The sequence below is a fragment of the Photobacterium kishitanii genome (assembly GCF_000613045.3).
GTDB classification, from domain to species: domain Bacteria; phylum Pseudomonadota; class Gammaproteobacteria; order Enterobacterales; family Vibrionaceae; genus Photobacterium; species Photobacterium kishitanii.
This window is the reverse complement of record NZ_LN794352.1, coordinates 57,672-115,342: the sequence shown is the minus strand read 5'-3', so window position 1 is coordinate 115,342 and position 57,671 is coordinate 57,672. Positions and strand designations below refer to the sequence as shown.

Sequence of the window (57,671 nt, the reverse complement as noted above, 5' to 3'; positions counted from 1 at the left end):
TAGCTATCCCTGCGCATATTGAGCTTGAAGGATCGGGTGTATGTAAATTAGGGAGCAAGTCTGTATTGCGTGTATGCAAAGCGGCAGACGCGGTGGAAGTCGTATACCCAGAGAAGCCACTAATGTCGATTTTCAGGTCAACCGAATTATCCTTGCCTCAAGTAATTGGCTCAGACTCTCATGCCCCGAATGAGAATGGCAGAGCGTTCACATGGGTAAAAATGTCGTCCCCTACTATAGATGGACTTAAGCTCGCGTTGTTAGATGGGAATACATGTATTAGACGCTCTGACGAAAATTTCACACCTAATACTCTACCTTCAACATATCTGAAAGAGCTGATAGTGAGTAATACAAAATACTGCGGCAGAGGTAAGCCATTTAGTATCAAATTCAATCCTTGGCTCAACTCAATTATAGGTTCTCGTGGTAGTGGTAAATCGACTTTAGCGGAGTTCATCCGTATCGCACTAAATAAAACGGGGGATATTTTTCAGCTCAATGAATCAAATGAGATTAGGCGTAATTTTGAAAGATTTTCCAGAGTTGCCCAAAATAGAAATGATTATGGTGTTCTATTAAACGATAGCCAGATCCAGTGTATTGTTACGAAAAACAATATGGATTACAGAATCTCTTGGGATCAAACACATCAACAAGCCACCATACATCGAAAAGACAATGAGCAATGGGTTCCTGAGTTGGGTGACATTCAAACCCGATTCCCAGTTAGCATATTTAGCCAGAAACAAATATTTGATATGGCTAAAGACCCAAACACGCTACTAACTATCATCGATAACTCGCCAGAAGTAAGCATACAAGCATGGCAAACACATTGGGATGAGTTAAAAAATCAATTCATTCAGCTTCGTATATCTGAGCTAGGCATAATAAATAAAGTTGCTAATCTGAATACCATAAAAGGTCAGCTAGCAGACGTTAATGCTAAAATCACACATATAGAAGCATCTGGTCACGCACAAATACTGCAAAGATACAATAATTTATACCATCAAAAAAACCACGTCTCGAATGCTCTCAAACTCATGGATAATGAGATTAATACCATAACAAACAGCATTCAAACATCTACTGACCAGATAAGTGGAAGTGTTGGTGATGAGGTCAAAGATGATCCAATTTTAGCCCGTTCTCTCCAACAAACAGCTCGGAAGATTGAAGATTGGAAACGCAGCGCAACTCAAGAACTCAGCTTGATAACATCTGAATTGACCTTGTTAAACGATGCTGTAGAAAAGTCCAACCTTTCACAACTATGTACTGGTGCCTACAACCAATATTCTCAACTAGTCACTTCTATGCAACAACAAGGAATAAAAGAACCGTCTGAATACAATTTATTGGTAAAAGAGCGTTTTGCTCTAAATGGAAAGATAGAAGAAATAGATTCCGCCAATAAACAACTAATCATAATAAGAGAACAAATCAAAAATTCTTATCATAACCTTATTGAATGGAGAAAAGAGCTGACCAAACGACGGGATGCATTTGTTAACCAATACATCTCACCACATCGCGATCTCAAGATAACAATTGGTCAATTGCAGCACTCTGAACACTTGGAGCTATCTTTTCGCGAACTGATTAATCGTGTTGACGGAGCTTTTGCCAGTGATCTAATGGATGAGGATAAACAACAAGGCATCCTGTATGCGTTAAAATCAATAATGGCTGAAGCTGAAAAACAGCAAGTAGGATCTTCTTACGAGCGTTTACACCAATTCAAATTAGATGTATTCAACCACCATACATCAAAAACAAACATACTTAACTGCACTATTGGTAAACGATTATCATCTGTTATTGAGCAGTTAGATAGCTCTAGCTTAGATCGGCTGTGGAGTTGGTTCCCTGAGGATAACTTATCTGTAGAGTTTTACGATGGACATCGATTCAAGCCTCTAAATCAAGGTTCCGCAGGACAAAAAGCGGCAACAGTCTTGTCATTTTTACTATCGTATGGCGATGAGCCTCTCATCGTTGATCAACCTAAAGATGACTTGGATAACGCACTAATCTCCAAGCTGGTAATAACTAAGTTGCATGACATAAAACCCAAGCGTCAATTTTTAATTATTACCCACAACCCAAATATTGTTGTGAATGGAGATAGTGAATTAGTCATCGTGCTAGAGGACAAAGGAAATATTGCATTGTTAGCAGCGGGTGGATTACAAGAACTATCTGTTAGACAAGAAGTATGTGAAATCATGGAAGGCGGCAAAGAGGCGTTAGAAAAGCGATATAAACGAATGAAGTACAATAGTTAACTTTCTGGAAAGTGCTACACTGACAATACAGTTTTTAGAAAAAATGACTGTAAAAACTCATTTTTCTGGAAAACACGCAGATACCTTGTCGTTAAAGGCTTTACAGATAACTTCCAGATTCTACGTGTGGCGGTATTTTGCTACCATGAGATAGTTACAACACTATCTTTGATATTAAAAAGGCCGCTAATGCGGTCTTTTTATATTTAATTTTCAAGTAAGTCAGTTACAATACTTCGTCTTTATAAACCGCCTTAGATTTAGTAACCATATAGATCTTCATATGACAGATAATAATGAAAAAACTATTTCCCTTTTGTGTAATTATATTTTTAAGTATTTTTTTATCATTATTAATTAGTAATATAACTATTAGATACATAGAAAAAAATCAAATAAGTAACATTTTATCACTATTAGACAATGTTATTTACAAACCACAGTTACATATTGAACATGAAAGCAACATTGATGGCAGTAATAAAGAAAACAATGAACGTTTTTTAGAAAACATTGAAATAAAATATCCAGAGATAATGAATATTTCATATATCGATAATGGAAAGTACTACTATAATAATAGTGGTATTAATAAACCTGTCCCTAAATATATAAGAAACATAATCTCTGATAATATAAGGGTTAAATTATTTAACGACCCCTATGATAAGAATAAAATAAATTATATATTTAAATTCGGCTCAGGTTATTACCTGATTGATTTTTATTCTGAATTATTGAAAACGCTAAGTCATAATGCCATAACTAATTTTGAAATTATTGATTCAAATGAAAAACCAAAAAGTAATTTATATTACAGCTTGAGTCACAACGCTAAACATCTACATGTGATTATTATCAGTGGATTAACGCTTAATAAACTATTATTAATAATGGCTCTAAGTTTCAGCCTATCATTAATATCTTTAAAAATTGTAGAATTAAATTTAACATCTTTTTTTGAGAGTAAAAAAGTATTACATCGAAAGTTAAAAAAAGCAGCAAACAATCATGAGTTTGTTCCTTACTTCCAATCAGTTTACTCGACTAAACAACAAAAGTTCATTGCCGCAGAGGTGCTATGTCGTTGGATTTACGATGGAAAAATTATCCCCCCCTCAGAATTTATAACAGATCTCGAAAAAACACCGGATATAAACATAGTCACTTTTAAATTAATAAAAGATGCTTTTGCCACTATAAGAAAATCAAGTGTAAATAAAGACTTCATGCTAAGTTTCAACTTTACGGTGACAATGCTACTTGATGAAAAATTCATGAATAAAATAATTCATTTCATTCGAAAAAACCCAGCTATAAAAAATAAATTTATAATCGAATTAACAGAAAGTGAAAATAACTTTATTTATTTAAATGAGATAAATAAAGTGATGCAACAATTAAAACAAGAATCAATCTTATTATCAATTGATGATGTTGGTACCGGATATTCTAACTTATTGACCATTCAAGAATTACCCTTCGATATCATGAAAATAGATCGGTGCTTTATCTCTGATAGATTTGCAGTATCAAAAAGTAATATGCTTGAAACATTAGCCACGTTAGGTAACGCATTAAATCTAACGATTGTTGCTGAAGGTATTGAAACTGAGTCAGAAGTAAAAAAAGTAAATAGTTTTAATATTGATTTATGCCAAGGGTTTTATTACTCAACTCCCTGTGATGCTAAAACATTTATTGCAAGGAGTGAGTCAGAACCACACTTATATCAATAAAAAGGCACCACAGTCAGTGATGCCTTTAGAGGCTCAAACCATTCTCTAATGATGATGATGACCATCTTCATGGTTATGGCCACAACTACAGCTCGGTGCTATCACTGTTTGAATTGGTGTTAAGGTAATTTTAGATAATAGCTCTTCAGTGCTAACTGTATTCAATAAATGCATATTTTCAGCATTAACCGCCATTGGGTCTGCAATAGCACGTTGAGCTTGCATCACTGCAATTACTTGTTCAGTAACAGCTTCTGGTAACGACAGCTCACGGATCACTTTAAGTTCATTATTAGCAGTATCTAATGCCATCATTGATAACGCTAATGTCGATTCGGTTGGTTGTTGAAAATATTCTGCTGGAATCGCCGCAGCATTAAATTGAATATCAAATGCAAGTTCAGCTAATTTAAACACCACCAAACAACCGCCATTATCAGTTTTCATTAAACCAAACTCTGCGGTGGCTTCTGCCATCATTTGCTGCTCTTCTGCCGTGATGCCATTTAAACCGATAAAAACAATATTACTCATGTCATTACGGAACATTTCAATAACGGCGCCATCACCAGCAATAAACGGGTGTTCATCAATAATCTGACCGACATGAAACTGCTGATTTGAATGTGCTGCCATGGTGTACCTCATCATTATTTAAGCTCAATCATTTCAGTTTACACGAAATCAACAAGCATTTATGTTAGCGTTCTATTATTAATCATTACCTTATAACTAACAATATAGTTAAAAACTAAAACACTATTACTAACAAGTAACAATACTAATGGTTAAAACTATAAAAAAAGCCCTAACAAAACGTTAAGGCTTTAATTTATAACAACTAAATTTTATATTTTATTGTGCAGGAGCAAAATCTGCCGCAGCTGAACGATGAGCGGTATAAATTGCTTCGCCATCACTCTCTGCATCAAAGATAACTTTAACATCAGGACTAAATAAAATAACGTCACCCACTTCAGCTACGTATTTAATACCAGCTTCATCACGAACAACAATTTTACCTTTAGTGATCACTTTGTACTCAACTGAATCATAGAAGTATTCAAATTCAACCCCTGGTGACATAGTGAAGTGACCAATAGTCAGTGCGTTGCTATTTGTTGTTACGGCAACCTCCGCCATATCACTTTTTAAGCCTTCAACTTCTAGTAACTTACTTAAGTCATTAAGTTTAAAAGTACCTGACTTAATCAGTGTGATACCTGGCTTGGTTGTTAATGTAGTCATAGGTAGATCCTTATTTTTATATTAAGACCAAAGTCGATGCTTTCATCTTATCGAGTACAGATGATCGAACTACCGTAACAGTAATCGAATCTATTATTGGATTTGGGTGTTACACAAATAAATGCTGTTTCCTATCAACGTTATTGTCATAACCTAAATAGAATATTTATTTAATTGAGCATCATCTTTAGTAATGCTTTCTGATGTGATGAAGTTTAACTGATCATCAAGAATCAACAATAGCTTAAAAATATAAATACTATTACTGTATGGTAACAATAATTCGACATAACAGCCTCGACACCCAGCAAATAACCTTTTTATTTATAATGATATCTCGTCGTTCATATCGCTATTGAGTGCCTCAAGAATAAAAACCCCAAATAATCGCATAAGTAACCATTTTTTTAGTTGTAAACTATTCCATCTATTCAATAAAAAATGTAATCTTCGATTCCTTATTTATGGAATAGTAGTGAATAGTTATTCCGCCAAGACCTCGGGGATACCCCCATTAATTCGGCCGTTTCTACCAGTAGGTTATGACAGATATGCATCAACAAGCAGTAGCACCACCAAAAAACCTCAATAATTGGTTAATGTTTATCATCCCATCGTTAATCGGGGTGTTTTTATTTATGGCACCGATTAACTTTAATGGTGATATCACTATTCCCATCGCTGTATTAGCAAAAACCATTCAAAGCCATTTTGAAAATTCACTAACATCAATTGTGACTGGCGTTATCAGCTTCACTGCCGTGATGTCTATTATCACCAAACTATTTAAGCCCGGTTTTATCCTTCGAAACAGCTTCGTTAATGGCTTATTAAACCCTTCTCCAATGTGGTTTATCGTCCAACAACTTGGCGCTATCTTTGCTGTAATGACCTACTTTAATTTTGGTCCAGTGATGTTTCGTAACGATGCCACTGGTGGTTTAGTATTAAATGATTTGCTGCCGGTATTATTTTCAGTCTTTATTTTTGCGGGCTTACTGCTACCGCTATTACTCAACTTTGGCTTACTGGAATTTTTTGGTACTTTATTTACCCGCATCATGCGCCCTATTTTTGGTTTACCTGGTCGTTCATCCGTCAACTGTATTGCATCATGGCTAGGTGATGGTTCAGTTGGAGTCCTGCTGACCAGTAAACAATATGAATCAGGCATGTATACCCAACGTGAAGCGGCAGTTATCGGCACCACATTCTCTGCGGTATCGATCACCTTCAGTTTAGTGGTTATTGCCCAAGTAAATTTAGAGCATATGTTTGCCCCTTTTTACTTAACGGTTTGTTTAGCCGGTTTAGTGGCTGCGATTATCGTGCCGCGTTTACCACCATTATCACGTAAGAAAAATGTCTATATTAATGGCACTACTGAATCATCACATGATGAAACCGTGCCTGAAGGACACAATGTTTTTTCTTATGGGCTTGAGCAAGCACTTAAAAAAGCAGCGGAAGTAAAAAGCGTACCAGCAATTGCACTTGATGGAATTAAAAATGCCGTTGATATGGTCTTTGGGGTACTGCCCGTCGTTATGGCAATTGGTACGATAGCATTGGTGATCGCGGAAAACACCTCGATTTTTGATTACCTCGGGATGCCATTTATTCCGTTCCTTGAATTACTGCATATTCCAGAAGCAGAAGCAGCATCTAAAACTATCGTGGTCGGTTTTGCAGATATGTTCTTACCGTCTATTCTGGCATCAACCATTCAAAGTGATATGACTCGCTTTATTATTGCAGCAATGTCAGTCACCCAATTAATTTACATGTCTGAAATTGGCGCACTCTTAATTGGTAGTAAAGTACCGGTTAAGGCATGGGAGTTATTTGTGATCTTTATTCTACGTACTCTGGTGACCTTACCAGTGATTGCGTTAATGGCACATTTGATTTTCTAAAGCATCATTATATAAATAAAAAAGGCGACCACACGGTCGCCTTTTTTTATCTTACATTTACGGCATTAACCTTTGTAAATCTTAGGGTTAAATACATCCCGCAACCAATCACCCAACAAGTTAATCACCAATACTAAGGTAATTAATACAATTCCTGGGAAGGCGGTGATCCACCATGAGCCCGAGAAAATATAGTTAAAGCCAATACTGATCAGTGAACCAAGTGAAGGTTGATCAACCGGCAAACCTAAGCCTAAGAATGATAACGCAGCTTCCGACATAATCGCATTGGCAACCTGTACGGTTGAGATAACTAAAATCGGTGATAAACAGTTTGGCAAAATATGACGGAACATGATCCGCGGCGCACGAAAGCCCATCACTTTAGCCGCTTCAACATATTCTTTCTTTTTCTCTGCCAACACAGAAGCACGTACCGTTCGCGCATATTGCGGCCACTCAGCAAAACCAATGATCACCACCAACATAATCACCGCATATTGGGCATAGGTTTCTGCCCCTAACGCAGTCCGGAAAATTGCCGAGACAATGATCGCCACCATCATGGTTGAAAACGATAACTGCACATCGGCAATTCGCATTAGTAAGCTATCAATACGGCCACCAAAATAACCTGCTGTTAGGCCAACAATGACACCTATGGTTAATTGCAATGCTACCGCTAACAAACCAATCGTCAGTGATAACCGCATCCCATATAAGATAGTGGAATAAATATCACGTCCTTGATCGTCAGTACCTAACACAAAGCTTTGATCGCCATCTTCCATCCACGCTGGCGGTAACTCAGAATCCATAATATCGATTGACGATAAATCATAAGGATTGGTTGGCGCGATAAAAGGCGCAAATAGTGCCGCGGTGGCAAAACTAATAAAGACAGCAAAACAGACCATTGCCACTTTATCTTTCAGAAAATAATAAACAATATCGGAATTTTTAAAACGCTGCCAACGACTAGGTGCAACGGTGCTAATACTATCCATGACTTATGCTCCCTTGCCCGTCAAATCTACTGTTGGGTTAACCAAGCCATAAAGCAGGTCAACAATGGTATTGGTTACCACAAAAATCAGGCCGACAAAAATCACATATGCTGTGATAAGTGGAGTATCGACACGATTAATAGCATCTAAAAATAATAGTCCAGTACCTGGCCACTGAAACACGCTTTCGGTCAAAATGGTGTAGGCAATCATGGTACCGATCTGTACCCCACCAACAGTTAATACAGGTAGCATGGTGTTTTTTAATGCGTGTTGGTAATAGACCTTATTCATTGGTAATCCCTTTGCCTTGGCAAATTTGATGTACTCAGAGCTTAAGACTTCCAACATTTCAGAGCGCACTAATCGAATGAATAATGGCAACATAATTGAGGCTAACGCGACACATGGCAGCACTAAATGCTTGAGGCCATCAATGGTAAAAAAGCCTGATTCCCAACCCAAGTAATTTGCAGTCTCACCCCGTCCAAATGAGGGTAACCAACCTAACTCAATCGAGAACACATACATCAACATGATCGCGGTTAAAAACACTGGAATAGAAATACCAATACTACTAAATGCCATGACTGCTTTAGTAAACACACTGCGAGGGTGAATCGCAGAATAGACCCCGAGTGGAATTGAGACCAAAATAATGATCACTGTCGCCCCAAACACTAACTCTAACGTGGCGACTAACTTATCTAAAATAACCTCAGTAGCAGGGCGCTTAAAGGTGTATGAAGTGCCTAAATCCCCCTGAATCGCATTGCTAAGAAAACGACTATATTTAGTCACAAACGGATCATTGAGACCCAAATCATCCCGTAATTGTTGACGTTCAGCTTCTGATACCGACTGCCCGACGAGTTCTCGTAACGGATCGCCAAGGTTATCCTGAATGGCAAATGCCACCAGACTGATCACAAACATCACTATCAGTGCCTGAAACAGGCGTTTGACCAGAAACGAAAACATTCCCTGCCCCTTTTAATTCATCCTGAAAAAATGCCGGAGCAAGCCCCGGCACTCATGCTTAGCTATTGGTGGCTAACGATTATTTCTCATCAACCACGAGATCACCAAAGTATGGCTGTTCCATTGGGTTTACTACATCAGCGGCGTGGACATTACTACGCGCACCCCATGCAAGGCTTTGCCAGTGTAATGGTACAAATGCCGCTTCGTTATAAAGCGTTGCTTCCACTTGTTTTAACATCACCGCACGCTTAGCTGGATCGGTTTCAATATTAGCGGCAGTAACTAGCTTATCGACCTCAGGGTTAGAGTAGAAGCCACAGTTATATTGACCTTTACCTGTTTTCTCATTGCGAGTCATGGTCAAAAACTCAGTCATATTAGCTGAATCTTCGGTATCTGCATGCCAACCAATCATCATCATATCGGCAGAACATTTATCAAACTCAGGCCAGTACTGCGCTTTTGGCAAAGTTTTTAAATCAACTTTAATGCCAATTTTTGACAACATTGCAGCTGTCGCTTGGGCTATTTTGGCATCGTTCACGTAACGGTTATTTGGCGCTAACATCGTCAGTGTAAAGCCATTTTCATAACCAGCTTCTTTCATTAATTGCTTAGCTTTCTTAACATCATAACGCGGCACCAATTCACTATCGTGGCCTTGGTAACCAGCTGGGCTTTGTTGACCAGCAGCAGTTGCAAAACCTTTCATGATTTTCTTTACAATGCCTTCATTATTAATCGCATGCACAATCGCTTGACGGACACGGACATCTTTTAATGCTTCATTACTGTTTTGATTCATTTGAAATGAGATAATACGCGTACCCGGTAAAGTTACTAAATCAACCCCCTTGGCATTTTTAAGACGCTTATGATCATTAGGTGCAACGTGGTCAATCATATCAACCCCGCCAGAAAGTAATGCTGCAACACGGGTCGCATCTTCTTTGATCGGTAATAGCGTAATGGTATCAACATTGCCTTTTGAGGCAGTATCCCAATAACCCGCAAATCGAGTAAATTCAACTTTTACCCCTTGCTCACGCTTAGTAACCGTAAATGGTCCCGTACCTGACATGTGAGTTGAAGCGAATGAATTACCGTGTTTGGCAACTTCAGCTTTATCTTTACCGTCTGCCGTCTTACCAGTGTAAAACTTACTATCCATTGGGAAAATGTAGGTTGCAGTTTGCAGAACCAATGGGTAAGCGCCTTTTGAAATAATATCTACCGTATAATCATCAACTTTTTTCATCTCAGAATACGGTTCAAAAATCGCTTTAAAATCAGGTGATGACTGGAGACGATTAAAGGTCCAAATAACATCATCAGCCGTCAATGGATTACCCGAATGAAATTTCACTCCAGGGCGTAATTTAAAACGGAATGTATGAGCATCAATACGCTCCCAGCTTTGTGCCAGACGCGGTTCAAAATCCATTTGCTGAGTAAAACGTACTAGTGGATCAAATACCATATGCGACAGCTGTAGTGTACCGCCAGACAATTGCTCATGAGGATCAAGCGATACCGGATCTGACGCATAACCGAGCTTTAAATCTGCTGCGGTAACACTAAAACTCAAACCTGCAGCAATCAATGCTAGTGCTAATTTATTCTTGATGGTTTTCATTGCATAACTCCTTTATGCCTAAGCGCCGTTGCTTAGTCTGTTTTTTACTTATCAACTCATAACAACTCATTAAGCACGTTGCTGAGGTTTAATTTCTAACCCTTTAAATTCAGGCATTAACGAAATCAAATGCTGACTATATTGATGCTGTGGTGCGGTAAATAATTGTTCTGTTGGCGCGACTTCCAACAATGTTCCCTGTTGCATCACCCCGATTCGATCACACATTTGACGAATAACCGGTAGATCATGGCTAATAAATAACATCGTCAAATTAAGTTCATCTTGTAAATCTTTTAATAGATTAAGGATCTGTGCTTGTACTGAGACATCCAATGCCGATGTTGGCTCATCACAAATCAATAATCGTGGTCGCGTTGCCAACGCCCGTGCAATCGAGATCCGCTGTCTTTGGCCGCCCGAAAACTCATGCGGAAATTTAATCCCCGCAGCTCGCCCTAAGCCAACATGATCCAATAAATCATGCACAATCTGGCGAGTTTGAGCTTCATTTTTCGTTAATTTATGAAACCGAATTGGCTCAGCAATAATGTCAAAAATACGCATTCTGGGATTCATTGAGGTATACGGATTTTGAAACACCATTTGCATCTGACGACGTAGTGGACGACGTTCGGCTTCACTTTTTAAAGCAGTCAAATCAATACCTTCAAAACGTACTTTGCCGCTATTTGGTGGGTATAAGCCAGCAATCACTCGAGCAATAGTTGATTTACCAGAACCGGATTCGCCAACTAAACCAAACGTTTCGCCTTCTGCAATATGAAAACTGACATCGTTATTTGCCTGCACATATTCGCGCCGACTCTCAAATAACGAATCTTTAGTAATAAAGCGCAAGTTAACATGCTCAACCTCAAGCAATGCACCTTCATAAGCACGTTGATCTTGGCTTTGCCCTAACCAATGATTCTTTACATCTAATGGCGGTGGCTGTTGAGCATCTTCAATATAAGTGACTAACGGGAATCGTTTCAGTTTCACATCTGAACGCGGCACAGCCGAAATCAAACTTTGGGTATAAGGATGTTGTGGACGTCGCAGCACTTGCTCAGTAGTCCCGATTTCAACTAAATCGCCACGATACATAACTGCAACGCGATCGGTAACATTTGAAACCACGCCCATATCATGGGTAACCAACATACAGCCAACATTTTTCTGCACACATAAATCACGGATCAAGGTTAATATTTGATCTTGAATTGATACATCTAATGCTGTGGTTGGCTCATCGGCAATAATCAAATCTGGCTCACCGGCTAACGCAATCGCAATCACTACCCGTTGACGCATACCACCAGAAAACTGATGCGGATATTGTTTAATCCGTAATTGAGGCTCAGGAATACCGACTTGTTCCATCAATGCTAATGCACGCTTTACCGCTTCAGGTTGCGACACCTTTAGATTAGTAACAATAGTTTCAGTTAGCTGTTGCTCAACCGTAAACAATGGATTTAATGACGTCATTGGATCTTGGAAAATAAAACCAATTTTTGAGCCGCGAACTTGGCGCATTTTATCGGCACTTAAACCAGAGATTTTATTGCCATCTAAAAAAACATCACCACTCGCGATTTTTCCTGGCGGACTTAATAAATCAATAACGGCATTACCAACCGTAGATTTACCAGCACCGGACTCACCGACAACACCCACAATTTCACCACGCTCAATTGAAAATGACAGTGATTTCACTGCTGCATGGACACCATGACGCGAGGGATATTCTATACGAAGGTTTTTTACTTCTAATAATGCCATTATCAGACTCCACTACTGGCAGCATCCTGCCTATCTGAAAAATTGAATCCTTTCCATGCCAATACTATTGTCTGATCGCATGCCTTAGTTCAATTTGTCAAAAATATTACAAAAAAGCAACAAAACAAAGTAAAAAACTATCACTATTTATATTTTTCGCATATTTATTTTATATAAGTGCATACTAAAACAACGGAACACTAAACAACAAATAAACCATAACATCCTGAATTACAATCAATGGCCTCTTAAAAACCACACAATAAACCAAACAACTATAAACATTAAAAAACACCATCATGAATAAAACAGCAAACACCACCAACACAGCAATTAACATTAATTAAACAAAGTAGCGTTTTTTTTCAAAAATATAGCAATAACAACTACTGAAAATACGAACATCAGTGGATATAGCTACCACTACGCTGGATGGCACAATTTACATCAACAGCCTTCACAGCATCTTCGAACTGTTTTCTAAAATTTAATCAGAGTCATGAACTCACACCCAACATCCACAGATACGCTACCAAACGGCATTATTTTCTATAAACGAAAAAACTGAATCTTTCGATTCAGGTTTCTTAATGGTGGTCGCTGAAGAGCGAGATTCTAATATCGAAGAACCCCCGACCCTCTGATTTCCAAATTAAATATTCAAAGATATGCTATTGATCATTTTCTTCAGATGAAAAAAAACCTGAATCTTTCGATTCAGGTTTCTTAATAATGGTCGCTGAAGAGCGAGATTCTAATATCGAAGAACCCCCGACCCTCTGATTGCCAGATTAAATATTCAAAGATATGCTATTGATCATTTTCTTCAGATGAAAAAAAACCTGAATCTTTCGATTCAGATTTCTTAATAGTGGTCGCTGAAGAGCGAGATTCTAATATCGGTGAACCCCCGACCCTCTGATTTCCAGATTAAATATTCAAAGATGTTCTATTGATCATTTTCTTCAGATAAAAAAAAACCTGAATCTTTCGATTCAGATTTCTTAATAGTGGTCGCTGAAGAGCGAGATTCTAATATCGAAGAACCTCCGCCCCTCTGATTGCCAGATTAAATATTCAAAGATGTGCTATTGATCATTTTCTTCAGATGAAAAAAAATCTGAATCTTTCGATTCAGATTTCTTAATAGTGGTCGCTGAAGAGCGAGATTCTAATATCGAAGAACCTCCGACCCTCTGATTTCCAGATTAAATATCTAAAGATGTGCTATTGATCATTTTCTTCAGATGAAAAAAAACCTGAATCTTTCGATTCAGGTTTCTTAATGGTGGTCGGTGAAGAGGGATTCGAACCCCCGACCCTCTGGTCCCAAACCAGATGCGCTACCAAACTGCGCTATTCACCGACAATGTTTAGGCTTACAAGGCCAAGGTCTCTAATAAAAGATAACCTGAATAATGGGGTGGCTAACGAGGCTTGAACTCGCGACAACCGGAATCACAATCCGGGACTCTACCAACTGAGCTATAGCCACCATTGTAAGTGGTCGGTGAAGAGGGATTCGAACCCCCGACCCTCTGGTCCCAAACCAGATGCGCTACCAAACTGCGCTATTCACCGACTTAATTCTGTGTGCTTGTAAAACAAGCGGGCTTTAAAAAGCCAACATGCTGACAGGGAGATCAACATCTTATAATATGGGGTGGCTAACGAGGCTTGAACTCGCGACAACCGGAATCACAATCCGGGACTCTACCAACTGAGCTATAGCCACCAATGTTTGTAACCTTTGCCAATACGACCGGATAATGGTGCGCCCGAAAGGATTCGAACCTTCGGCCTTTGGCTCCGGAGGCCAACGCTCTATCCAGCTGAGCTACGGGCGCCTTGCCCTATCGACGGAGGTGAATATTACGGATCAGAACGCTACTCGGCAAGTGTTTTTTTTTATTTTTATGTTACTCGCTGATTTTATCAGCAAATCGGCGTTGATTCGTGTCATGCATAGCACAACATCAAACATTATCAGATATCACAGTTGCTATACTTACAGAATTGCAACATCTGCTGTAAGTTTAAACTAAGTATTATTCATCAATGTACTATCATCACAGCAACCCTTATAACAGGATGTAATAGAGGTGAAAATAATGGATTTATCTTTACGATCATGGCTAATAGCAATCAGTACTCTAGCTTGTTTCTCGACGATGGCTATTGCAGCCGATATGTCTAGCTCTGCGATCAGCGAGCGTATTAAACCCAGTGGTAATATTCATCTTGAAGGAGCAGAGCCTGTCGTAGCAGCAACAACTACGCCATCGCGAACAGGCCAAGCTATTTATGATCAATATTGTGCTTCTTGTCATAATTCAGGCTTGATGGCCGCACCTAAAAAAGGCGATGCCGATGATTGGGCAACAAGAGTGAGTCAAGGTGATGCGGTACTTGCTGAGCATGCAATTAAGGGCTTTAATGCCATGCCTGCCAAAGGTACCTGTATGGATTGTAGCGATGCTGAAATTGTTGCGGCAATTAACTATATGATCGACCCCAACTAACGGCCATTAGTTGCAAGTTAAGGGGGATCTCTCCCCCTTTATCTAATAAACCGTTCGCTAATCGCTATTTTTTAAATAGATTACGAATATTGGCAATATGGGCTTGGCCTTTTTGCATTCGCTCTTCAGCAGTAACCGGTTTACGCTCATTTTCCCACTCCAAATCATCTTGTGGTAGCTCATACAAGAAACGACTTGGCTCTGGTTTGATCAACTCACCATATTGGCGCCGCTCTTTACATAACGTAAAAGTTAGCTCTCGTTGTGCTCGCGTGATTCCCACATAAGCGAGTCGTCGTTCTTCATCAACATTATCTTCATCAATACTGGTTTGATGCGGCAAAATACCTTCTTCAGTGCCCACTAAGAACACATAAGGGAATTCTAAGCCTTTCGATGCGTGCAAGGTCATTAACTGCACTTGATCTGCATCACTGTCATCTTCCCCACGCTCCATCATGTCGCGTAAGGTTAACCGTTGTACAACCTCTTTAAGGGTTTTAACTTCGTTATCGTAGTTATCACCTTCTAAATCTGCCGTGATCCAACTGTAGAGATCTGAGACATTTTTCATTCTCATTTCAGCCGCCTTAGGACTAGCTGAGGTTTCGTAGAGCCAATCTTCATAATGAATATCGCGCACTAATTGACGCACCGCCGCAACGGTATCACCACGTTCAGCGTTATCTGTCAGCTGATTAATCCAATGAGTAAAACGCTGCAATGATTCTAAGCCTCGCCCAGAAAGATGCTGTTCAAGACCCATTTCAAAACTAGCAGCAAACAAACTTTTACCTCGCATATTGGCATACGTTCCCAACTTTTCGAGGGTAACTGGGCCAATTTCACGTCGTGGAGTGTTCACGATTCGCAAGAAGGCATTATCATCATCAGGGTTAGTTAATACTCGCAGATACGCCATCATATCTTTGATTTCAACCCGCGAGAAAAATGATGTTCCACCGGAAATTTTATACGGAATCCGGTTTTGCATCAGCGCCTTTTCAAATAACCGCGATTGGTGGTTACCTCGATATAAAATCGCATAATCTTTATAAGCGGTATTGTTCATAAATCGATGCGCAATTAATTCACCGACCACTTTCTCAGCTTCATGTTCCTCATTTTTAGCGGTCAGCACTTTCAGCATCGCGCCATCAGGGATCGCAGAAAACAACGCTTTTTCAAACAAGTGCGGGTTATTAGCAATAAGAATATTCGCGGTTCGCAGAATACGGCTGGTTGAACGATAATTTTGCTCAAGTTTAACCACTTTAAGATTTGGGAAATCTTTATTAAGTAAGGCTAAGTTTTCTGGCTGCGCGCCGCGCCACGAATAAATAGACTGATCATCATCACCTACCACCGTAAATCGTGCTCGCTCACCAACCAATAACTTTACAAACAGATACTGACTGGTGTTGGTATCTTGATATTCATCCACCAGCAAATAACGGATGCGATTCTGCCACCGCTGACGCACTTCTTGATTATCACGTAACAACAACACTGGCATTAGAATTAAGTCATCAAAATCAAGAGCATTATAGGCTTTCATTTGACGTTGGTACATGTCATAGCAATGCGCAAATAGTTGATCGCGCTCAGTTTGCGCTCGGCCACCAGCATCAACTGGCGATAACATGTCATTTTTCCAATTCGATATGGTTGACTGTAGTTGCTTTAATAAATCTTTATCACCGTCGAGTTCTTCTTCGGTTAACTCTTTTAATAACGCCATCTGATCTTGATCGTCAAATAGTGAAAAGTTAGCTTTTAAACCTAAATATTTACACTCTCGACGCACAATATTAAGTCCCAAAGTATGGAAGGTTGACACCATTAACCCTTTGGATTCTTGACGACCTAATGTTTGACCAACACGTTCTTTCATTTCACGTGCCGCTTTATTGGTAAAGGTTAATGCCGCAATATTGCGCGCCTTATAATCACACTGCTGAACCAAGTAAGCGATTTTATTGGTAATAACACGTGTTTTACCTGAGCCGGCGCCGGCCAAGACTAAGCATGGTCCGGAAACGTATTTAACTGCTTCTGTTTGCCTTGGGTTCAGTTTCATTAGTTATCCTGACGTCATTAAAAACGGGCGCATTTTAACGCGCTTTAATTACAAGTCTATTCACTTTTAGCGGAATGACATTATCACCACTCATCAACATTTATTCCAATTTCATCACTTAAAACAACTTAACCACCAGATTTATGCTAGAAATATTGAATAAGAACTAGACTAAATCAAAGTAAATTGAACCAAATACTAAATGGAATTAAATGTTGATTACAAAAAAGTAAATAACAGTTACATTATTGTTAAACAACAAAATAATATCTAACAACAGCTATAATTGCTTATATTTAGGAGATTTCATGCGAAAAATCGCAGCCATTGCTACTATTGTCAGTTTGACACTAGGGATATCAGCTTGTGACCAAAGTTCATCCAAAAATCCAACCCAACAAGCAGCGAAAAGTGTGGCTGTTGGTACAGTTACTGTCACTTCTCATCCACAAGCCATTCATGTTGAACTTCCTGGTCGTAGTAAAGCTTACCTTGAAGCAGAAGTTCGCCCTCAAGTTTCAGGCATTATCACTGAACGTAGTTTTAAAGAAGGCAGCAGTGTTAGTAAAGGCCAATCATTGTATAGCATTGACTCCGCGCCTTATAACGCTGCTTACCTCAGTGCTAAAGCCAGTTTAGCCCAAGCACAAGCTAACCTAGACTCAGCTAAAGCACTGGCTCAGCGCAGTAAAACCTTGGTTAACCGTGGTGCAATCAGCAAACAAACTTATGACGATAATCAAGCGAAATACAAAGTTGCTCTCGCTGGAATTGAAGTCGCAAAAGCTAGCGTCCATAAAGCTAAAATAGATCTTGATTATACTAAAGTAAAAGCCCCAATTGCGGGTCGTATTGGTCAATCATCAGTAACCCCAGGTGCATTAGTCAGTGCAGGTCAAACACAAGTGTTAGCGACCATCCAACAATTAGACCCAATTAATATTGATATCGCCCAATCAAGCACCCAATTACTGCGCCTTAAATCAGCCCTTAAACAAGGTCAACTTCAGGCGAGTGATAATGCCGATGTCGAATTAATTCTTGAAGACGGCAGTGTTTACTCGCATCACGGCACACTACAGTTTGCTGAAGTAAATGTTGATCCCAATACTGGCTCTGTCACTTTACGTGCCGAATTCCCGAACCCTGAAGGGATCTTATTACCTGGGATGTATGTTCGTGCCGTACTGAATACTGGCACCGATCCTAAAGCCATCATGATCCCGCAAAAAGCCATTACTCGCAACAGTAAAGGCCAAGCTATTGCAATGATCGTTGGCGCTGACAACAAAGTTGAATCACGTGTCGTTACCACCGCTGAAGCAATTGATAATCAATGGCGAATCACCAGTGGTCTTAAAGATGGAGATCAAGTGATTGTCGATGGCTTACAAAAAATACGTCCAGGTGTAGTGGTTGAACCAACACTGATGACTGTCACTCACTCACAATAATAGGAACAGTAAATTATGGCTCGTTTCTTTATCGATCGCCCTATTTTTGCTTGGGTGATCGCGATTATTGTTATGCTAGCTGGCGTATTGTCAATTCTTAAACTGCCTGTTTCCCAATACCCTAGTATTGCACCACCTACAGTCGTTATTAGTGCCAGTTACCCTGGCGCTAATGCAAAAACCATGGAAGATACCGTTACTCAAGTTATCGAACAGCGAATGACAGGTATTGATAACTTACGGTATTTATCATCAACCAGTGATAGTTTTGGTAATACCCAAATCACTCTGACCTTTAATGCCGAAGCTGATCCTGATATCGCTCAGGTTCAAGTTCAGAATAAATTGCAATCCGCCTTACCTCTACTCCCAATGGAAGTGCAACAACAAGGTGTTAAGGTAAATAAAGCCAGCTCAAGTTTCTTGATGGTGGTCGGATTCTATTCCGAAGATGGTTCAATGGATAAAAATGACATTTCGGACTACATCAGTTCGAATGTTGCCGATCCAATGAGTCGCGTTCCTGGCGTGGGTGAAATTCAGACCTTTGGTGCTCAGTACGCAATGCGTATTTGGCTCGATCCTCTCAAACTGACAAAATACAACCTCACCAGTCTTGATGTTATTGCGGCAATCAAAGAGCAAAATGCGCAAATTTCCGCAGGTCAACTCGGTGCATCGCCATCGCTGCCTGGACAAGAACTTAACGCTACGGTTTCTGCACAAAGTCGCTTAAAAACACCAGCCCAGTTTGAAAAAATCATCCTTAAATCCGATCCGTCAGGCGCTAAGGTATTATTAAAAGATGTTGCTCGAGTAGAACTCGGGGCTGAAAGTTATGCCGTACAAGTGTTTTACAACGGTAAACCTGCTAGTGGTATTGGTATAAAACTCGCTACTGGTGCCAATGCATTGGCAACCGCAGAAGCAGTCAAAGCTAAAATTGATGAACTTAAACCGTTCTTCCCTGAAGGACTACAAGCGGTTTATCCGTATGACACCACCCCATTTGTCGAAAAATCGATCGAAGGTGTTGTCCATACTTTATTTGAAGCAGTGGCATTGGTATTTATTATCATGTTCCTGTTCCTACAAAACTTCCGCGCTACACTGATCCCAACCATTGCAGTTCCTGTGGTATTACTCGGCACTTTCGCCGTCTTATCGCTCGCGGGTTATTCAATTAACACCCTCACTATGTTTGCGATGGTATTGGCAATCGGCTTGCTGGTTGATGATGCGATTGTCGTGGTAGAAAACGTTGAACGGGTCATGCATGAAGAAGGCTTAGGCCCTGTTGAAGCTACTCGTAAATCGATGGATCAAATTACGGGCGCCTTAGTCGGTATAGCCTTAACACTATCAGCAGTATTTGTTCCAATGGCATTTATGTCAGGCTCTACTGGGGTTATTTATCGTCAGTTCTCGATTACCATCGTAACCGCAATGTCATTGTCAGTAATGGTGGCAGTGATCCTAACTCCAGCACTATGTGCCACTATGCTTAAACCTGTGGCTCACGGTAGCAATGAGAAAGGTTTCTTTGGCTGGTTTAACCGCACCTTTGATAACTTAACCAAACGTTACGAATCAAGCGTTGCTGCAATGATTAAACGCTCAATTCGAGTGATGTTTATTTTCCTTGGCTTAACCGTGGCAGTTGGCTGGATTTTCATGCGAATGCCAACTTCGTTCTTACCCGATGAAGATCAAGGGATATTATTTAGTCAGGCAATATTGCCGGTTAACTCAACCCAAGAACAAACTCAAAAAGTCATGGACCAAGTGTCTGATTACTACTTAACTCAAGAAGCAGATAGTGTCGCCAGTGTGTTCAGTGTCTCCGGTTTTAGTTTTGCGGGTAACGGTCAAAACATGGGGATGGCGTTTGTAGGTTTGAAAGATTGGTCTGATCGCCAACTACCCGGCATGGATGTTAAATCGATCGTTAACCGTTCGATGAATTACTTCCATAGCATTAAAAATGCGATGGTGTTCTCGTTTGCACCGCCTGCGGTGATCGAGCTTGGTACTGCTAGTGGCTTTGATTTCTACCTTCAAGATCGCAGTGGTCAAGGGCATGACAAACTCATTGCAGCTCGTAACCAGTTACTTAAATTAGCGGCTGAAAATCCTAATTTGGTCGGTGTCCGTCCTAACGGTCAAGAAGATGCACCGATGTATCAAATTAATATCGATCAAGCCAAGATCCGTGCTCTTGGGATTGATATTAATTCGGTCAATAAAGTCCTAGGTACCGCATGGGGTAGTTCTTACGTTAATGACTTTATTGATCGTGGTCGCGTGAAGAAAGTCTTTGTCCAAGGTGATGCTCAATACCGCATGAAACCAGGTGATCTTGATAGTTGGTATGTGCGTAATAACCAAGGTGAAATGGTACCGTTCTCTGCCTTTGCAACCGGTGAATGGCAATATGCTTCACCACGGCTAGAACGTTTCAATGCCACCCCTGCGGTCAACATTCAAGGTAGTGTGGTTAGTGGTTACAGTACCGGTCAAGCAATGCTCGATATTGAAGCGATGGTAAAACAATTACCACCAGGCTTTGGGGTTGAGTGGAATGGTCTATCGTATGAAGAACGCCTATCAGGTAACCAAGCACCTATGCTATATGCGTTATCTATTTTGGTAGTGTTCTTAGTACTTGCTGCACTATATGAAAGCTGGTCTGTACCATTTGCAGTCGTGTTAGTGGTACCGCTAGGGATTATTGGTGCCTTACTCGCGATGAATGCTCGAGGCATGCCTAACGATGTATTCTTCCAAGTAGGTCTATTAACTACTGTCGGGTTAGCGACCAAAAACGCCATTCTAATTGTTGAATTTGCTAAAGAATACTACGAGAAAGGCGCAGGGCTGGTTGAAGCAACCTTGCATGCTGTACGTGTTCGTCTGCGTCCAATCATTATGACCTCACTCGCGTTTGGTCTCGGGGTTGTACCACTGGCAATCAGTACTGGTGTTGGTTCTGGTGGTAAAAATGCTATCGGTACTGCTGTACTCGGCGGAATGTTAAGTTCAACCTTCTTAGGTATTTTCTTTATCCCAATCTTCTTTGTGGTAGTTGAACGTATCTTTAGTCGTGGCAAAACAAAATCAAAACCAGAGAGTACACCACCAACCCAGTCACATTAATCGTTCTCTAGCCAACGAATATAACAGCCCGTATCTCGTTTGATACGGGCTTTTTTATGCTTTTTTACTGCAAAAACGACGAACATAGCCACCAATAAGCATACTGGCACCCCTGTGAGTGTTGTAATATCCTTATTAATGATACAAAAGCTAAAATAAGGCTTGCGAATCAATTATCAAATCCTACAATAGCCAATGAATGAACATTCATTCATACCTCTTGTACTAAATGTAAGCTGTTATGACTGATAAAAAAGAGCGCATATTAACTGCAACTGAAAAACTGTTAGCCACGCACGGCTTTCATGGTCTATCGATGCAAATGGTCGCTAAAGAGGCTCAAGTTGCAACTGGCACTATTTATCGCTATTTCAATGATAAAGATGACTTGCTGTACCAACTCCATGAACATATTTTAGGTTATATCGCCAAAAAAATTAGCCATAATATTAACGACAGTATGCCGCTTAAACAGCGCTACCGTACCATGTGGCTAAATCTGTGGCATATGTCTATTAGTGGTAATGCTCCATTAATCAATCAAGGGCAATTTCAAAACTTGCCCCGTAAAAATGCACACGAAAGAAAAGCATTAAATAAACAATTATTTAGCTGCGTCGTTCAGATGTTTGACGAAGGTAAAGCCTGTAACCTATTTAAACCGCTTGATAATGAAATATTAAGTACACTTAGCCTTGAGACGAGTTGCTATTTAGCCCGTCGAAAAATCAATGCTGGATTAGAGATCACCGATAGCGAGCTTGATGCCGCTATTAATGCCTCTTGGGACGCCATTATTCAGCACTAACATTGTAATTCCGGAGCACACCTCATAATGAAAAAATGGATCGTGATGTTACTTATTGCCCTTCTGCTATTTGGAAGTGTAATTGGTTTCAATCTTTTTAAAGAACACAAAATAGCTGAATATATGGCTAATATGCCGGAAGCAAACTATCCGGTTACAGCCACCACAACCAAAGCTGAAAACTGGTATCCAGCACTACAAGCAATTGGTTTTATTGAACCAATGCAAGGTGTTACTCTAACGTCAGAAGCCGCAGGTGTGATCAGCAAAATTAATTTTGAATCAGGCCAAAAGGTAAAAGCAGGTCAACTACTGGTTTCAATTAACTCTAACGTTGAACAATCAAGCTTGCAAAGTACTGAAGCAAAACTACCATCAGTGCAAGCATCTTACCTACGCTATAAAGATCTTTACCGTAAAGGTTCTGTATCAAAATCTAGCCTTGATGAAGCCAAAGCTAACTACCTGGCATTAGTGGCTCAAATCAAATCATTAAAAGAATCTATTCAACGTCGTAATATCAGCGCACCTTTTGCAGGTGAAATTGGTCTACGTAATGTTTATTTAGGTCAATACATTCAGCCTGGCACTAAAATTATTCGTTTAGAAGACACCACGACGATGCGTTTCCGCTTCACTGTTCCGCAAACGGATATTTCTAAAATCAAGATTGGCCAAACAGTTGATATCAATATCGATGCTTATAACGATACTGACTTTAAAGGTCAAATTACTGCGATTGAGCCAGCGGTTAACGCTCAAACAGGTTTGATTCAGGTACAAGCTGATATTCCTAACAGCGGTGGCCTGTTACGCAGTGGTATGTTTGCGCGTGCACGTGTAATTCAACCCACTATTGCTGATCAAATTGTAGTTCCTCAAACCGCAATTACTTACACCCTCTACGGCGATACTGTGTACGTACTACGCAACGTTGATGGCAAATTACGTGCGATGCAAACGGTAGTAACTACAGGTCTAAACAAAGGAAATGAAGTACGAATTCTTTCTGGTTTAAAAGCTGGAGAGCAGATCGTAACTAGCGGTCAAATTCGTCTTAGCAACAAGTCATTAGTGCACATCGTTGAAAATGACGCACTGAAGGCTCCTGCTGAAATCCCATTGCTGTAACTGGAGAACGCTCAGGATGCGCTTTACTGATATATTCATCAGACGCCCGGTATTAGCAATTTCGATCAGTTTACTGATCGCATTGCTTGGCCTACAGGCGGTTTTCAAAATGCAGGTTCGGCAATATCCGGACATGACAAACACCGTGGTAACCGTAAGTACGGCTTACTACGGTGCCAGTGCTGACCTTATTCAAGGATTTATCACCCAGCCACTGGAACAAGCTATTGCTCAAGCCGATAATATCGACTACATCACCGCCCAAAGTACTATGGGCATGTCGACCATTACCGTACAAATGAAATTGAACACCAACCCTAATGCAGCCTTGGCGGATATTCTTGCCAAAGTAAACTCGGTGCGGGCTCAATTACCTAAAGAAACCCAAGATCCAACTATCTCGCTTTCTACTGGTGGCGGTACTGGGGTGCTATACCTTGGCTTCACCAGTAAAACATTAAGCTCAAGCCAAATCACTGACTACATCGAACGCGTAGTCAAACCGCAACTATTTACGGTTGGTGGGGTGGCAAAAGTAGACATGTATGGCGGCGTGCCGTTTGCATTACGTGTTTGGCTTGATCCACAAAAAATGGCAGCGTTTAACTTATCTGCCAGTGATGTAACTCAAGTACTACAAGCAAACAACTACCAATCGGCTGTTGGCCAAGCAAACAACGATTTTGTGTTGTACAACGGTAGTGCTAACACTCAAGCGAATAGCCCAGAATCTCTAGAGAAACTGGTTGTATCAAGTAATAACGGGCAAGTGATCCGCTTAGGTGACATTGCGAAAGTAACGCTGTCGCGTAGCAGTGATAGCTACCGCGCAACAGCGAATGGCCAAGAAGCAGTAGTCGGCGCGATTGAAGCAGCACCAAGTGCTAACCCAATCAACATTGCTAAAGATGTTATCAACCTACTACCTTCTATCGAACGTAACATGCCAAGCACCATCAAAATGACGGTGATGTATGACTCAACGATTGCAATTAATGACTCGATTCATGAAGTTATTAAAACCATTCTTGAAGCAGCATTAATCGTACTGGTGGTTATTGCACTATTTATCGGTTCACTACGTTCAGTCATTATTCCAATCATTACTATTCCACTATCACTGATTGGTGTGGCACTAGTGATGCAATTATTTGGGTTCTCATGGAACCTGATGACATTGCTGGCTCTGGTATTAGCGATCGGCCTCGTGGTCGATGATGCAATCGTAGTACTGGAAAACGTTGAACGGCATATAAAACTGGGGCAAACGCCATTTAGGGCCGCCATTATTGGTACCCGTGAAATTGCGGTTCCTGTTATTTCAATGACCATTGCTTTAGGTGCTGTATATGCGCCGATTGCATTAATGGGTGGCTTAACCGGTTCATTATTTAAAGAGTTTGCGTTAACCCTCGCAGGTGCGGTATTTATTTCAGGAATCATTGCCTTAACATTATCACCGGTAATGTGTGCAACCTTCTTAAAACAAAATGAAGCGCCGAATAAATTTGAATTGATGGTACACGGTTTTCTTGATCGTCTAACATTACGTTATGAGAAAATGCTAAGCGGTATCATGCATATGCGTGCAGTCGTGATCGTATTTGCTCTTTGTGCTTGTGCAAGCTTGCCGTTCTTATTTAAGTTTATTCCTAGCGAACTAGCGCCTGCTGAAGATAATGGCGTCGTGGTATTTATGGGTACCGCGCCAGCAAATGCTAACCTTGATTTCATCGAAGATACGATGAACCAAGTTAACAAAGTACTGACTGAGCAGAAGAGTGTTCAATACGCACAAATTTTCTCAGGGATCCCTGCAGCTAACCAAGCTTTTGGTCTGGCAACATTAAAACCGTGGAGCCAACGCGATCAAAGCCAAACTGAAGTGGCGAATGAAGTAACTCAAAAAATCAAAAATATTCCACAAATGGCTGTTACTGCTTTCCAAATGCCAAGCCTTCCAGGTGCAGGCTCTGGTTTACCAGTACAGTTTGTTATCACTACCCCCAACAACTTTAAGAGCCTCTACCAAGTCGCTGCTGAAATGTTGGCGAAGGTAAAAGATAACCCAATGTTCGTCTACTCAGATTTAGACTTGAAGTATGACTCTGCCACCATGAACATTGATATCGATAAAGATAAAGCCGGTGCTTATGGTGTCACCATGCAAGCAATAGGTAATACTTTAAGTACCATGCTTGCCGGTGGTGATATTAACCGCGTCGATATTTTAGGTCGTTCTTACAAGGTTATTCCGCAAGTTGAGCGTAAAGATCGTTTCAATCCAAAAGATTTGAACAATTACTACGTCAAAACAAACAGCGGTGATTTAATTCCACTAGGTAGCTTAGTGACCATCAAAGTCACTCCAGCACCACCAACACTACCAAGCTTTAACCAACAAAATGCGGCAACCATCGGTGCAGTATTAGCCCCTGGTACCTCAATTGGTGAAGCGGTTAACTGGTTAAATACTGAATCAGCGAAAGTCTTACCAAAAGGCTATAGCCACAACTACTTAGGTGAAAGTCGTCAGTACGTCACTGAAGGTAATGCGCTATACGCTACATTTGGTCTAGCATTAGCGATTATTTTCTTGGTGCTTGCGATTCAATTTGAATCACTACGTGATCCATTAGTAATCCTAGTTTCAGTACCATTAGCAATTTGTGGTGCACTGATTGCCCTCGCGTGGGGTGCGACAACACTCAATATCTACTCGCAGATAGGTTTGATAACCCTCATAGGATTGATAACCAAACACGGAATATTGATTTGTGAAGTCGCCAAAGAAGAACAGCTCTACCACGGTAAAAACCGCATGGATGCCGTAATGGAAGCGGCGAAGATTCGTCTCCGTCCAATCCTAATGACAACCTGTGCCATGATTGCCGGTCTAATACCGCTATTGTATGCATCAGGTGCTGGTGCAGCATCGCGTTTCAGTATTGGTATTGTTATTGTGGCTGGTTTATCTATCGGTACACTATTTACCTTGTTTGTATTACCAGTTATTTATACATTCTTGGCTAGTGAGCATAAACCGCTACCCGTGTTTGTTGAAGAAGATGATGGTTTAGACAACCATTTCTAATTAACCAACACGAAAAAGGGCGCTGAATCATCAGCGCCCTTTTCTTTTCACTACAGCGCCGATTACAATGACTAATAACGATTTTCGCAACGGAGTAAGCGAATCATGTTCGATTCAAAGAAACTTGAGCAAGTAGCTAAACAAATTCAAGACGCAATGCCTAAACCAGTTAAAGATCTAGGTAATGACGTTGAACAGAAAGTACGCCAGGTGATCCAATCCCAATTGGGTAAACTTGATGTAGTCACTCGTGAAGAGTTTGACGTCCAAACTCAAGTGCTATTACGCACTCGTCAGAAATTGACTGAACTTGAACAAAAAATGTCAGCATTTGAAGCTAAACTAAATGACGAAGACAACAGTACTAAAGCTTAATTAACGATTATTACTGCCACGAAAAAGCCCAGTTCTCATCAAACTGGGCTTTATTTTTAATGAATATTTAAGCTAAAGCTTAACCGCCAACGGCAATATGTTTCATGTCTTTCATATAACCACGTAACTGCTTACCAATCACTTCAACAGGATGATTACGTAATGCTTCATTAACTTCAATCAGCTTTTGGTTATCAACAAAGTTAGTTGTTGTCGTTAAGCCCTTACCAATAACATCGGTTGTTACCGTTGCCATAAAGTGATCACGCAATAGCGGTGTCGCCACATTAGCAAATAAATAGTTACCGTACTCAGCAGTATCTGAAATAACCACATTCATCTCATACAGACGCTTACGAGCAACCGTATTAGCAATTAATGGCAACTCATGTAGCGACTCATAATAAGCAGACTCATCAATAATGCCTGACGCCGTCATCGCTTCAAATGCCAATTCAACCCCAGCGCGCACCATTGCTACCATCAAAATACCGTTATCAAAGTATTCTTGCTCTGAAATTTGAATATCTGAGTCGGGATAGTTTTCAAATTGAGTCTCAGCGGTTTCACCACGCCAACCCAATAATTCTGCATCATCGTTGGCCCAGTCAGCCATCATAGTCGTTGAGAAGTGACCTGAAATAATGTCATCCATATGCTTGTTATATAACGGACGCATAAGATCTTTAAGTTCTTCAGATAAATCGAAGGCTTTTACTTTAGCTGGATTTGAAAGGCGATCCATCATATGAGTAACGCCACCAAATTTAAGCGCTTCAGTAATCGTTTCCCAACCAAATTGTAGCAACTTACCCGCATACGCTGGCTCAATACCATCTGCTAGCATTTTTTCGTAGCACACAATTGAACCGGCTTGCAGCATGCCACATAAAATAGTTTGCTCACCCATAAGATCAGACTTAACTTCAGCTACAAAGGATGACTCAAGCACACCCGCACGATGCCCCCCCGTTGCAGCAGCCCATGCTTTAGCAATTTCAAGGCCGTCAGCTTGAGGATCATTTTCAGGATGAACCGCAATCAAGGTTGGTACACCAAAACCACGCTTATATTCTTCACGAACTTCCGTACCCGGACACTTAGGTGCAACCATAACCACGGTTAAGTCTTTACGAATTTGCATGCCTTCTTCAACGATATTAAAACCGTGGGAATAACCTAATGCCGCACCTTGCTTCATTAATGGCATTATGGTTTCAACAACATTGGTATGTTGTTTATCAGGAGTAAGGTTTACAACCAAATCCGCTTGTGGAATCAATTGTTCATAGCTACCAACTTCAAAACCATTATCACGTGCATTTTTAAATGATGGACGCTGCTCATCAATTGCCGCCTGGCGAAGAGCATAAGCAACATTCAATCCAGAATCTCGCATGTTAAGACCTTGGTTTAAGCCTTGCGCGCCACATCCGACAATAACCACCTTTTTACCTTTAAGGTAATCAGCTTCGGTAGCAAATTCTGCACGATCCATAAAACGACAACGGCCCAGTTGATCTAACTGCTGGCGCAAATTTAAGGTATTGAAATAATTAGCCATAACAACAAACTCCGTGAAATATATTTATCCTTGGTTCGATATTTATTTATCGAATAGAATGATAGTAGATCAGGTAACTTGTTGCGCAAAGTGCTATATTCACAACAATCAATTGCAAATTATGCAACATCAGACAATGAACATTAAAAATCTGCAACTTTTTCTTCACCTAAGTGATTCGCTAAGTTTTCATCATACAGCGCAGTCGATGCATATCAGCCCATCAGCGCTGAGTCGTGTTATTCAACGTCTTGAACAAGAATTAGGACAAAGCTTATTCCGCCGTGACAACCGCAGTGTTGAACTCACCATGGCAGGAAAAAAACTGATCCCAGTAGCGACTACGATTATTTCTAATTGGCTGTCACTGAAAACCGAATTAAACAGTGGTAGTTCATTACTCCAAGGCAAACTAAAAATATTTTGTTCAGTAACTGCAAGTTATAGTCACTTACCCGCAATATTAACTGCTTTTCGTCATCGCTATCCACAAATAGAAATTCAATTATTAACCGGTGATTCTGCATTAGCGATTGATAAAGTGCTGAATGATGAAGTTGATGTTGCTATTACCGCCAAACCAGAGCAACTTTCCACTAAATTAACTTATATAGAATTAGATCATATTCCAATGTCAGTGATTGCACCGACAATTGCGCCGCCAGCAATTCAACAACTATTAAATCAAGGTCCCAATTGGCAAACACTACCTTTCATTCTTGCAGAATCAGGCCCAGCAAGATCACGAGCAAATACTTGGTTTAAAGAAAAAAAAATATCACCACCAATTTACGCTCAAATTTCTGGTCATGAAGCTATCGTCAGTATGGTTGCCTTAGGTTGTGGAATCGGTATTGCACCCGATGTTGTTATCAATAACAGCCCAATGAGTGATAAAGTGCAGCGTTTTCCTGAAGAGCTGATTGCACCATTAAGCCTAGGTCTTTGTTGTAAACAATCACGCCATCAAGAAAATGTCTTAAAAGCGTTACTTCAATTATTTTAATATTGTTATATCAATGCCTTGCTTCCGCTAATTTATTGCATTGAAAAAGGAAATTTTCATGACACACGCAATTTTAACGCATTCATATTGTTCTGATTTTTATGCGGAACACGGTTATCAATTCTTGAAACAAGTCGCCCAAGATTACCCTGTACCACCGAACCTCGTGATATTTTCGGTGATGCACTGCTATGAAGGCTCATTACCGTATATAAATGTATTAGCACAATTAGCGCATCCGCTGGTTTTCATTCCTAAAAATGCGACTGCAGACGCCAATCCTGAGCTATTAAAAACCATCAACCAAATCGCTAACTGCCAGATAGTAAACCCTAGTTACAATAAGGAGTCTTTACGTGATCCTCTACATTGTGAAGCACTTATTCGGCAATATATCAGCCACGATAGCCCTTTTTTAATACTTGATCATGGCGGCTATTTTGCCAGTGCGAGTGAACATTTATGTCATGCCTTTCAGCAACAATTAGTTGGTATCACTGAATTAACAGCTAATGGCTTATACAAATATTGCAATAAGAATATCAACAAGCCCTTAGTTACCGTTTCTCATTTAAGTATCAAAACACCAGCAGATACTGAAGCCTCTGAATGTATTGTTCATTATTCTGATCAAATTTTACGGGAAGAGTTTGGCCTTAAAATTAATAACGCTGGATTTTTAAGAATGGGAGTTGTTGGTGCAGGTAACCTCGGCCGTGGAATTATTAAGCACTTACAAAACAAGGATATTTGTAATATTCATGTCTTTGACCAAGATCCTCGCCGCTTAACCCAGTTTCCACGAGACGGTGTTCATGTTTGCTCTCTTGAATACTTAATACAACAATGCAATATGGTTTTTTGCTGTACTGGCAATGGCGCATTAACAGCCGAAATATTTGACCATCTAACCCAGCCACTTTTCATTACCACCGTAACCTCTGCCGATGATGAACTTCGGCTACCAGAGTTAGTCACTCAGGGTGTATTAACCGAAATTAGCAGTAATCAATTAGTCAAAGAATACCAAACCCGTAATGGCGTCTGTGTTTATCTGCTTGCTGGCGGTGAGTCAGCCAATACTCCCTTTAAAACAGGTATGGGTGATCCTACACTCTATTTATTTGAAGCTGCGCATATGTTGGCAGGGTTACAACTACTTAATCAGCCTCAGCAGTTCACTGATGGTATTCAGGCTTTATCTGATAATGATGAAATAATGATCGCCCAGCAATGGCTAACTCATTTCTATAATTATCAGTAATTAAACAATAAAGCCTCAACACTTATGCTTAGGCTTTATTGTATTAAAACCATCACTTCAGCTGCTCTTGTTAAAGCGATAACCAATCATCACTGCCATATAGACCTAAAAAAAGCCTCACATTACTGTCGAGGCTTTCTTGGATATGGCTGAGATGACGAGATTCGAACGCCTAACACGCGCTGATTTTCGGTATCGTGCCAGTTGAAGCGATACCTTATCTATCACAATGATACCGACGTAAAAAAGCCCCGACATTGCTGTCGAGGCTTTCTTGAAGATGGCAAGGGTTACGATATTCGAGCTTCCAACACGCGCTTATTTTTGGTATCGCTGAATCCACTGCGCTGCCAGTTGAAGCTATACCCTATCTATCACAATGATACCGATGTAAAAATCCTCACATTGCTGTCGATGCTTTCTTGAAGATGGCTAAGATGACGAGATTCAAACTTCCAACAGGCGCTGATTTTCGGTATCGCTGAATCCGCTGCGCTGCCAGTTGAAGCTACACCCTATCTATCACAATGATACAAATGTAAAAAAGCCTCATATTGCTGTCGAGGCTTTCTTGAATATGGCAGGGGTTACGAGTTTCAAACGCCCAACAGGCGCTGATTTTCGGTATGGTGGAAGCTGCTGCTCTGCCAGTTGGAGCTACACTCTATCTATCACAATGATACAGATGTAAAAAAGCCCCGACATTACTGTCGAGGCTTTCTTGAAGATGGCAGGGGTGGAGAGATTCGAACTCCCAACACGCGGATTTGGAATCCGCTGCTCTGCCAGTTGGAGCTACACCCCTGTAGTTATTTTAAAGACTTAACTATGTCTTTAGTAATGGCGGAGTGGACGGGACTCGAACCCGCGACCCCCGGCGTGACAGGCCGGTATTCTAACCAACTGAACTACCACTCCGCAGTGTCTATTCAGCATAAATGCAACTTGTTGTCTCTACCTTTTATAAAAAGATAAAAACGAAATTAAAGCCTGGCGATGTCCTACTCTCACATGGGGAGACCCCACACTACCATCGGCGCTATTACGTTTCACTACTGAGTTCGGCAAGGGATCAGGTGGGTCCATAACGCTATGGTCGCCAAGCAAATTCTGTTTTATTTACCGCCTTATGGCAATAAATAGCAATCTTGGAAAATCTAACTAGTTGTTCTCAACACGCATTCAAGCGTTTGCAGAGTCCGTCTCTTCTCTTTGAGAAGAAAAACCCCTTGGGTGTTGTATGGTTAAGCCTCACGGGCAATTAGTATCAGTTAGCTCAATGCCTCGCAGCACTTACACACCTGACCTATCAACGTTGTAGTCTTCAACAACCCTTTAGAGACCTTAAAGGTCTAGGGATGACTCATCTTGAGGCTCGCTTCCCGCTTAGATGCTTTCAGCGGTTATCGATTCCGAACTTAGCTACCGGGCAATGCATCTGGCGATACAACCCGAACACCAGCGGTTCGTCCACTCCGGTCCTCTCGTACTAGGAGCAGCCCCTCTCAATCATCCAACGCCCACGGCAGATAGGGACCGAACTGTCTCACGACGTTCTAAACCCAGCTCGCGTACCACTTTAAATGGCGAACAGCCATACCCTTGGGACCGACTTCAGCCCCAGGATGTGATGAGCCGACATCGAGGTGCCAAACACCGCCGTCGATATGAACTCTTGGGCGGTATCAGCCTGTTATCCCCGGAGTACCTTTTATCCGTTGAGCGATGGCCCTTCCATTCAGAACCACCGGATCACTATGACCTGCTTTCGCACCTGCTCGAATTGTCATTCTCGCAGTCAAGCGGGCTTATGCCATTGCACTAACCTCACGATGTCCGACCGTGATTAGCCCACCTTCGTGCTCCTCCGTTACTCTTTGGGAGGAGACCGCCCCAGTCAAACTACCCACCAGGCACTGTCCGTAACCCCGATAAGGGGCCAACGTTAGAACATCAAGCATACAAGGGTGGTATTTCAAGATTGACTCCACAACCACTGGCGCGGTTGCTTCAACGTCTCCCACCTATCCTACACATGTAGGGTCAATGTTCAGTGCCAAGCTATAGTAAAGGTTCACGGGGTCTTTCCGTCTAGCCGCGGGTACACAGCATCTTCACTGCGATTTCAATTTCACTGAGTCTCGGGTGGAGACAGCGTGGCCATCATTACGCCATTCGTGCAGGTCGGAACTTACCCGACAAGGAATTTCGCTACCTTAGGACCGTTATAGTTACGGCCGCCGTTTACCGGGGCTTCGATCAAGAGCTTCGACCGAAGTCTAACCCCATCAATTAACCTTCCGGCACCGGGCAGGCGTCACACCGTATACGTCATCTTTCGATTTTGCACAGTGCTGTGTTTTTAATAAACAGTTGCAGCCACCTGGTATCTGCGACTCCCGGCAGCTTAGAGAGCAAGTCTCATCACCGCTAGGAGCGTACCTTCTCCCGAAGTTACGGTACCATTTTGCCTAGTTCCTTCACCCGAGTTCTCTCAAGCGCCTTGGTATTCTCTACCTGATCACCTGTGTCGGTTTGGGGTACGATTTCTTATAATCTGAAGCTTAGAAGCTTTTCCCGGAAGCATGGCATCAATGACTTCACTACCGTAGTAGCTCGACATCGTATCTCAGCCTTAAGATGGTCCGGATTTGCCTAAACCATCAGCCTACATACTTGGACCTGGACAACCGTCGCCAGGCTCACCTAGCCTTCTCCGTCCCTCCATCGCAATTATAAGAAGTACGGGAATATTAACCCGTTTCCCATCGACTACGCCTTTCGGCCTCGCCTTAGGGGTCGACTTACCCTGCCCCGATTAACGTTGGACAGGAACCCTTGATCTTCCGGCGAGGGAGTTTTTCACTCCCTTTATCGTTACTCATGTCAGCATTCGCACTTCTGATACCTCCAGCACACTTTACAATGCACCTTCAACGGCTTACAGAACGCTCCCCTACCCAATGTGAATAAATTCACATTGCCGCAGCTTCGGTGTATAGCTTAGCCCCGTTAAATCTTCCGCGCAGGCCGACTCGACCAGTGAGCTATTACGCTTTCTTTAAATGATGGCTGCTTCTAAGCCAACATCCTGGCTGTCTGAGCCTTCCCACATCGTTTCCCACTTAGCTATAACTTTGGGACCTTAGCTGGCGGTCTGGGTTGTTTCCCTCTTCACGACGGACGTTAGCACCCGCCGTGTGTCTCCCGGATAGTACTTACTGGTATTCGGAGTTTGCAAAGGGTTGGTAAGTCGGGATGACCCCCTAGCCTTAACAGTGCTCTACCCCCAGTAGTATTCGTCCGAGGCGCTACCTAAATAGCTTTCGGGGAGAACCAGCTATCTCCGAGTTTGATTGGCCTTTCACCCCTAGCCACAAGTCATCCGCTAATTTTTCAACATTAGTCGGTTCGGTCCTCCAGTAAGTGTTACCTCACCTTCAACCTGCCCATGGCTAGATCACTCGGTTTCGGGTCTAATCCTAGCAACTATGACGCCCAGTTAAGACTCGGTTTCCCTACGGCTCCCCTAAACGGTTAACCTTGCTACTAAAATTAAGTCGCTGACCCATTATACAAAAGGTACGCAGTCACCCAACAAGTGGGCTCCTACTGCTTGTACGTACACGGTTTCAGGTTCTATTTCACTCCCCTCACAGGGGTTCTTTTCGCCTTTCCCTCACGGTACTGGTTCACTATCGGTCAGTCAGGAGTATTTAGCCTTGGAGGATGGTCCCCCCATGTTCAAACAGGATATCACGTGTCCCGTCCTACTCGATTTCACTAATAAAGCGTTGTTGGTTACGGGGCTATCACCCTGTATCGCGGTCCTTTCCAGAACCTTCACCTAACGCAGAACTAGCTTAAGGGCTAATCCGGTTTCGCTCGCCGCTACTACCGGAATCTCGGTTGATTTCTCTTCCTCGGGGTACTTAGATGTTTCAGTTCCCCCGGTTCGCTTCATTAACCTATGTATTCAGTTAATGATACTAGCTTATGCTAGTGGGTTTCCCCATTCGGAAATCCCAGACTCAAGTGGCTTTTACTGCCTAATCTGGGCTTATCGCAAGTTAATACGTCCTTCATCGCCTCTGACTGCCAAGGCATCCACCGTGTACGCTTAGTCACTTAACCATACAACCCCAAGAGGTCTTGTATGTTCAAACAACCAAGGTTTGCGTTTAATAATCCGATCAAGAAAATATTAAACATTGGTTTTTCGCCGGACTCATTTATTTGTCTTCACTTTAAAAAGTGAAACCAAACACAGACACTTGAATGTGTATGTTTTGAGAACTCGTTTTTATCCGAAGATAAAAACATTTTTAAAATCAATCTTTCGATTGAATTTACTAGTCAGCTTTCCAGATTGTTAAAGAACATGTAATCATCGTTAGATAACCACTTTTTAAAAACACTGAACTCTCTGTCTTTCAAGAGAAGTGCGTTTAAAGAGTGGTGGAGCTATGCGGGATCGAACCGCAGACCTCCTGCGTGCAAGGCAGGCGCTCTCCCAGCTGAGCTATAACCCCAACGATGTAAAAGACTTTACCGCCACTTTTTCTGGGAGAAAAAGTGGTGGGTCTGAGTGGACTCGAACCACCGACCTCACCCTTATCAGGGGTGCGCTCTAACCACCTGAGCTACAGACCCAAGTCTTTTTACGTTCTACATTTCGACCAAGCAATCTGTGTGGACACTGCATAAAACAGCATAAGTCTTTAGGTAAGGAGGTGATCCAGCCCCAGGTTCCCCTAGGGCTACCTTGTTACGACTTCACCCCAGTCATGAACCACACCGTGGTAAACGCCCTCCCGAAGGTTAAGCTATCTACTTCTGGTGCAGCCCACTCCCATGGTGTGACGGGCGGTGTGTACAAGGCCCGGGAACGTATTCACCGTGACATTCTGATTCACGATTACTAGCGATTCCGACTTCATGGAGTCGAGTTGCAGACTCCAATCCGGACTACGACGTACTTTGTGGGATTCGCTCACTATCGCTAGCTTGCAGCCCTCTGTATACGCCATTGTAGCACGTGTGTAGCCCTACTCGTAAGGGCCATGATGACTTGACGTCGTCCCCACCTTCCTCCGGTTTATCACCGGCAGTCTCCCTGGAGTTCCCACCATTACGTGCTGGCAAACAAGGATAAGGGTTGCGCTCGTTGCGGGACTTAACCCAACATTTCACAACACGAGCTGACGACAGCCATGCAGCACCTGTCTCAGAGTTCCCGAAGGCACTAAGCTATCTCTAGCGAATTCTCTGGATGTCAAGAGTAGGTAAGGTTCTTCGCGTTGCATCGAATTAAACCACATGCTCCACCGCTTGTGCGGGCCCCCGTCAATTCATTTGAGTTTTAATCTTGCGACCGTACTCCCCAGGCGGTCTACTTAACGCGTTAGCTCCGAAAGCCACGGCTCAAGGCCACAACCTTCAAGTAGACATCGTTTACGGCGTGGACTACCAGGGTATCTAATCCTGTTTGCTCCCCACGCTTTCGCATCTGAGCGTCAGTCTTTGTCCAGGGGGCCGCCTTCGCCACCGGTATTCCTTCAGATCTCTACGCATTTCACCGCTACACCTGAAATTCTACCCCCCTCTACAAGACTCTAGTCTGCCAGTTCAAAATGCTGTTCCGAGGTTGAGCCCCGGGCTTTCACATCTTGCTTAACAGACCGCCTGCATGCGCTTTACGCCCAGTAATTCCGATTAACGCTCGCACCCTCCGTATTACCGCGGCTGCTGGCACGGAGTTAGCCGGTGCTTCTTCTGTTGCTAACGTCAAACGCTAAAGCTATTAACTCCAACGCCTTCCTCACAACTGAAAGTACTTTACAACCCGAAGGCCTTCTTCATACACGCGGCATGGCTGCATCAGGGTTTCCCCCATTGTGCAATATTCCCCACTGCTGCCTCCCGTAGGAGTCTGGACCGTGTCTCAGTTCCAGTGTGGCTGATCATCCTCTCAGACCAGCTAGGGATCGTCGCCTTGGTGAGCCATTACCCCACCAACTAGCTAATCCCACCTGGGCTAATCCTGACGCGAGAGGCCCGAAGGTCCCCCTCTTTGCTCCGAAGAGATTATGCGGTATTAGCTATCGTTTCCAATAGTTATCCCCCAACATCAGGGTATATTCCCAGGCATTACTCACCCGTCCGCCGCTCGTCAGCAAAAGAAGCAAGCTTCTTTTCTGTTACCGCTCGACTTGCATGTGTTAGGCCTGCCGCCAGCGTTCAATCTGAGCCATGATCAAACTCTTCAATTAAAGTTTTGTTGGTCTTTCGACCGGCTCAATAAATACTGACTTTAAATACCTTTTCTTTATAAATAAAGAATGTAAATTAAAGCTTTTTATCATTTAAAAAATGATAATTAAATAACTGTGCCAAAATAACTTGCGTCATTTTGTTTTGGTCACTCAGTTTATTGATAAATCTTTCGACTTAACTATTCAGTGAGTGCCCACACAGATTGCATGGTCAAATTGTTAAAGAACATTCTTCTTCGATTCACTAAGCATTTAACAGCTTAATCGTTTCGTTGAAGTGGACGGCCATTCTAGCGAAATAACATAAAGTGTCAACCACTTTTTTAAATTTATTTCATCTGGCTCATTATCCAATCGATTGAAGCATAACGTCTTATTTATAAGTCGCTCACTGTTTCGATAGAGCAGCAGTATAAAGACAACTGCCGTCATCGCAACTAGTTTGATGCTATTTATCAATAAAAATAGTTCGTTAGATCAAAAAGCAAACAAAGCGTTCAATAATACGATTATAGCGCCTTAAATTGTTGGCTAAAATTAGACACTTTTTGCCAATCTGTATACTCAACTTCTTTAGTTGTATCTGTTTCACCATCGGTTAACTTCATTATCAGCTTAATCATGGTGCGATCAAAAAAGTTATACCGTGGATAACGTAATGCACCCGCAAACACAGCCATCATTTTAGGGTTCCACGGCGACTTCAATAAAAACTTCTTCACATAAGCACTAGTAGCAGGGGTATCTTTACCTTCTTTACGCGCCGTTAAATTAACACAAAAGAAAGCCACATTTGCTTGCTCAAGATTCTCAAGGTTACGATCTATAAATTGATAAAGCTTTTTATTTAAATGCCCATAACGAACAGAAGCGCCAATAAGTACGCGATCATAACCACTAAAATCAATTTTTGGTTCTAGATGAATATCAGCATATTCACATTGATACTGCTCACCTAAGTCCTGCTCTATATGGTTAAGGATTTTAATCGTTTGTCCTTCACAGCTAGAATGCAGTAATAACACCTTTTCCATGATCGCTCCTTTAATTGCGCCAAAAGGTCGGCGTAAATAAAACTAATAATGTAAATACTTCTAAACGACCAAATAGCATAGCAATAATGAGGATCCATTTCGCTGAATCATTTACTTGACCAAAATGTACTGCAACTTCACCTAAACCAGGTCCTAAATTATTGAGGGTGGCAGCCACTGCAGAAAAAGCGGTTAACTCATCAATGCCTGTCGCAATCAGTGCTAGCATACACACCACAAATACCAGCGCGTAAGCAGAGAAGAAACCCCACACCGCATCAACCACCCGTTGCGGTAACGCTTTATTCCCCAACTTAATGGTGTACACCGCTCGAGGGTGCACCAAGCGTTTTAACTCTCGCACCCCTTGTAATGACAGCAACAACATTCGAATAACTTTCATGCCGCCCCCAGTCGAACCGGCACAGCCTCCTATAAAAGAAGAGAACAACAGTAAAACAGGTAAAAATAACGGCCAATCAGAAAAGCCAGTAGTGGTAAATCCAGCGGTAGTCGATATAGATACGGTTTGGAACAATGCTTGATCAAAGGCATCAAAAGAACTGTCGTAAGAATGATGCTTTAATAACACCCCAAAACAAATCGCAAATAAAATAAATTGCACCACAAAAAACGCGCGAAACTCAGGATCTCGCCAATAAGTTTTGAGATTTATATTGCCATTACCAAACGCAGCAAAGTGAAGCGAAAAATTACAAGCGGATATTAAGAGAAAAAACACCGTGATCATATTAATAGTAGGACTATTAAAATAACCGATACTGGCATCATGAGTTGAGAATCCCCCAATCGCAATCGTTGAAAAACTATGGGATATGGCATCAAAACCACTCATACCCGCCAGCCAAAAAGCTAACGCACAAGCAATGGTTAATGCTAAATATATATACCACAACGTTTTCGCGGTTTCGGCAATGCGTGGCGTCATCTTGCTGTCTTTTACCGGTCCTGGTGTTTCCGCGCGGTATAACTGCATACCACCGACACCTAATACCGGTAATATCGCGACAGCTAATACGATGATCCCCATACCGCCAAACCACTGCAATAACTGCCGATAAAATAAAATCGCTTTCGGTAAATGATCAAGACCAACAATGACCGTTGCCCCTGTTGTTGTCAGTGCAGAAAATGATTCAAAAAAGGAGTCAGCAACTGATAAGTCTGGATTTTTAGATAATAGAAAAGGCACCGCACCCGCACTGCCTATTACCCCCCAAAATAACACTACAATTAAAAAACCATCACGGGCTTTTAATTCATGCCGTTGGTAACGGTTAGGAAACCATAATAATGAGCCTCCCGCTAGCAATAGAAAGAACGTCACCACAAAAGGAAATCCCGCACCATCGCGGTAGATCAGAGCTACCAATGCGGGAATTAACATGGTTACACTAAATAGAGCGAGCAATAGCCCGACGATACGAGTAATTGAACGAAACTGCATGGCCTTAATCGGCCCTCATCTGAAAATACATAAAAAATAAATAGTGGTTAACTATCTGGCGTTGATGTTGCGATGATTCGCCCACCACTTCGATTAATGAGTTTGGTACTAAACTCAGTCACTATTCGACTATCAAGTGCTAAGTGCATACTTACTTGTTGACCATAATCGGCTTTAAGTTGAGTGCCGTTATATTCACCTAATAATGCTTCAACTAATGATATTTGATTATAATCACAACATAAAAACAACTCACTGATGATGATCTTTTGTTGTGTGGTCAGTAACGTTAATGCTTGTTGTACACCACCGCCATAGGCCTTAACTAACCCACCAGTGCCTAAATGGATACCACCAAAATAGCGCACGACAACTGCCGTTAGTTCACCGACACCACAACCCGTTAATTGAGCCAATATTGGTTTACCTGCCGTACCCGACGGTTCGCCATCATCACTAAAGCCCCACGACATTGAATCTGTTGGTCTACCAGCAACAAATCCCCAACAGTGGTGATTAGCATTTGAATGGGCTGACTTTACTTCGCCAATAAACTGTTTAGCAGCCTCAATCGAGGCTGTGTGTGCCAAGTAAGTAATAAAATGGCTTTTCTTAATTTCTTCTTCAAAAATCACTGGTTGCAGTGGGATTAAATAAGGCTCAGAAGTTGACATAAAACATATCCCATCATCAATAAAAGAGTGGCAGGATAACATATTCCTATTACCACTAAAGCAATGCTAATTATTGCCTACAACTGATGTCACTATTCGAATTATTGTATTAAAGATGATGCACTAGCTAGCAATGTTAAACAAATGTTTAAATTAATTATTGAATTTGTACGCATTGCGGTTCAGACTAAACATTAACCACTACAGGTCAAACCAGTTAAATCACACCTAATCCGTCATAGAATGGAATATATGGAGATAGAACATGATTTACCACGGTGAAACACTCTCAGTCCATTACCTCGAAGATGGCATTGCTGAACTTATTTTTGCGGCGCCATCCCCTGTCAATAAATTCGACCTCGCAACCCTTGAAAGCTTTAATCTGGCACTTGATGCGCTTTATCAACAACCCAATCTCAAAGGTTTAATTTTACGTTCAACCAAAGCCAGTTTTATTGTTGGTGCAGATATCACTGAATTTCTAGGCTTATTCTCTCTACCAGCCGATCAACTGTCACAATGGCTTCATCACGCCAACACTATCTTTAATAAACTTGAAGATTTACCCGTTCCAACTGTGGCTGCGATAAATGGCTACGCACTTGGTGGTGGCTGTGAATGTATTTTAGCTACCGATTTTAGAATTGCAGATCATCAAGCTCGCATTGGATTACCAGAAACTAAACTTGGCATCATGCCAGGCTTTGGGGGCACAGTACGTTTACCGCGCTTAATTGGCGCAGATAACGCCATGGAGGTTATTACTACCGGCAAAGATAAAAAAGCGGCTGCCGCTTTAAGTCTCGGTTTAATCGATGCAGTCGTTGCCACCGATATGTTACCAACAGCGGCATTGAGCATGGTTAAACAAGCCATTAAGGGTGATCTAGACTGGCAACAACGTCGATATCAAAAACAAATACCACTACGTTTAAATGCTACTGAAGCCCTCATGAGTTTTACTACCGCTAAAGCAATGGTGGCTAACATTGCCGGTAAACATTATCCCGCACCGATGGCAGCAATCACCGCAATTGAAACAGCTGCAACCTGTGAACGTGAGCAGGCACTTACTATCGAAAACAACCACTTTATCAAACTGGCTAAAACCAATGTCGCTCAATCATTAGTAGGGATATTCCTTAATGATCAATATCTAAAAAATCACGCTAAACAAGCCATAAAAACAGCACCAACCACACAACAAGCAATGGTGCTAGGTGCTGGGATCATGGGCGGCGGTATTGCCTATCAATCTGTCACTCACCATGTTCCTGTCATAATGAAAGATATCACTACCGATGCCTTAACACTGGGAATGCAGCAAGCGGCGAAGTTACTCAATAAAAAGCTCACTCGAGGTCGCATTGATGGCTTACAGATGGCGGCAACATTAGCGATGATTACCCCTTCGCTGACCTATTCCGATACTCAGCAAGTCGATGTCGTTATTGAAGCGGTGGTTGAGAACCCAACCATAAAAGCAGCCGTACTGGCCGAGGTTGAACAACAGGTGACTGATACCACAGTGATCACTTCTAATACCTCAACAATCCCGATTAATTTACTCGCCACATCATTACAACGACCACAAAACTTTTGTGGCATGCATTTTTTTAACCCCGTCCACAAAATGCCATTAGTTGAAATCATTCGCGGCCAACACACCTCCGATGAAACCATTGCTCGAGTTGTCGCTTATGCCACGAAAATGGGAAAAACGCCGATCGTCGTCAATGACTGCCCCGGTTTCTTCGTTAATCGCGTTTTATTTCCTTATCTGGCAGCGTTTAGTTTACTGCTACGTGATGGCGGTGATTACTGCCAGATTGATACCGTTATGGAAGCTGATTTTGGGTGGCCAATGGGGCCGGCTTATTTATTAGATGTGGTTGGGATTGATACAGCTCATCATGCCCAAAAAGTCATGGCACAAGGCTTTCCGCAACGCATGGCAAAACAATATACAGATGCGATTGATGTGTTATATCAACAACAACGCTTCGGTCAAAAGACAGGAGCCGGCTTTTTTAATTACAGCCTTGATAAAAAAGGCAAACCAAAAAAAGCATTTGATCCACAAACCGCAACCTTACTGGCACCGATTGCAGCAGCACCAACATCATTTGATAGCACCACGATCACAGACCGAATGCTGATCCCAATGATCAACGAAGTCGTGCGCTGCTTAGAAGAAAAGATTATCGCCACTCCAGCAGAAGCTGATATGGCTTTGGTCTACGGTTTAGGTTTCCCTCCATTTAGAGGTGGTGTGTTCCGTTATTTAGAGCATATAGGTTTAGCCAATTACGTCGCGTTAGCAGATAGCTATCAATCACTCGGGCCGTTATATCAGGTACCTGACGGATTAAGAGCCAAAGCCGCCGCCGATGAGCACTATTATCCTACAGCGACTGCGGTCACGATGACCCACCATTAAGGAGCTTCATTATGAATAACGTTGTGATTGTTGACTGTATCCGTACTCCAATGGGACGCTCAAAAGGCGGCGCATTTCGACAGGTTCGTGCTGAAGATTTATCAGCGCACTTAATGCAAGGGTTACTGAGTCGTAATCCACAATTAGACCCGAATGATCTAGAAGATATTTATTGGGGGTGTGTTCAACAAACCTTAGAGCAAGGGTTTAACATTGGCCGCAATTCAGCCCTACTAGCGGGTATTCCAACCACTGTTGGTGCTACGACCGTTAATCGTCTCTGCGGCTCATCAATGCAAGCACTGCATGATGCCACTCGCGCGATTATGGTCGGCGATGCTCAAAGTTGTTTAATTGGCGGCGTTGAACACATGGGCCATGTTCCAATGGATCACGGTGTTGATTTTCATCCAGGACTATCGAAAACAGTTGCCAAAGCGGCAGCGATGATGGGACTCACAGCAGAAATGCTCGCAAGAAAATATGACATCAGCCGTGAACAACAAGACCAATTTGGCGCGCGCTCGCACCACCTCGCCCACGCAGCCACGATTGAAGGACGGTTTACGAATGAAATTTTCGCAACGGAAGGCCATGACAATGATGGTGTTTTGAGAAAGTATACTACTGATGAAGTTATACGCCCCGAAACAACTGTTGCAGCTTTAAGCCAATTACGACCTATCTTTGATCCTATTAATGGTACTGTCACCGCGGGAACATCATCGGCATTATCTGACGGTGCAGCTGCCATGCTAATAATGGATGAACGACAAGCACAAGCATTAGGCTTAACCATTCGCGCCCGTATTAAAGCCATGGCAATTGCTGGTTGTGAGCCATCACTAATGGGGTTTGGTCCAGTACCTGCTACACAGAAAGCATTGCAACGGGCAGGGTTAAACTTGCATGATATTGGCGTCATTGAACTCAATGAGGCGTTTGCTGCCCAAACGTTGCCATGCATTAAAGCGCTAGGATTAATGGATCAGCTCGATGAAAAAATAAACCTCAATGGTGGCGCTATCGCACTCGGCCATCCACTGGGCTGTTCTGGCGCGCGTATTTCAACCACCTTGATAAATCTTATGGAACAAAAACAAGCTCGCTTTGGATTAGCGACTATGTGTATCGGTTTAGGGCAAGGCATTGCGACTATCTTTGAGCGCATCGAATAATTACATTCAAGTATGGTTGGAGCGCGTCAATATTCACTCCAATATAAACGGTGTTGCTATTGGCATATAATGAAATATAAGACATGCAACTTACACATAGATTAAATGAGTAAGTTTCATTTTCTTCATAGAGATAAGCCGTCTACACTCAATCCTATATTGATTGCTAACCATGATTTTTCCGGAGTATTGCAATGTTTAAAGCACTAGTATTAGAACAAGAAGATAAAAAAACACTAGCAACTATTCGCCAAGTAGCAACATCTGAATTACCTGAAGGTGATGTATTAATTGATGTCGATTACTCTTCATTAAACTACAAAGATGGCTTAGCAATTACCGGTAAAGGTCGTATTGTGCGTCAATTCCCAATGGTTCCAGGGGTTGATTTAACGGGTACGGTGGCAGAATCAGGTGATGATCGCTACCACGTTGGCGATAAAGTTGTACTTACGGGTTGGGGCGTAGGTGAAGGCCATTGGGGTGGCATGGCAGAAAAAGCCCGTCTTAAAGCTGATTGGTTAGTACCATTACCGACTAACCTTGACGGCAAACAAGCTATGATGGTCGGTACTGCTGGCTTAACCGCAATGTTATGTGTACAAGCGATTGTAGATGCAGGTGTAACACCTGATGCTGGCGAAATTTTAGTAACAGGTGCTAGCGGTGGTGTTGGTTCAGTGGCTGTAACCTTATTGGCACAATTAGGCTATAAGGTAGCAGCAGTAACAGGTCGCGCTGAAACTAATGGTCCACTACTAAAACAATTAGGCGCAACCACTATTATTGATCGTAGTGTTTTTGAAGAACCGGCTCGTCCACTTGATAAGCAATTATGGGCAGGCGCGATTGATACTGTAGGCAGTAAAGTATTAGCAAAAGTTCTGAGCCAAATTAGCTATAACGGCGCAGTTGCTATTTGTGGTCTTGCTGGCGGTTTTGATTTACCAACGACAGTAATGCCTTTCATTCTACGTAATGTACGTTTGCAAGGTATCGATTCAGTAATGTGTCCATTTGAAAAACGTCAACAAGCATGGCAACGTCTGACTGAATTACTTCCAGCAAGCTACTTTGAACAAGCATGTCGTGAAGTAACGCTTGAACAAGTTGCAGAATGTGCAGAAGCAATTACCAATGGTCAAATTACCGGTCGAGTAGTAATTAAACTGTAATGATTACGCGATAAAGCATTATTGTAGTTAATGATTAAGGTCAGCCAAGTGCTGGCCTTTTTATTTATTCAAAACCGTTAAGTTACAATAAGCCAATATCATGAACGCGAGAGTTAATCAGTCGACCACATTCTTCTTTAATAATATTACGCAACCATATCTGTGATGCTGAATGCTCACAGCGCGCATGCCACAATAATGAATAATCAAACGGCTTAAACTCAAACGGTAATGGCTTTACAATTAATTGGTAACGTTCAGCCACTAAATACGCCAAATCAGCTGGTACCGTGATGATTAAAGGCATCTGTTCAATAATTGCTAATGCAGCCTCTAAATGATAAGCCCGTAACACCATTTTCGGTTGAGGATGACCACGCAGCTGCTCATCAAGTAACGCCTTAACACCATCACTAACGGCAATCATCGCATGCGGATAACTAAGGTAATCCTGGAGTGTAAGCGGTTTATTTGCGAGCGGATGATTCTGACTAACTAAACAAAAAACACTCACTAAGCCTAAAAGCTGATGACACAACGGATCCATTTCAGCACTTGGGCGACAAATTGCCATATCACATCCCCCCGTGGTTAACTGCGACAACAAATTATCATGCTGCAGCGGACTAAACTCTAATGAAAGATGAGGGGCTTCTTGATAAATACGGGGTAATGCAAATGGCAAAATAGTCTGCATTGCATAATCCGTGGTGGCAATCTTAAACGTTTGCTCACAAGCTGCAGGCTCAAAATCACTTGGGGTCAATAATATTCGTAATGATTCCAGCGGTTCATTTAGTTGTTCATTTAATTCCAACGCTCGCTGAGTCGGCAATAATGATTGCCCTTGGCGAGTAAACAACGGATCCCCAAGTAAATCACGTAATCGTCCTAATACTCTACTCATTGCTGATTGGCTTAAGTTAAGCCTTACCGCAGCTCGGCTAACACTGCACTCATCCAATAACACTTTTAACGCAACCAGCAAATTTAAGTCACGACGGTAAACTTCTTCGAGCTCCATGTTGTACTTCTCTAACGCTGAAAATTAATCCTACATGGCGACATTATGGCGGGATAGCTAAAAAAAATCCCACCTTTTACAGCGGGAACATTAAATATCTTGCATCATAAACCAGTACTAACGCTGATTTTTTTGTTGTTCCAATTCACTTTTATCAGTAAGTTCAACCCATAAACCAATAATAGCAGCAAGTAAGCCACCAATAGCGAATAGACCTGTTGAATAATGGCTGGTTAGCATGATGGTGCTAAATGAAATAATACACAACACGGCATAAATCATTACGCGGTCAATTGATGTCAACATAATATCCCCCTAATCCATTAGAAAGAAAAGTTAATGTATTGTTAATAACGTTACACAATTTATCTTGATTTGCCAAGCCTTATTGATTAATTCTTATCCATCAGTATGATCACAACGTCTACAATAATACGTGTAAATTATGACTGCAATTTTTGAAAATCCGACCCATAGCCTCGATGCTCAAGGCCTACGTTGCCCAGAGCCAGTAATGATGGTGCGCAAAACTGTGAGGAAAATGGCAGCTAGTGATACCTTATTAGTCGTTGCTGATGATCCATCCACTACCCGCGACATTCCAAGCTTTTGTCGCTTTATGGATCACACCCTACTCGCTGCAGATACAGAAAGCGTGCCGTATCGCTTTTTGATCAAAAAAGGCAATAACTAGACCCAGATTCCTTCTTTAAAACAAAAAAGCAGCCCAAAGGCTGCTTTTTTTATCATTCTGCAAACGTACTAAACATCATCTCTGTTGTGACGTATTACTTCAAGTTCATGGCGTAAATCACGTATTTCTTTTTTCAATGGTAAGACATAACGTAATCTCACTAACGAATCTACCGCGAGATATGCTGTTATGATAGCCCCGACCACCATAGGTAACCACATGTCTGTTAACGCCATGCCTAAAATATTAAGTATCAACGCCAAGTGAAATAACCAACACTGACTTTTAGGTGAAATCGCAAGAAATCGAGCCATACTCCCTCCAGCAATAAAGACCAACAAATGAATTATGCTTATTTGTAACTACTCTAGCACGCATCACTCAGTAGGTATTATGTCGACATCACAATTTATTACGATGAAACAAAACCTTCAACTTACAAATATTTTTATGAATAGTTTCATGTGAAACTACATTCCAAAGCCAGCAGCAATCGCTAATAACACAAATAATATGGCTGTAACTTTACGAATAAGACCTAGCGGGATTTTGTTCGCTGAGAACTTACCAATCAACACGACTGGAACGTTGGCTAACAGCATTCCAATTGTTGTTCCGACGACAACCCACATTAAGGCGTCATGATATTTAGCTCCTAACATAGTCGTCGCTATTTGCGTTTTATCACCAACCTCAGCGATAAAGAAAGCAATAAAACTGGCGATAAACGGACCTCGATTCGATAACGTCTCGTCATCATCAAGTTTATCAGGAATTAAAATCCACCCTGCCATTAGCACAAAGCTCACGACTAATACCCATTTTAAAATATCAGGGGTTAAATAGTCAGCAATTGCCACACCGAGCCATGCAGCTAATGCGTGATTAACAATCGTGGCTAAAAAAATAGCACCAATAATAGGGATTGGTTTTCGGTATCGGCTAGCCAGTAGCAACGATAAAAGTTGGGTCTTATCACCTATTTCAGCTAAGGCGACAGAGGTAATGGAAACAGCTAAAACACTCACAACATGCTCTCTGGGGCGGGAATAATTTATACCAATAGCAAACATACACTCCCACCCCGGTTTGTGCTGTTTGCCGTTGGTCTTGCCAAATTTATCGCGTTGGATAAATCATAATTACCACGAAGATTTTGCTTCGATTATGTTGATAATTATCTCGCAAGCTGCGAGAGGCTACTCCCCAAAGGAATGGGTATATTAACAAAAAAAATGACGAAATCTAACCATTACTTATCTTTTAGTAAATACAAAAACGGCGAGCCAAAGCTCGCCGTTTTAAAACACTAAATATAAATTAACCTAGTGGAGATAGAATAATCTCTACACGACGGTTTTGTGCACGACCCTGTGAAGTACTGTTAGTGGCAACAGGACTATTTTCACCGCGTCCTTGAGAAACTACGCGATTAGCATCAACACCTTGACGAATAAGGTAGTTACCCACTTCACCAGCACGTACTTGTGATAAACGCTGGTTATAAGCTGCTGCACCTGAGCTATCAGTAAAGCCTAATACGTTAAGTTGAGTTTTAGGGTACTGTTTAGCAACTAACGCTACATTATGTAACGCTTCCATCGCACGGCCATTTAATGAAGACTGATCAACACCAAAGGTAATTTCATTTGGCATATTCAAAATGATGTTATTGCCATTACGAGTAACACTAATACCTGAAGAAGCTAGTTGCTGACGCAGTTTAGCTTCTTGTACATCCATGTAATAACCAATGCCGCCACCCAATGCAGCGCCAGATGCAGCACCAATAAGTGCACCTTTACCGCGATCATGCTTACTTGAAGAAGCAATACCAATTGCAGCTCCGGCTAACGCACCAATAATTGAACCACCGGTACCTTTCGCTGTTTGGCTTTCACCCGTGTAAGGGTTAACAGTAGAACAACCTGTCATTGTGATTGCTGCCACAACAGAAATTACGGCTGCACGCACCCAAGTTTTTGACGTCATTACTTGTTTATTTACCATCTTATTTCAAGACCTATCTGCTCGATCAAATCATCGAGGGTATGCTAAAAATTACCTCGAAAGGCTTTCGAGGTAATATCTCTTATAGTTATTGTAATCAACCTTTACATTTACGCCATCAAAATAATGTCAAAGATTAGCTAAAAATCAGCATCAATAATGGGAATTATATCAAAACAAGCTCCAGATGGATAAAAAACAGCCACTGCCCCTACTCGCCTCAGAGCAGGCAAGGTATACTGGATAATTAATCTTTTCATCCACTAATCTCGCGAAGCTGACAATGCAGAAATACGATATTAAAACCTTTCAGGGCATGATCCTCGCGCTGCAGGATTACTGGGGCCAACAAGGCTGTACTATTGTGCAACCTCTTGACATGGAAGTGGGCGCAGGTACTTCGCACCCAATGACGTGTCTACGAGCTCTAGGTCCAGAACCAATTGCAGCAGCGTATGTACAACCTTCTCGCCGTCCAACCGACGGTCGTTACGGTGAAAACCCTAACCGTCTTCAGCACTACTATCAGTTCCAAGTAATGCTTAAGCCGTCTCCAGATAATATTCAGGAACTGTACTTAGGCTCATTAGAAGTACTAGGTGTTGATACCAAAGTACATGACATCCGTTTCGTAGAAGACAACTGGGAAAACCCAACCTTGGGTGCTTGGGGTCTTGGCTGGGAAGTTTGGCTTAACGGTATGGAAGTAACGCAGTTCACTTACTTCCAGCAAGTTGGCGGCCTTGAGTGTAAACCTGTTACAGGCGAAATCACTTACGGTATTGAGCGTCTAGCGATGTACATTCAAAACGTTGACTCAGTCTATGACTTGGTTTGGACAGATGGTCCCCTAGGTAAAGTAACCTACGGTGATATCTTCCATCAAAATGAGGTTGAGCAATCAACTTACAACTTTGAACACGCTGATGTTGATTTCCTATTTACTTTCTTTGACCAGTGCGAGAAAGAATCACTGAAGCTATTAGCACTTGAGCAGCCACTGCCATTACCTGCTTACGAACGTATTTTGAAAGCAGCCCATGCCTTCAACCTACTTGATGCTCGTAAAGCAATCTCAGTGACTGAACGTCAACGTTACATTCTACGTATTCGTAACGTAACCAAACAAGTAGCTGAAGCTTACTATGCATCACGCGAAGCACTTGGCTTCCCAATGTGTAAAAAAGATAAGTAAGGGATAGCCATGACAGATAAGAATTTCTTAATTGAGCTAGGTACTGAAGAGTTGCCACCGAAGGCACTTCGCACTCTAGCTGAAGCGTTCGCAGCCAACTTTGAAGCAGAACTAAAAGCTGCTGATTTACCTCACCAAGGTATTAAGTGGTATGCGGCACCGCGTCGTCTAGCACTTAAAGTAACAGCACTTGCTGAAAATCAACCTGACAAAGTGGTTGAAAAACGCGGTCCTGCTATCGCGGCGGCTTTTGATGCTGATGGTAATCCAACTAAAGCAGCTCAAGGCTGGGCTCGTGGTAATGGTATTACGGTTGATCAAGCTGAGCGCATGGTTACCGATAAAGGTGAATGGCTCCTATTCAAGCAACAAGTAACAGGTCAACCAACCCAAACATTACTGCCTGAACTTGCAGCAGCAGCGTTGGCTAAATTGCCTATCCCACGCCCAATGCGTTGGGGTGACAAAGACACCCAATTCATTCGTCCAGTGAAAACACTAACGATGCTATTAGGTGATGAGCTGATTGAAGGCACTATTTTAGGTGTTGCTTCAGCACGTACTATTCGCGGTCACCGCTTTATGGGTGAAGCTGAATTTACCATCGATAATGCTGATCAGTACCCTGCTATCTTAGAACAGCGCGGCAAAGTAATGGCCGACTACGAAACCCGTAAAGCGATTATTTTGGCTGATGCTAAAAAAGCTGCTGAGGCTGTAGGCGGTATTGCTGATCTTGATGATGAGTTAGTTGAAGAAGTAACTTCACTGGTTGAATGGCCGGTAGTACTAACCGCTTCATTTGAAGAAGAGTTCTTAAAGGTTCCTTCTGAAGCTTTGGTTTACACCATGAAAGGTGACCAAAAGTACTTCCCTGTTTACGATGCTGAAGGCAAGCTAGTACCTAAGTTCATCTTCGTATCGAACATCATCTCTAATGATCCAAGCCAAGTTATCTCGGGTAACGAGAAAGTGGTTCGCCCTCGTTTAGCAGATGCTGAGTTCTTCTTTAATACTGACCTTAAGAGCAAGTTAGTTGATCGTCTGCCTCAACTTGAGACAGCTATCTTCCAAAAGCAACTTGGTACAATTAAAGATAAAACTGATCGTATCACTGAACTTGCAGGCTACATTGCAGAGAAGATCGGTGCTGATGTCACTAATGCTAAACGCGCAGGTCTACTAGCTAAGTGTGACTTAATGACCTCAATGGTGTTTGAGTTTACTGAGACTCAAGGCGTGATGGGCATGCACTACGCACGTCATGACGGCGAAGCTGAAGATGTTGCACTAGCACTGAACGAGCAATACATGCCTCGTTTTGCTGGCGATCAACTTCCAAGCACTGGCGTATCATCTGCAGTAGCGATGGCTGACAAACTAGATACTATCGTTGGTATCTTTGGTATTGGCCAAGCACCAAAAGGCAGTGACCCATTTGCATTACGTCGCGCTTCTCTTGGTGTGCTACGTATCATCGTTGAAAATGGTTACCAACTTGACCTAGTTGATTTAGTTGCTAAAGCACACTCACTCTTTGGTGATAAGCTAACTAACGCTAATGTTGATTCAGACGTGATTGAATTTATGCTGGGTCGCTTCCGCGCTTGGTATCAAGACGCAGGTTTCAGCATTGATGTTATTCAAGCTGTGCTAGCGATGCACCCAACACAACCAGCTGACTTTGATAAGCGAGTTAAAGCGGTAAGTCATTTCCGTGACTTAGACGCAGCTGAATCACTAGCAGCCGCAAATAAGCGTGTGGGTAATATTCTAGCGAAATTCGATGGTGAGCTACCAACAACAGTTGATAATAGCTTATTAGTGGAAGCTGCAGAAAAAGATCTAGCCGCAAAAGTGGCAGCAGTTGTAGCAACCCTAGCACCTGTCTTTGCTGCTGGAGATTACCAGCAAGCACTAACAGAGCTAGCATCACTACGCGAACCTGTTGATGCTTTCTTTGATAACGTGATGGTTATGGCGGAAGACGAACAACTTAAAGTTAACCGTCTGGCACTGCTTAACCTACTGCGTAACCAGTTCTTACAAGTAGCCGATATTTCATTACTACAAAAGTAACTGTTATAACCGCTGCAGAATAATGACAAACCACGCTTCGGCGTGGTTTTTTTATAACCCGAGTTTTATAATTTAAACTGTTCCACGTGAAACATTCAACACAGCCGACCACCACCATAGACACTAACTAAGGCTTTCGCTTCAAATGGCAATCAGGTATTTTGAGCTATTCCCCGTCAGACATAGCGGGCTTTACAAGTGCTAAACTCAGCACTGATATAGAGGTCAATAGCACCATGGAATTTTCTGTCTTTGGCGATAAATTCGCTGGCGATTCTGGCATTACTCAATTAATGCATGATCTAAATGATGGTTTAACTAACCCCAATGCCATTATGCTTGGCGGTGGTAACCCAGCCCAAATCCCAGCGATGGTCGATTATTTCAATCAGCTATTGGTTGATATGGCAGCGACTGGTGAGCTGACGAATTCAATTACCAATTATGATGGCCCTCAAGGAAAAGACCGTTTTATTACTGCCCTTGCCGCACTCCTCAAGCAGCACTATGGTTGGGACATCAGTAGTGAAAATATTACCCTTACCAATGGTAGTCAAAGCGCGTTCTTTAATTTGTTTAATTTATTGGCGGGTAAATGTCGCCATGGTGTCAATAAGAAAATCCTATTACCGTTATCGCCTGAGTATATTGGCTATGCCGATGCTGGACTTGATGATGATATGTTTATCTCTTATCAACCGACGATCAGTTTGCTGAATGATGGGCTGTTTAAATATCACATTGATTTTAGTCAATTGGTTATTGATGACAGTATTGGTGCAATTTGTGCGTCACGGCCAACCAACCCCACCGGCAATGTACTCACCGATGACGAAATTAAGCAGCTCGACGCCCTCGCACAAGCGCACAATATTCCACTGATTATCGATAATGCTTATGGCATGCCCTTCCCTGATATTATCTTTGCTGATGTCACTCCATTTTGGAACAGCAATACTATTTTATGCATGAGCTTATCCAAACTAGGGTTACCGGGTATTCGCTGCGGGATTGTGATCGCCAATAAAGAAATCATTACAGCGCTCACTAATATCAATGGCATTATCAACCTTGCACCAGGCAGCTTAGGTCCAGCCATTGCCGACAAATTAATTAGCCGCAATGACTTATTACGCTTAAGCCATGAAGTAATTCGACCCTTTTATCAACGTAAAGCACAGCATGCTGTTAGTCTATTACAACGTTATATTACTGATGAACGGTTTCGAATCCATAAACCTGAAGGGGCAATATTCCTATGGCTATGGTGTAACCAATTACCCATTTCGACTAAAGAGCTTTATCGACGTTTAAAAGCACGAGGAGTGTTAATTGTACCTGGTGAATATTTCTTTATTGGTTTAGCTAAGCCATGGTCGCATAGTCAGCAATGCTTACGCATGAACTATGTCCAAAGTGATGAGAAGACGGAACAAGGGATAAAAATGATCGCTGAAGAAATAACTCGAGCTTATGCCGAAGGTTAATCGTAACCCTGCCCTACTGACAAACAAATAAAATGTCGCATAAAAAATGCCGCTAATAATAGCGGCGTTTTTATAAGTATTAACCTAATGACAAACTACACGTCAAGGTTTGCTACTTTTAATGCGTTCTCTTCAATGAAGTTACGACGCGGTTCAACTTGATCACCCATCAAACAAGTAAATAACTCATCAGCAGCAACGGCGTCATGAATCGTCACTTGCAACATACGGCGAACTTCAGGATCCATGGTTGTTTCCCACAACTGGTTCGGGTTCATTTCGCCCAGACCTTTATAGCGCTGTAAAGAAAGACCACGACGTGATTCTTTATTAAGCCACTCTAATGCTTCTTTGAAACTTGCGATTGGTTGCTTACGCTCACCACGTTGAACAAAGGCAGTTTCATCTAATAAACCGTCAAGCGCTTCAGATAAATCAGCTAACTTAGCGTATTCTTTTGAATTAAGTAGATCGAAACTTAATGGGTACTCATGATCAACACCGTGAGTACGCACCACAACTTTAGGTAAGAATACGTTATTCTCTTCATCACGTAACACTTCGAACGTGAATTGGCTCTCACCTGACTGTTTCGCATTAAGAGCAACAGTTAAAGTTGTTAACCATGCTTCAACTTGCGCGCTATCTGCTAGCATTTCAGTGCTCAAACGCGGTTGGTAAACCAACTCATTAAGCATTAATGCTGGGTAACGACGGCTCATACGCTCAATCAATTTGATAGCAGCATTGTACTGAGTTACCAAGCCTTCAAGAGCTGTACCTGTCATTGCAGGTGCGCCATCATTCGCAAACAGTGATGCATTATCCAATGCCAATGCCGTTTGGTATTGGTTCATCTCTTCATCATCTTTGATGTATTGCTCTTGCTTACCTTTCTTCACTTTGTAAAGTGGTGGCTGCGCAATATAAATATGACCGCGCTCAATAAGCTCAGGCATTTGACGGTAGAAGAAGGTCAATAGTAATGTACGAATGTGCGAACCATCGACATCGGCATCGGTCATGATGATGATATTGTGGTAACGCAACTTATCAGGGTTGTACTCGTCACGACCAATACCACAGCCCATTGCTGTGATTAGAGTAGCCACTTCCTGCGAAGACAGCATCTTATCAAAACGGGCTTTTTCAACGTTAAGAATTTTACCTTTAAGTGGCAAAATAGCTTGGTTTTTACGGTTACGTCCCTGCTTGGCTGAACCGCCAGCAGAGTCCCCTTCCACTATGTAAAGTTCAGATAGTGCAGGATCTTTTTCCTGACAATCTGCAAGTTTACCAGGAAGGCCTGCTAAATCTAATGCACCTTTACGACGAGTCATTTCACGTGCTTTACGCGCGGCTTCACGAGCACGAGAAGCATCAATAATTTTGCCACAGATGATTTTTGCATCAGCTGGGCTTTCTAATAAGAACTCAGCAAACTTCTCATTCATTGCTGATTCAACCGCCGTTTTCACTTCGCTTGATACCAACTTATCTTTAGTTTGGCTTGAGAACTTAGGATCTGGAACTTTAACCGAAACAACCGCAATTAAACCTTCACGAGCATCATCACCTGACGTTGCCGCTTTGGCTTTCTTTGAATACCCTTCTTTATCCATAAAGGTATTTAAAGTACGGGTTAATGCGCCACGGAAACCGGCTAAGTGAGTACCGCCATCACGTTGAGGGATGTTATTGGTAAAACAGTAAACGCCTTCTTGGAAGCCGTCATTCCACTGCATTGCCACTTCAACAGTAATACCATCTTCACGCTCACTATCAAAATGGAATACTTTCTGGTGAATTGGCGTTTTATTGCGGTTCAAGTGTTCTACAAATGCGCGAATACCACCTTCATACATAAAGTGGTCTTGTTTGCCATCTTCACGCTCATCGATCAATCGAATTGATACGCCAGAGTTTAAGAATGACAATTCACGGAGGCGTTTAGCTAGAATTTCGTATTGAAATTCAAGATTGTTAGTAAAGGTTTCTTCACTTGGCCAGAAACGTAAACGGGTACCGGTTTTATCGGTATCGCCAATAACGGCTAATGGTGCATCAGGCACACCATGATGGTAACTTTGCTGGTGAATATGACCTTTACGGTTAATGGTTAGCTCAACTTTTTCCGACAAGGCGTTTACAACTGAAACACCTACGCCGTGAAGGCCGCCAGACACTTTATAAGAATTATCATCGAACTTACCACCAGCGTGGAGTACAGTCATGATAACTTCAGCTGCTGACACGCCTTCTTCTTCGTGAAGTTCAGTCGGAATACCACGACCGTCATCGCTTACAGAAACCGAACCATCTTCGTGAATCGTAACAATGATATCTTCACAGTGACCAGCAAGAGCCTCATCGATAGAGTTATCGACAACCTCAAAAACCATGTGGTGCAAGCCAGTACCATCATCAGTATCACCGATGTACATCCCTGGGCGCTTACGTACCGCATCGAGGCCTTTAAGCACCTTAATGCTTGATGAATCGTAATTGTTGGACATTGAGTTACTCTCGCTTTAATTATCCTGTGTTATCTTACCGTGTTCAACCATGAACAACTTACCACTTTCATCAAGCATATCAACCACTTGCTCGCGACTAATAGCACTAATGAACACTTGGGCGTTAGTTTCCTTTAATCGCTGCGCAAGCAACGCTCGCCTATGGCTATCCAATTCGGAAGCAAAATCATCAATTAGGTAAATACACTGTTTGCCGGTGGCCTCAGTTAGGTGTAAACCTTGCGCTAAACGCAATGCACACACCATTAACTTTAACTGACCGCGGGACAATACGTCCTCAACCGGTGTTCCAGCAACTTTAATCCGTAAATCAGCCTTATGCGGCCCACTTACGGTATAGCCAAGCTGACAGTCACGTTCAAAATTACGTTGTAGCAGCTCAGCATACGGTGTCTCTTTTTCCCAACCACGGTAAAAACCGAGCTGGATATCAAATTCAGGTAAGAATACCTGACATATTTCAGCCGCTTTGATCTTAACGGCATTAATGTAATCTTGGCGCCACACACTAATTTGTTCAGCAAGTAATGCAAGTTCTTGATCCCAATAACTGAGTTCACGGTAACTACGTGCTTGCTTTAATAGTGCATTACGCTGTTTCGTCAGTCGCTTCAAACGACTCCATGCATTATAGAACTTTGGCTCCACATGAAACACACCCCAATCAATAAAAGCCCGTCGAAATTTAGGGCCGCCGATTAATAAATCGAACCCTTCGGGGGTAATTAACTGCAGCGGTAAAATCTGTGCGAGTTGGGCTAATTTCTGATTACCTTCACCGCCAATTTTAACTTCAGTGGTACCATCGCGCTGCTTACTGATCCCCACAGGTAAAATGAGATCATTGCTATCGGTGACTCGACCATGAATAAATAGCTGTTGCTGCTCATGGCGAATAACACGACTGGTTAAATGACTACGAAATGAGCGCCCATGTCCTAAATAATGAATTGCTTCAAGGACACTGGTCTTGCCGCTGCCATTGGCGCCAACTAAAAAATTAAAACCACTGGCTAACGCAATATCACACTGAGCAATATTACGAAAATCCTGCACTAATAACCGAGTAAGAGCCATAATTACAATCTAATTGGCATTACAACATACATCGCTTCATCATTAGTCGCATCTTCAATTAATGAAGGTGCATTGGCGTCAGAAAGTGACAACCGCACTTGATCACACTTAAGGGTGTTTAATACATCAAGCACATAACTGACATTGAAACCAATCTCTAAACTGTCACCTTGATAGTCAACATCAAGAAACTCTTCAGCTTCTTCTTGTTCTGGATTATTCGCAGTGATCCGCATTTCGCCATTAGATAAACCG

General features: G+C 42.0%; 38 protein-coding genes, 9 tRNA genes, 3 rRNA genes and 1 riboswitch (2 of these 51 cut by a window edge). Of the genes, 19 read left to right on the top strand and 31 right to left on the bottom strand.

The window, feature by feature from the left end:
• Positions 1-2,294, top strand: the 3' portion of a protein-coding gene (locus PPBDW_RS00720; RefSeq protein WP_036789169.1) for a TrlF family AAA-like ATPase. Its footprint begins 421 nt before the window's first position; 2,294 of the gene's 2,715 nt are visible here — the last part of the coding sequence; its start codon lies off the left edge, out of view; it ends in the stop codon at positions 2,292-2,294.
• 296 nt (positions 2,295-2,590) lie between these two features.
• The gene (locus tag PPBDW_RS00715) at positions 2,591-4,033 is read left to right on the top strand and encodes an EAL domain-containing protein (RefSeq protein ID WP_036789168.1); all 1,443 of its coding nucleotides are present in this window, start codon (positions 2,591-2,593) and stop codon (positions 4,031-4,033) included.
• A 45-nt stretch (positions 4,034-4,078) separates the two neighbouring features.
• Here PPBDW_RS00715 and PPBDW_RS00710 read toward each other — a convergent pair whose 3' ends face one another.
• Together PPBDW_RS00710 and PPBDW_RS00705 are read right to left on the bottom strand one after the other, a co-directional pair.
• Complete coding sequence (locus PPBDW_RS00710) at positions 4,079-4,669, bottom strand: hypothetical protein (RefSeq protein WP_036789166.1); 591 nt, start codon at positions 4,667-4,669, stop codon at positions 4,079-4,081.
• A 219-nt stretch (positions 4,670-4,888) separates the two neighbouring features.
• The gene (locus PPBDW_RS00705) at positions 4,889-5,281 is read right to left on the bottom strand and encodes a hypothetical protein (protein ID WP_036789164.1); all 393 of its coding nucleotides are present in this window, start codon (positions 5,279-5,281) and stop codon (positions 4,889-4,891) included.
• 551 nt (positions 5,282-5,832) lie between these two features.
• Here PPBDW_RS00705 and PPBDW_RS00700 point away from each other — a divergent pair.
• Positions 5,833-7,197, top strand: coding sequence for a YjiH family protein (locus PPBDW_RS00700; protein ID WP_036789162.1), 1,365 nt, complete (start codon positions 5,833-5,835; stop codon positions 7,195-7,197).
• A 65-nt stretch (positions 7,198-7,262) separates the two neighbouring features.
• Here the strand turns inward: PPBDW_RS00700 and PPBDW_RS00695 are convergent, their stop codons facing one another.
• The 9 genes from PPBDW_RS00695 to PPBDW_RS00655 all read right to left on the bottom strand — a co-directional run bounded on the left by PPBDW_RS00695 (position 7,263) and on the right by PPBDW_RS00655 (position 14,459).
• Positions 7,263-8,204, bottom strand: a complete 942-nt coding sequence (locus tag PPBDW_RS00695) for an ABC transporter permease (protein ID WP_036789161.1) — start codon at positions 8,202-8,204, stop codon at positions 7,263-7,265.
• A gap of 3 nt (positions 8,205-8,207) precedes the next feature.
• A complete protein-coding gene (locus PPBDW_RS00690; protein ID WP_036789159.1) occupies positions 8,208-9,185 on the bottom strand; it encodes an ABC transporter permease in 978 nt (325 codons plus the stop codon).
• A 79-nt stretch (positions 9,186-9,264) separates the two neighbouring features.
• Positions 9,265-10,824 carry an ABC transporter substrate-binding protein gene (locus PPBDW_RS00685; protein ID WP_036789158.1) on the bottom strand — a complete coding sequence of 520 codons (1,560 nt, stop codon included), beginning with the start codon at positions 10,822-10,824 and terminating at the stop codon, positions 9,265-9,267.
• A gap of 69 nt (positions 10,825-10,893) precedes the next feature.
• Complete coding sequence (locus PPBDW_RS00680; RefSeq protein WP_036789156.1) at positions 10,894-12,612, bottom strand: dipeptide ABC transporter ATP-binding protein; 1,719 nt, start codon at positions 12,610-12,612, stop codon at positions 10,894-10,896.
• 1,289 nt (positions 12,613-13,901) lie between these two features.
• Positions 13,902-13,978 (bottom strand) — tRNA-Pro (locus PPBDW_RS00675).
• 53 nt (positions 13,979-14,031) lie between these two features.
• Positions 14,032-14,107, bottom strand: a tRNA-His gene (locus PPBDW_RS00670).
• Between the two features lie 9 nt (positions 14,108-14,116).
• Positions 14,117-14,193 (bottom strand) — tRNA-Pro (locus PPBDW_RS00665).
• A gap of 78 nt (positions 14,194-14,271) precedes the next feature.
• Positions 14,272-14,347: transfer RNA gene (locus tag PPBDW_RS00660), tRNA-His, on the bottom strand.
• Between the two features lie 35 nt (positions 14,348-14,382).
• Positions 14,383-14,459 (bottom strand) — tRNA-Arg (locus tag PPBDW_RS00655).
• Between the two features lie 264 nt (positions 14,460-14,723).
• Here PPBDW_RS00655 and PPBDW_RS00650 point away from each other — a divergent pair.
• Positions 14,724-15,134 (top strand): c-type cytochrome, encoded by a 411-nt coding sequence (locus PPBDW_RS00650; protein WP_036789154.1) that lies wholly within the window; start codon positions 14,724-14,726, stop codon positions 15,132-15,134.
• Positions 15,135-15,198: 64 nt separating this feature from the next.
• Here PPBDW_RS00650 and rep read toward each other — a convergent pair whose 3' ends face one another.
• Complete coding sequence (rep, locus tag PPBDW_RS00645) at positions 15,199-17,214, bottom strand: DNA helicase Rep (protein WP_036789153.1); 2,016 nt, start codon at positions 17,212-17,214, stop codon at positions 15,199-15,201.
• A gap of 308 nt (positions 17,215-17,522) precedes the next feature.
• Between rep and PPBDW_RS00640 the strand changes: the two genes are divergently transcribed.
• The 6 genes from PPBDW_RS00640 to ubiK all read left to right on the top strand — a co-directional run bounded on the left by PPBDW_RS00640 (position 17,523) and on the right by ubiK (position 27,232).
• Complete coding sequence (locus PPBDW_RS00640; RefSeq protein ID WP_036789151.1) at positions 17,523-18,668, top strand: efflux RND transporter periplasmic adaptor subunit; 1,146 nt, start codon at positions 17,523-17,525, stop codon at positions 18,666-18,668.
• Positions 18,669-18,683: 15 nt separating this feature from the next.
• Positions 18,684-21,824 (top strand): efflux RND transporter permease subunit, encoded by a 3,141-nt coding sequence (locus PPBDW_RS00635; RefSeq protein WP_036789150.1) that lies wholly within the window; start codon positions 18,684-18,686, stop codon positions 21,822-21,824.
• 241 nt (positions 21,825-22,065) lie between these two features.
• Positions 22,066-22,632, top strand: a complete 567-nt coding sequence (locus tag PPBDW_RS00630) for a TetR/AcrR family transcriptional regulator (protein WP_045044128.1) — start codon at positions 22,066-22,068, stop codon at positions 22,630-22,632.
• Positions 22,633-22,659: 27 nt separating this feature from the next.
• Positions 22,660-23,763, top strand: coding sequence for an efflux RND transporter periplasmic adaptor subunit (locus PPBDW_RS00625; RefSeq protein ID WP_036789149.1), 1,104 nt, complete (start codon positions 22,660-22,662; stop codon positions 23,761-23,763).
• Between the two features lie 16 nt (positions 23,764-23,779).
• Positions 23,780-26,857 (top strand): multidrug efflux RND transporter permease subunit, encoded by a 3,078-nt coding sequence (locus PPBDW_RS00620; protein ID WP_036789148.1) that lies wholly within the window; start codon positions 23,780-23,782, stop codon positions 26,855-26,857.
• Between the two features lie 105 nt (positions 26,858-26,962).
• Positions 26,963-27,232, top strand: a complete 270-nt coding sequence (gene ubiK / locus PPBDW_RS00615; RefSeq protein WP_036789147.1) for a ubiquinone biosynthesis accessory factor UbiK — start codon at positions 26,963-26,965, stop codon at positions 27,230-27,232.
• A gap of 79 nt (positions 27,233-27,311) precedes the next feature.
• On the opposite strand, the gene ilvC is transcribed toward ubiK, so the two are convergent.
• Positions 27,312-28,796: a ketol-acid reductoisomerase gene (gene ilvC / locus PPBDW_RS00610; RefSeq protein ID WP_036789146.1), complete on the bottom strand. Its 1,485-nt coding sequence runs from the start codon at positions 28,794-28,796 to the stop codon at positions 27,312-27,314.
• Between the two features lie 136 nt (positions 28,797-28,932).
• On the opposite strand from ilvC, the gene ilvY reads away from it, so the two are divergent.
• Both ilvY and PPBDW_RS00600 read left to right on the top strand, forming a co-directional pair.
• Positions 28,933-29,802: an HTH-type transcriptional activator IlvY gene (gene ilvY, locus PPBDW_RS00605; RefSeq protein WP_036789653.1), complete on the top strand. Its 870-nt coding sequence runs from the start codon at positions 28,933-28,935 to the stop codon at positions 29,800-29,802.
• 58 nt (positions 29,803-29,860) lie between these two features.
• Positions 29,861-31,066, top strand: coding sequence for an NAD(P)-binding domain-containing protein (locus PPBDW_RS00600; RefSeq protein ID WP_036789145.1), 1,206 nt, complete (start codon positions 29,861-29,863; stop codon positions 31,064-31,066).
• 728 nt (positions 31,067-31,794) lie between these two features.
• On the opposite strand, the gene PPBDW_RS00595 is transcribed toward PPBDW_RS00600, so the two are convergent.
• The 10 genes from PPBDW_RS00595 to PPBDW_RS00550 all read right to left on the bottom strand — a co-directional run bounded on the left by PPBDW_RS00595 (position 31,795) and on the right by PPBDW_RS00550 (position 40,517).
• Positions 31,795-31,871 (bottom strand) — tRNA-Trp (locus PPBDW_RS00595).
• A gap of 36 nt (positions 31,872-31,907) precedes the next feature.
• Positions 31,908-31,984, bottom strand: a tRNA-Asp gene (locus tag PPBDW_RS00590).
• Between the two features lie 70 nt (positions 31,985-32,054).
• A 5S ribosomal RNA gene (gene rrf / locus PPBDW_RS00585) occupies positions 32,055-32,170 on the bottom strand.
• A gap of 136 nt (positions 32,171-32,306) precedes the next feature.
• Positions 32,307-35,200: ribosomal RNA gene (locus PPBDW_RS00580) — 23S ribosomal RNA — on the bottom strand.
• A 322-nt stretch (positions 35,201-35,522) separates the two neighbouring features.
• Positions 35,523-35,598 (bottom strand) — tRNA-Ala (locus PPBDW_RS00575).
• Positions 35,599-35,642: 44 nt separating this feature from the next.
• Positions 35,643-35,719: transfer RNA gene (locus PPBDW_RS00570), tRNA-Ile, on the bottom strand.
• A gap of 73 nt (positions 35,720-35,792) precedes the next feature.
• A 16S ribosomal RNA gene (locus PPBDW_RS00565) occupies positions 35,793-37,338 on the bottom strand.
• The 16S, 23S and 5S rRNA genes sit together here with 4 tRNA genes alongside, the layout of an rRNA operon.
• 512 nt (positions 37,339-37,850) lie before the next feature.
• Positions 37,851-38,375, bottom strand: a complete 525-nt coding sequence (gene hemG, locus PPBDW_RS00560; protein WP_036789144.1) for a menaquinone-dependent protoporphyrinogen IX dehydrogenase — start codon at positions 38,373-38,375, stop codon at positions 37,851-37,853.
• A 10-nt stretch (positions 38,376-38,385) separates the two neighbouring features.
• The gene (locus PPBDW_RS00555; protein ID WP_036789143.1) at positions 38,386-39,843 is read right to left on the bottom strand and encodes a TrkH family potassium uptake protein; all 1,458 of its coding nucleotides are present in this window, start codon (positions 39,841-39,843) and stop codon (positions 38,386-38,388) included.
• A 47-nt stretch (positions 39,844-39,890) separates the two neighbouring features.
• Entirely contained in the window at positions 39,891-40,517 is a 627-nt protein-coding gene (locus tag PPBDW_RS00550) for a YigZ family protein (RefSeq protein WP_036789142.1), read from the bottom strand.
• Positions 40,518-40,782: 265 nt separating this feature from the next.
• Here PPBDW_RS00550 and fadB point away from each other — a divergent pair, with 265 nt between their 5' ends.
• The 3 genes from fadB (at position 40,783) to acuI (ending at position 45,313) form a co-directional block, all read left to right on the top strand.
• Complete coding sequence (gene fadB / locus PPBDW_RS00545) at positions 40,783-42,960, top strand: fatty acid oxidation complex subunit alpha FadB (RefSeq protein WP_036789141.1); 2,178 nt, start codon at positions 40,783-40,785, stop codon at positions 42,958-42,960.
• A gap of 11 nt (positions 42,961-42,971) precedes the next feature.
• Positions 42,972-44,138, top strand: a complete 1,167-nt coding sequence (fadA, locus tag PPBDW_RS00540; protein ID WP_036789140.1) for an acetyl-CoA C-acyltransferase FadA — start codon at positions 42,972-42,974, stop codon at positions 44,136-44,138.
• A gap of 194 nt (positions 44,139-44,332) precedes the next feature.
• Positions 44,333-45,313, top strand: a complete 981-nt coding sequence (gene acuI, locus PPBDW_RS00535; RefSeq protein ID WP_036789139.1) for an acrylyl-CoA reductase (NADPH) — start codon at positions 44,333-44,335, stop codon at positions 45,311-45,313.
• 82 nt (positions 45,314-45,395) lie between these two features.
• Here the strand turns inward: acuI and PPBDW_RS00530 are convergent, their stop codons facing one another.
• Both PPBDW_RS00530 and PPBDW_RS00525 read right to left on the bottom strand, forming a co-directional pair.
• The gene (locus tag PPBDW_RS00530) at positions 45,396-46,337 is read right to left on the bottom strand and encodes a LysR family transcriptional regulator (protein ID WP_036789138.1); all 942 of its coding nucleotides are present in this window, start codon (positions 46,335-46,337) and stop codon (positions 45,396-45,398) included.
• A gap of 117 nt (positions 46,338-46,454) precedes the next feature.
• Entirely contained in the window at positions 46,455-46,643 is a 189-nt protein-coding gene (locus tag PPBDW_RS00525; RefSeq protein WP_036789137.1) for a hypothetical protein, read from the bottom strand.
• 139 nt (positions 46,644-46,782) lie between these two features.
• On the opposite strand from PPBDW_RS00525, the gene tusA reads away from it, so the two are divergent.
• Positions 46,783-47,031 carry a sulfurtransferase TusA gene (gene tusA, locus PPBDW_RS00520; protein WP_036789136.1) on the top strand — a complete coding sequence of 83 codons (249 nt, stop codon included), beginning with the start codon at positions 46,783-46,785 and terminating at the stop codon, positions 47,029-47,031.
• Between the two features lie 68 nt (positions 47,032-47,099).
• On the opposite strand, the gene PPBDW_RS00515 is transcribed toward tusA, so the two are convergent.
• The 3 genes from PPBDW_RS00515 to PPBDW_RS00505 form a co-directional block, all read right to left on the bottom strand.
• Complete coding sequence (locus PPBDW_RS00515; protein WP_036789135.1) at positions 47,100-47,345, bottom strand: hypothetical protein; 246 nt, start codon at positions 47,343-47,345, stop codon at positions 47,100-47,102.
• 156 nt (positions 47,346-47,501) lie between these two features.
• On the bottom strand, positions 47,502-48,059 hold the full coding sequence (locus PPBDW_RS00510) for a TMEM165/GDT1 family protein (RefSeq protein ID WP_036789651.1): 558 nt from the start codon (positions 48,057-48,059) through the stop codon (positions 47,502-47,504).
• A gap of 87 nt (positions 48,060-48,146) precedes the next feature.
• A riboswitch (yybP-ykoY riboswitch) is annotated at positions 48,147-48,251 on the bottom strand.
• Between the two features lie 100 nt (positions 48,252-48,351).
• Positions 48,352-49,041 (bottom strand): YiaD family glycine zipper/OmpA-like lipoprotein, encoded by a 690-nt coding sequence (locus PPBDW_RS00505; RefSeq protein ID WP_045043559.1) that lies wholly within the window; start codon positions 49,039-49,041, stop codon positions 48,352-48,354.
• Between the two features lie 283 nt (positions 49,042-49,324).
• Between PPBDW_RS00505 and glyQ the strand changes: the two genes are divergently transcribed.
• The 3 genes from glyQ to PPBDW_RS00490 all read left to right on the top strand — a co-directional run bounded on the left by glyQ (position 49,325) and on the right by PPBDW_RS00490 (position 53,802).
• A complete protein-coding gene (gene glyQ, locus PPBDW_RS00500) occupies positions 49,325-50,236 on the top strand; it encodes a glycine--tRNA ligase subunit alpha (RefSeq protein WP_036789134.1) in 912 nt (303 codons plus the stop codon).
• 9 nt (positions 50,237-50,245) lie between these two features.
• Positions 50,246-52,315 carry a glycine--tRNA ligase subunit beta gene (gene glyS, locus PPBDW_RS00495; RefSeq protein WP_036789133.1) on the top strand — a complete coding sequence of 690 codons (2,070 nt, stop codon included), beginning with the start codon at positions 50,246-50,248 and terminating at the stop codon, positions 52,313-52,315.
• Positions 52,316-52,551: 236 nt separating this feature from the next.
• The gene (locus PPBDW_RS00490; RefSeq protein WP_036789131.1) at positions 52,552-53,802 is read left to right on the top strand and encodes a valine--pyruvate transaminase; all 1,251 of its coding nucleotides are present in this window, start codon (positions 52,552-52,554) and stop codon (positions 53,800-53,802) included.
• A gap of 95 nt (positions 53,803-53,897) precedes the next feature.
• On the opposite strand, the gene gyrB is transcribed toward PPBDW_RS00490, so the two are convergent.
• The 3 genes in view from gyrB to dnaN are tightly spaced (at most 15 nt apart) and all read right to left on the bottom strand, a layout consistent with a single transcriptional unit that may run on beyond the window.
• Complete coding sequence (gene gyrB / locus PPBDW_RS00485; protein WP_036789129.1) at positions 53,898-56,318, bottom strand: DNA topoisomerase (ATP-hydrolyzing) subunit B; 2,421 nt, start codon at positions 56,316-56,318, stop codon at positions 53,898-53,900.
• A gap of 15 nt (positions 56,319-56,333) precedes the next feature.
• Positions 56,334-57,416 (bottom strand): DNA replication/repair protein RecF, encoded by a 1,083-nt coding sequence (gene recF / locus PPBDW_RS00480; RefSeq protein WP_036789128.1) that lies wholly within the window; start codon positions 57,414-57,416, stop codon positions 56,334-56,336.
• A gap of 2 nt (positions 57,417-57,418) precedes the next feature.
• Positions 57,419-57,671, bottom strand: the end of a protein-coding gene (dnaN, locus tag PPBDW_RS00475) for a DNA polymerase III subunit beta (protein ID WP_036789126.1). 848 nt of this gene lie beyond the right edge of the window; 253 of the gene's 1,101 nt are visible here — the last part of the coding sequence; its start codon lies off the right edge, out of view; the stop codon is at positions 57,419-57,421.

Excerpts from the sequence above, each read along its gene's own strand:
- PPBDW_RS00715 (WP_036789168.1), top strand. The coding sequence starts at position 2,591 with ATGAAAAAACTATTTCCCTTTTGTGTAATTATATTTTTAAGTATTTTT.
- rep (WP_036789153.1), bottom strand. The coding sequence starts at position 17,214 with ATGAAACTGAACCCAAGGCAAACAGAAGCAGTTAAATACGTTTCCGGA.
- PPBDW_RS00640 (WP_036789151.1), top strand. The coding sequence starts at position 17,523 with ATGCGAAAAATCGCAGCCATTGCTACTATTGTCAGTTTGACACTAGGG.
- PPBDW_RS00680 (WP_036789156.1), bottom strand. The coding sequence starts at position 12,612 with ATGGCATTATTAGAAGTAAAAAACCTTCGTATAGAATATCCCTCGCGT.
- glyQ (WP_036789134.1), top strand. The coding sequence starts at position 49,325 with ATGCAGAAATACGATATTAAAACCTTTCAGGGCATGATCCTCGCGCTG.
- PPBDW_RS00635 (WP_036789150.1), top strand. The coding sequence starts at position 18,684 with ATGGCTCGTTTCTTTATCGATCGCCCTATTTTTGCTTGGGTGATCGCG.
- PPBDW_RS00700 (WP_036789162.1), top strand. The coding sequence starts at position 5,833 with ATGCATCAACAAGCAGTAGCACCACCAAAAAACCTCAATAATTGGTTA.
- recF (WP_036789128.1), bottom strand. The coding sequence starts at position 57,416 with ATGGCTCTTACTCGGTTATTAGTGCAGGATTTTCGTAATATTGCTCAG.
- PPBDW_RS00515 (WP_036789135.1), bottom strand. The coding sequence starts at position 47,345 with ATGGCTCGATTTCTTGCGATTTCACCTAAAAGTCAGTGTTGGTTATTT.
- PPBDW_RS00505 (WP_045043559.1), bottom strand. The coding sequence starts at position 49,041 with ATGGTAAATAAACAAGTAATGACGTCAAAAACTTGGGTGCGTGCAGCC.
- acuI (WP_036789139.1), top strand. The coding sequence starts at position 44,333 with ATGTTTAAAGCACTAGTATTAGAACAAGAAGATAAAAAAACACTAGCA.
- fadA (WP_036789140.1), top strand. The coding sequence starts at position 42,972 with ATGAATAACGTTGTGATTGTTGACTGTATCCGTACTCCAATGGGACGC.
- PPBDW_RS00695 (WP_036789161.1), bottom strand. The coding sequence starts at position 8,204 with ATGGATAGTATTAGCACCGTTGCACCTAGTCGTTGGCAGCGTTTTAAA.
- PPBDW_RS00625 (WP_036789149.1), top strand. The coding sequence starts at position 22,660 with ATGAAAAAATGGATCGTGATGTTACTTATTGCCCTTCTGCTATTTGGA.
- tusA (WP_036789136.1), top strand. The coding sequence starts at position 46,783 with ATGACTGCAATTTTTGAAAATCCGACCCATAGCCTCGATGCTCAAGGC.
- PPBDW_RS00685 (WP_036789158.1), bottom strand. The coding sequence starts at position 10,824 with ATGAAAACCATCAAGAATAAATTAGCACTAGCATTGATTGCTGCAGGT.
- gyrB (WP_036789129.1), bottom strand. The coding sequence starts at position 56,318 with ATGTCCAACAATTACGATTCATCAAGCATTAAGGTGCTTAAAGGCCTC.
- PPBDW_RS00490 (WP_036789131.1), top strand. The coding sequence starts at position 52,552 with ATGGAATTTTCTGTCTTTGGCGATAAATTCGCTGGCGATTCTGGCATT.
- glyS (WP_036789133.1), top strand. The coding sequence starts at position 50,246 with ATGACAGATAAGAATTTCTTAATTGAGCTAGGTACTGAAGAGTTGCCA.
- ilvY (WP_036789653.1), top strand. The coding sequence starts at position 28,933 with ATGAACATTAAAAATCTGCAACTTTTTCTTCACCTAAGTGATTCGCTA.
- PPBDW_RS00710 (WP_036789166.1), bottom strand. The coding sequence starts at position 4,669 with ATGGCAGCACATTCAAATCAGCAGTTTCATGTCGGTCAGATTATTGAT.
- PPBDW_RS00525 (WP_036789137.1), bottom strand. The coding sequence starts at position 46,643 with ATGTTGACATCAATTGACCGCGTAATGATTTATGCCGTGTTGTGTATT.
- PPBDW_RS00630 (WP_045044128.1), top strand. The coding sequence starts at position 22,066 with ATGACTGATAAAAAAGAGCGCATATTAACTGCAACTGAAAAACTGTTA.
- PPBDW_RS00705 (WP_036789164.1), bottom strand. The coding sequence starts at position 5,281 with ATGACTACATTAACAACCAAGCCAGGTATCACACTGATTAAGTCAGGT.
- PPBDW_RS00530 (WP_036789138.1), bottom strand. The coding sequence starts at position 46,337 with ATGGAGCTCGAAGAAGTTTACCGTCGTGACTTAAATTTGCTGGTTGCG.
- fadB (WP_036789141.1), top strand. The coding sequence starts at position 40,783 with ATGATTTACCACGGTGAAACACTCTCAGTCCATTACCTCGAAGATGGC.
- ubiK (WP_036789147.1), top strand. The coding sequence starts at position 26,963 with ATGTTCGATTCAAAGAAACTTGAGCAAGTAGCTAAACAAATTCAAGAC.
- hemG (WP_036789144.1), bottom strand. The coding sequence starts at position 38,375 with ATGGAAAAGGTGTTATTACTGCATTCTAGCTGTGAAGGACAAACGATT.
- PPBDW_RS00650 (WP_036789154.1), top strand. The coding sequence starts at position 14,724 with ATGGATTTATCTTTACGATCATGGCTAATAGCAATCAGTACTCTAGCT.
- PPBDW_RS00555 (WP_036789143.1), bottom strand. The coding sequence starts at position 39,843 with ATGCAGTTTCGTTCAATTACTCGTATCGTCGGGCTATTGCTCGCTCTA.
- PPBDW_RS00620 (WP_036789148.1), top strand. The coding sequence starts at position 23,780 with ATGCGCTTTACTGATATATTCATCAGACGCCCGGTATTAGCAATTTCG.
- ilvC (WP_036789146.1), bottom strand. The coding sequence starts at position 28,796 with ATGGCTAATTATTTCAATACCTTAAATTTGCGCCAGCAGTTAGATCAA.
- PPBDW_RS00550 (WP_036789142.1), bottom strand. The coding sequence starts at position 40,517 with ATGTCAACTTCTGAGCCTTATTTAATCCCACTGCAACCAGTGATTTTT.
- PPBDW_RS00600 (WP_036789145.1), top strand. The coding sequence starts at position 29,861 with ATGACACACGCAATTTTAACGCATTCATATTGTTCTGATTTTTATGCG.
- PPBDW_RS00690 (WP_036789159.1), bottom strand. The coding sequence starts at position 9,185 with ATGTTTTCGTTTCTGGTCAAACGCCTGTTTCAGGCACTGATAGTGATG.